This window comes from Lysobacter sp. CA196 (assembly GCF_052078695.1).
Classification (GTDB): Bacteria; Pseudomonadota; Gammaproteobacteria; order Xanthomonadales; family Xanthomonadaceae; genus Lysobacter.
The window spans coordinates 1-56,395 of record NZ_JBQJIN010000015.1; the positions used below are offsets into that span (position 1 = coordinate 1).

The 56,395-nt window shown below is 67.6% G+C and carries 50 protein-coding genes and 1 riboswitch; of the genes, 30 read left to right on the top strand and 20 right to left on the bottom strand.

The genetic code is table 11. The features are described 5' to 3' along the window. Positions 1–144: 144 nt before the first annotated feature. The 5 genes from ACTOWK_RS14285 to ACTOWK_RS14305 all read right to left on the bottom strand — a co-directional run bounded on the left by ACTOWK_RS14285 (position 145) and on the right by ACTOWK_RS14305 (position 2,696). Positions 145–462 (bottom strand): hypothetical protein, encoded by a 318-nt coding sequence (locus ACTOWK_RS14285; protein WP_441330798.1) that lies wholly within the window; start codon positions 460–462, stop codon positions 145–147. A 26-nt stretch (positions 463–488) separates the two neighbouring features. Continuing rightward, complete coding sequence (locus tag ACTOWK_RS14290) at positions 489–1,121, bottom strand: hypothetical protein (RefSeq protein ID WP_441330799.1); 633 nt, start codon at positions 1,119–1,121, stop codon at positions 489–491. Next, entirely contained in the window at positions 1,118–1,750 is a 633-nt protein-coding gene (locus ACTOWK_RS14295) for a hypothetical protein (protein WP_441330800.1), read from the bottom strand. The genes ACTOWK_RS14290 and ACTOWK_RS14295 overlap by 4 nt, the downstream gene beginning before the upstream one ends. Further along, positions 1,747–2,361, bottom strand: coding sequence for a hypothetical protein (locus ACTOWK_RS14300; protein WP_441330801.1), 615 nt, complete (start codon positions 2,359–2,361; stop codon positions 1,747–1,749). Before ACTOWK_RS14300 ends, ACTOWK_RS14295 begins: the two co-directional genes overlap by 4 nt. A gap of 125 nt (positions 2,362–2,486) precedes the next feature. Continuing rightward, complete coding sequence (locus tag ACTOWK_RS14305) at positions 2,487–2,696, bottom strand: YdcH family protein (protein ID WP_031370590.1); 210 nt, start codon at positions 2,694–2,696, stop codon at positions 2,487–2,489. 99 nt (positions 2,697–2,795) lie between these two features. Between ACTOWK_RS14305 and ttcA the strand changes: the two genes are divergently transcribed. The 3 genes from ttcA to ACTOWK_RS14320 all read left to right on the top strand — a co-directional run bounded on the left by ttcA (position 2,796) and on the right by ACTOWK_RS14320 (position 5,789). Beyond that, on the top strand, positions 2,796–3,704 hold the full coding sequence (gene ttcA / locus ACTOWK_RS14310; RefSeq protein WP_441330802.1) for a tRNA 2-thiocytidine(32) synthetase TtcA: 909 nt from the start codon (positions 2,796–2,798) through the stop codon (positions 3,702–3,704). A 158-nt stretch (positions 3,705–3,862) separates the two neighbouring features. Further along, positions 3,863–4,774, top strand: a complete 912-nt coding sequence (locus ACTOWK_RS14315) for a recombination-associated protein RdgC (RefSeq protein ID WP_441330803.1) — start codon at positions 3,863–3,865, stop codon at positions 4,772–4,774. A 220-nt stretch (positions 4,775–4,994) separates the two neighbouring features. Continuing rightward, positions 4,995–5,789: a M48 family metallopeptidase gene (locus tag ACTOWK_RS14320; protein WP_441330804.1), complete on the top strand. Its 795-nt coding sequence runs from the start codon at positions 4,995–4,997 to the stop codon at positions 5,787–5,789. Between the two features lie 37 nt (positions 5,790–5,826). On the opposite strand, the gene ACTOWK_RS14325 is transcribed toward ACTOWK_RS14320, so the two are convergent. Together ACTOWK_RS14325 and hemH are read right to left on the bottom strand one after the other, a co-directional pair. Continuing rightward, the gene (locus tag ACTOWK_RS14325) at positions 5,827–6,693 is read right to left on the bottom strand and encodes an alpha/beta fold hydrolase (protein WP_441330805.1); all 867 of its coding nucleotides are present in this window, start codon (positions 6,691–6,693) and stop codon (positions 5,827–5,829) included. Next, entirely contained in the window at positions 6,690–7,685 is a 996-nt protein-coding gene (gene hemH / locus ACTOWK_RS14330) for a ferrochelatase (RefSeq protein ID WP_441330893.1), read from the bottom strand. The genes ACTOWK_RS14325 and hemH overlap by 4 nt, the downstream gene beginning before the upstream one ends. A 209-nt stretch (positions 7,686–7,894) precedes the next feature. On the opposite strand from hemH, the gene ACTOWK_RS14335 reads away from it, so the two are divergent. From ACTOWK_RS14335 to ACTOWK_RS14360, 6 genes are all read left to right on the top strand, one after another. After that, a complete protein-coding gene (locus tag ACTOWK_RS14335; RefSeq protein WP_441330806.1) occupies positions 7,895–8,878 on the top strand; it encodes a hypothetical protein in 984 nt (327 codons plus the stop codon). A 276-nt stretch (positions 8,879–9,154) separates the two neighbouring features. Then, a complete protein-coding gene (locus ACTOWK_RS14340) occupies positions 9,155–10,063 on the top strand; it encodes a lipid-binding SYLF domain-containing protein (protein WP_441330894.1) in 909 nt (302 codons plus the stop codon). A 294-nt stretch (positions 10,064–10,357) separates the two neighbouring features. Further along, positions 10,358–10,588 (top strand): Sec-independent protein translocase subunit TatA, encoded by a 231-nt coding sequence (gene tatA, locus ACTOWK_RS14345; RefSeq protein ID WP_441330807.1) that lies wholly within the window; start codon positions 10,358–10,360, stop codon positions 10,586–10,588. Between the two features lie 49 nt (positions 10,589–10,637). Continuing rightward, the gene (tatB, locus tag ACTOWK_RS14350; RefSeq protein WP_441330808.1) at positions 10,638–11,153 is read left to right on the top strand and encodes a Sec-independent protein translocase protein TatB; all 516 of its coding nucleotides are present in this window, start codon (positions 10,638–10,640) and stop codon (positions 11,151–11,153) included. After that, entirely contained in the window at positions 11,140–11,958 is an 819-nt protein-coding gene (gene tatC / locus ACTOWK_RS14355; RefSeq protein ID WP_051884384.1) for a twin-arginine translocase subunit TatC, read from the top strand. The genes tatB and tatC overlap by 14 nt, the downstream gene beginning before the upstream one ends. Beyond that, positions 11,955–12,674: an RDD family protein gene (locus ACTOWK_RS14360; protein ID WP_441330809.1), complete on the top strand. Its 720-nt coding sequence runs from the start codon at positions 11,955–11,957 to the stop codon at positions 12,672–12,674. The genes tatC and ACTOWK_RS14360 overlap by 4 nt, the downstream gene beginning before the upstream one ends. Positions 12,675–12,711: 37 nt before the next feature. On the opposite strand, the gene ACTOWK_RS14365 is transcribed toward ACTOWK_RS14360, so the two are convergent. After that, a complete protein-coding gene (locus ACTOWK_RS14365; RefSeq protein WP_441330810.1) occupies positions 12,712–13,644 on the bottom strand; it encodes a BPSS1780 family membrane protein in 933 nt (310 codons plus the stop codon). Positions 13,645–13,734: 90 nt separating this feature from the next. Further along, positions 13,735–14,460, bottom strand: coding sequence for a glutamine amidotransferase (locus ACTOWK_RS14370; protein WP_441330811.1), 726 nt, complete (start codon positions 14,458–14,460; stop codon positions 13,735–13,737). A gap of 101 nt (positions 14,461–14,561) precedes the next feature. Between ACTOWK_RS14370 and glyQ the strand changes: the two genes are divergently transcribed. Together glyQ and glyS are read left to right on the top strand one after the other, a co-directional pair. Further along, the gene (glyQ, locus tag ACTOWK_RS14375) at positions 14,562–15,494 is read left to right on the top strand and encodes a glycine--tRNA ligase subunit alpha (RefSeq protein WP_441330812.1); all 933 of its coding nucleotides are present in this window, start codon (positions 14,562–14,564) and stop codon (positions 15,492–15,494) included. A gap of 165 nt (positions 15,495–15,659) precedes the next feature. Further along, on the top strand, positions 15,660–17,828 hold the full coding sequence (gene glyS, locus ACTOWK_RS14380; protein WP_441330813.1) for a glycine--tRNA ligase subunit beta: 2,169 nt from the start codon (positions 15,660–15,662) through the stop codon (positions 17,826–17,828). Between the two features lie 200 nt (positions 17,829–18,028). Here glyS and ACTOWK_RS14385 read toward each other — a convergent pair whose 3' ends face one another. After that, the gene (locus tag ACTOWK_RS14385; RefSeq protein ID WP_441330814.1) at positions 18,029–20,941 is read right to left on the bottom strand and encodes a TonB-dependent receptor domain-containing protein; all 2,913 of its coding nucleotides are present in this window, start codon (positions 20,939–20,941) and stop codon (positions 18,029–18,031) included. Between the two features lie 245 nt (positions 20,942–21,186). Between ACTOWK_RS14385 and ACTOWK_RS14390 the strand changes: the two genes are divergently transcribed. The 3 genes from ACTOWK_RS14390 (at position 21,187) to ACTOWK_RS14400 (ending at position 27,987) form a co-directional block, all read left to right on the top strand. After that, complete coding sequence (locus ACTOWK_RS14390; protein WP_441330815.1) at positions 21,187–23,211, top strand: BamA/TamA family outer membrane protein; 2,025 nt, start codon at positions 21,187–21,189, stop codon at positions 23,209–23,211. A gap of 30 nt (positions 23,212–23,241) precedes the next feature. Further along, complete coding sequence (locus ACTOWK_RS14395; RefSeq protein ID WP_441330816.1) at positions 23,242–27,126, top strand: translocation/assembly module TamB domain-containing protein; 3,885 nt, start codon at positions 23,242–23,244, stop codon at positions 27,124–27,126. Between the two features lie 633 nt (positions 27,127–27,759). Further along, positions 27,760–27,987, top strand: a complete 228-nt coding sequence (locus ACTOWK_RS14400; RefSeq protein WP_441330817.1) for a hypothetical protein — start codon at positions 27,760–27,762, stop codon at positions 27,985–27,987. A 379-nt stretch (positions 27,988–28,366) separates the two neighbouring features. Here ACTOWK_RS14400 and ACTOWK_RS14405 read toward each other — a convergent pair whose 3' ends face one another. Further along, positions 28,367–28,642: a hypothetical protein gene (locus tag ACTOWK_RS14405; RefSeq protein WP_441330818.1), complete on the bottom strand. Its 276-nt coding sequence runs from the start codon at positions 28,640–28,642 to the stop codon at positions 28,367–28,369. A gap of 466 nt (positions 28,643–29,108) precedes the next feature. On the opposite strand from ACTOWK_RS14405, the gene ACTOWK_RS14410 reads away from it, so the two are divergent. Together ACTOWK_RS14410 and ACTOWK_RS14415 are read left to right on the top strand one after the other, a co-directional pair. Next, entirely contained in the window at positions 29,109–29,684 is a 576-nt protein-coding gene (locus ACTOWK_RS14410) for a DinB family protein (RefSeq protein ID WP_441330819.1), read from the top strand. Positions 29,685–30,201: 517 nt separating this feature from the next. After that, the gene (locus ACTOWK_RS14415) at positions 30,202–32,358 is read left to right on the top strand and encodes a M66 family metalloprotease (RefSeq protein WP_441330820.1); all 2,157 of its coding nucleotides are present in this window, start codon (positions 30,202–30,204) and stop codon (positions 32,356–32,358) included. Between the two features lie 135 nt (positions 32,359–32,493). On the opposite strand, the gene ACTOWK_RS14420 is transcribed toward ACTOWK_RS14415, so the two are convergent. From ACTOWK_RS14420 to mutM, 3 genes are all read right to left on the bottom strand, one after another. Next, a complete protein-coding gene (locus ACTOWK_RS14420) occupies positions 32,494–35,319 on the bottom strand; it encodes a protein kinase domain-containing protein (RefSeq protein WP_441330821.1) in 2,826 nt (941 codons plus the stop codon). A gap of 127 nt (positions 35,320–35,446) precedes the next feature. Further along, entirely contained in the window at positions 35,447–36,019 is a 573-nt protein-coding gene (locus tag ACTOWK_RS14425) for an ECF-type sigma factor (RefSeq protein WP_435396576.1), read from the bottom strand. A 161-nt stretch (positions 36,020–36,180) separates the two neighbouring features. Then, a complete protein-coding gene (mutM, locus tag ACTOWK_RS14430; protein ID WP_441330822.1) occupies positions 36,181–36,993 on the bottom strand; it encodes a bifunctional DNA-formamidopyrimidine glycosylase/DNA-(apurinic or apyrimidinic site) lyase in 813 nt (270 codons plus the stop codon). Positions 36,994–37,057: 64 nt separating this feature from the next. Here mutM and ACTOWK_RS14435 point away from each other — a divergent pair, with 64 nt between their 5' ends. The 9 genes from ACTOWK_RS14435 (at position 37,058) to ACTOWK_RS14475 (ending at position 45,060) form a co-directional block, all read left to right on the top strand. Then, on the top strand, positions 37,058–37,978 hold the full coding sequence (locus tag ACTOWK_RS14435; RefSeq protein WP_441330823.1) for a CHAD domain-containing protein: 921 nt from the start codon (positions 37,058–37,060) through the stop codon (positions 37,976–37,978). A gap of 298 nt (positions 37,979–38,276) precedes the next feature. Continuing rightward, positions 38,277–39,482: a DesA family fatty acid desaturase gene (locus ACTOWK_RS14440; RefSeq protein ID WP_441330824.1), complete on the top strand. Its 1,206-nt coding sequence runs from the start codon at positions 38,277–38,279 to the stop codon at positions 39,480–39,482. A gap of 430 nt (positions 39,483–39,912) precedes the next feature. Then, positions 39,913–40,083 (top strand): hypothetical protein, encoded by a 171-nt coding sequence (locus ACTOWK_RS14445; protein ID WP_161786072.1) that lies wholly within the window; start codon positions 39,913–39,915, stop codon positions 40,081–40,083. A 12-nt stretch (positions 40,084–40,095) separates the two neighbouring features. After that, positions 40,096–40,269, top strand: coding sequence for a hypothetical protein (locus ACTOWK_RS14450; RefSeq protein ID WP_441330825.1), 174 nt, complete (start codon positions 40,096–40,098; stop codon positions 40,267–40,269). A 207-nt stretch (positions 40,270–40,476) separates the two neighbouring features. Then, positions 40,477–40,815 (top strand): hypothetical protein, encoded by a 339-nt coding sequence (locus ACTOWK_RS14455; RefSeq protein WP_441330826.1) that lies wholly within the window; start codon positions 40,477–40,479, stop codon positions 40,813–40,815. Between the two features lie 146 nt (positions 40,816–40,961). Continuing rightward, positions 40,962–41,780 carry a kanamycin nucleotidyltransferase C-terminal domain-containing protein gene (locus ACTOWK_RS14460; RefSeq protein ID WP_441330827.1) on the top strand — a complete coding sequence of 273 codons (819 nt, stop codon included), beginning with the start codon at positions 40,962–40,964 and terminating at the stop codon, positions 41,778–41,780. 161 nt (positions 41,781–41,941) lie between these two features. Next, positions 41,942–42,940, top strand: coding sequence for a hypothetical protein (locus ACTOWK_RS14465; protein ID WP_441330828.1), 999 nt, complete (start codon positions 41,942–41,944; stop codon positions 42,938–42,940). Beyond that, positions 42,937–43,686, top strand: coding sequence for an ABC transporter ATP-binding protein (locus ACTOWK_RS14470; protein WP_441330829.1), 750 nt, complete (start codon positions 42,937–42,939; stop codon positions 43,684–43,686). Before ACTOWK_RS14465 ends, ACTOWK_RS14470 begins: the two co-directional genes overlap by 4 nt. 500 nt (positions 43,687–44,186) lie before the next feature. Then, a riboswitch (glycine riboswitch) is annotated at positions 44,187–44,293 on the top strand. Positions 44,294–44,454: 161 nt separating this feature from the next. Next, positions 44,455–45,060 (top strand): trimeric intracellular cation channel family protein, encoded by a 606-nt coding sequence (locus tag ACTOWK_RS14475; RefSeq protein ID WP_441330830.1) that lies wholly within the window; start codon positions 44,455–44,457, stop codon positions 45,058–45,060. A gap of 22 nt (positions 45,061–45,082) precedes the next feature. Here ACTOWK_RS14475 and ACTOWK_RS14480 read toward each other — a convergent pair whose 3' ends face one another. From ACTOWK_RS14480 to ACTOWK_RS14490, 3 genes are all read right to left on the bottom strand, one after another. Beyond that, positions 45,083–45,655 (bottom strand): uracil-DNA glycosylase family protein, encoded by a 573-nt coding sequence (locus ACTOWK_RS14480; protein WP_441330831.1) that lies wholly within the window; start codon positions 45,653–45,655, stop codon positions 45,083–45,085. Positions 45,656–45,973: 318 nt separating this feature from the next. Further along, entirely contained in the window at positions 45,974–47,638 is a 1,665-nt protein-coding gene (locus tag ACTOWK_RS14485) for an MFS transporter (RefSeq protein WP_441330832.1), read from the bottom strand. A 162-nt stretch (positions 47,639–47,800) separates the two neighbouring features. Next, entirely contained in the window at positions 47,801–49,207 is a 1,407-nt protein-coding gene (locus tag ACTOWK_RS14490; RefSeq protein WP_441330833.1) for a DcaP family trimeric outer membrane transporter, read from the bottom strand. A gap of 330 nt (positions 49,208–49,537) precedes the next feature. Here ACTOWK_RS14490 and acs point away from each other — a divergent pair, with 330 nt between their 5' ends. Beyond that, complete coding sequence (acs, locus tag ACTOWK_RS14495; RefSeq protein WP_441330834.1) at positions 49,538–51,490, top strand: acetate--CoA ligase; 1,953 nt, start codon at positions 49,538–49,540, stop codon at positions 51,488–51,490. A gap of 384 nt (positions 51,491–51,874) precedes the next feature. Here acs and ACTOWK_RS14500 read toward each other — a convergent pair whose 3' ends face one another. Continuing rightward, positions 51,875–52,255: an endonuclease domain-containing protein gene (locus tag ACTOWK_RS14500; protein ID WP_441330835.1), complete on the bottom strand. Its 381-nt coding sequence runs from the start codon at positions 52,253–52,255 to the stop codon at positions 51,875–51,877. 116 nt (positions 52,256–52,371) lie between these two features. Here ACTOWK_RS14500 and ACTOWK_RS14505 point away from each other — a divergent pair, with 116 nt between their 5' ends. The 4 genes from ACTOWK_RS14505 (at position 52,372) to ACTOWK_RS14520 (ending at position 55,141) form a co-directional block, all read left to right on the top strand. Continuing rightward, positions 52,372–53,040, top strand: coding sequence for a response regulator (locus ACTOWK_RS14505; protein ID WP_441330836.1), 669 nt, complete (start codon positions 52,372–52,374; stop codon positions 53,038–53,040). Positions 53,041–53,049: 9 nt separating this feature from the next. Next, positions 53,050–53,538 (top strand): SRPBCC family protein, encoded by a 489-nt coding sequence (locus ACTOWK_RS14510; RefSeq protein WP_441330837.1) that lies wholly within the window; start codon positions 53,050–53,052, stop codon positions 53,536–53,538. 134 nt (positions 53,539–53,672) lie between these two features. Next, on the top strand, positions 53,673–54,206 hold the full coding sequence (locus ACTOWK_RS14515; RefSeq protein ID WP_441330838.1) for a hypothetical protein: 534 nt from the start codon (positions 53,673–53,675) through the stop codon (positions 54,204–54,206). Positions 54,207–54,340: 134 nt separating this feature from the next. Beyond that, a complete protein-coding gene (locus ACTOWK_RS14520; protein WP_441330839.1) occupies positions 54,341–55,141 on the top strand; it encodes an SDR family NAD(P)-dependent oxidoreductase in 801 nt (266 codons plus the stop codon). A 12-nt stretch (positions 55,142–55,153) separates the two neighbouring features. On the opposite strand, the gene ACTOWK_RS14525 is transcribed toward ACTOWK_RS14520, so the two are convergent. Together ACTOWK_RS14525 and ACTOWK_RS14530 are read right to left on the bottom strand one after the other, a co-directional pair. Continuing rightward, positions 55,154–55,441, bottom strand: a complete 288-nt coding sequence (locus ACTOWK_RS14525; protein WP_441330840.1) for a hypothetical protein — start codon at positions 55,439–55,441, stop codon at positions 55,154–55,156. A gap of 316 nt (positions 55,442–55,757) precedes the next feature. Beyond that, complete coding sequence (locus ACTOWK_RS14530; protein ID WP_441330841.1) at positions 55,758–56,069, bottom strand: hypothetical protein; 312 nt, start codon at positions 56,067–56,069, stop codon at positions 55,758–55,760. Positions 56,070–56,395: the final 326 nt, after the last annotated feature.

Genomic DNA, 56,395 nt, shown 5'->3' on the forward strand with positions numbered 1-56,395 from the left:
AAAGAAAAGGCCTTCCTTGCAAGGGCACAAGCCCGCACGATCGATGCATACGCAGGGATGCTCCAGACAGGCCATCCATGGCCTGCTTGCGCACGGCCCGCATCCATGCGGGCCGCCCTACGGGTCTTCATTTGACCGGCAAAGCTACAAAGCAAAGCGGATCAAAATCTCGGCAACGGCAACGGCAACGGCAACGGCAACGGCAACGGCAACGGCAACGGCAACGGCAACGGCAACGGCGTCGCGGTTGAGGCATAGCTGACCATCGCGACCGACGACGGCCGCGGAACGTACGTTGTCGCGGCTCGCGCCGCTCCACCCAGGAGGCCGGGATTGCAGGAAGCAACGACGCGAGATCGAGGCGGCGCGGTCGCGGCTTACGCCGCTCGTACAGGGGCGGGAGCGATACAGAAGCGCCGATGCGAATCGGCCGATGCGAATCAGCCAACGCGCATCAGTCAACGCGGATCAACCTCGAACCGCGGCGATCAAAGCGCAAACTGCAGATACCGCCCCTTGGAAGTCTGCGAATTGCGCAAGTCGATCCGCGCCTGCAACCCCTCGAGCCGCTGCGTGCGCGGCAACAGATATGCGTGCTGGAAGCGGAACGGTCGGCCGGGCAGGGCGATGATCGATTTGTATTGGGCGTCGTAACCGCTGCCGCAAGTATTCGGCAGTTTGGCGCCGCTCAGCCGCGGCAAGCCGATCGGGTTGGCGTCCCATAGCCGGCCCTGTGCGTCGGACACTTGGCCCTTGCACAGGTCGAGGCTTTTGGCCTGGGTGCCGGAATCGGCGATCACTTCGAACTGCAGCAGCAATACGCCGGCGTCCTTGCGCAAGGGGCCGCCGATGCGCAGGTCGCGCGGGGCCAGGGCTTCGGCCGAGACCAGGCGCCAGCGCGCGCCTTCGTACTGCCCCCATTCGCCCTTGGGCACGTCGATGGCATGCGAGGGGTGACGGTTCTGGTAGGCCTGCAAGGCCTCGCGGTAGGGCGCATAGAGCGCCCAGGCGCCGAACACCAGGGTGCCGAGCAGCCACAGGGCATTGCGCCGCCACCAACTTGTCGGGGCCGGGGGGCGGGTCGCATCGAGGTGTTCGGGCGTCGTCGGCGTGACATTCATGGGCGCAGGTCCAGTACCGGCTTGGCTTCGGCCATCAGCTTGCGCGCGCGCGCCGCGTCGATGCCGAGGTCGACGTCGACCAGGCTGTCGCCGCCGCGCGGCAGGCCATTGCCCCAGTAGAACTGCAGATGCGCGCCCTGCAGACGGTCGGCCGGCACTTCGAAGAACCAGACGCCGCTTTCCGGCAGGCCCGGCGCGATTGCGCGTTCGCGCAGGTTGAGGCCCTTGAGCTTCGGCCGGTCCTGGCTTGAAGCGACATAGGTCAGGCCGTCGCGGGTGAGCAGTTGCGCGCCGACGTAGCCGCCTTGGTCGCGCGCTTCGACTTTGGCGACCACCGACAGCCACACCCCGGGGGTGCGCAGCAGATAGTCCTCGGGATGGCTGTAGTCGCCCTTGAGCAGGTAGGCGTGCGCGGCCTTGAAACCGGTGACGTCGACGGCGAAGTTGCGGCCTTCGACCCGGCCCAGGCCTTGCGTGTGCTGGACCAAGGGCGTGTCGCGCTGTTCGTAGCTGGATTCGCCCTTGCGCAGGGCGACCACCGCGATCAAGGCCAGGACGATCCACAGGGCGTCGCGCCAGCGCCAGCGCGGCAAACGCCAGGCGGCGCGGACCGAGGCCGGCGCGCTCACGGCGCCACCGCCCGGTCGCGCAGGTCCTGCACGGCCATCGCGTACTTGGCGGCGGGCTTGCCCTGGACCCAGGCGCCTTCGTCGTTGAGATAAGCCTTGGCCTTGTAGGCGCGGGCGAACACGCCGAAGGTCGCCTGCGGCGTATGGACGTAGTTTTTCGGCAAGGTCCAGACCAGGTCGATGCGTTGCTTGAGGCGCGGATGCAGGTCGCCGGCGACGGAGTGGTCGTCGGACCGCATCAGCAGGTCGGACTGGATCGGTTCGCGCTTGCTCGACACCAGGATCAGGTCCTGCTGCGGATAGCCGAACGCGCTGAAGCTGCGCAGCGTTCGGTTTTCGACTTCCACCTGCAGCACCAGGTAGGTCTTCGGGTTGTAGGCGTCGATGCGGCCGCCGGGCTTGTAGCGCGCGACCCAGGCCCGCAACGGCGTCACCGCAAGCGCGCCGCCCTGGTAGCGGTGGCCGGCCTTGTACTCCGGCAGCGGTTTGCTCTTGGCCTGGCCGAAGCCGCCGAGCACGGCGGTGGCGACGACGGCGACCAGCGCCAACGCCGCAGCGCCCTGCCACCAGGGGTTGCGTGCCGTCTGGACCAGTTCGTCCTTGTTCGCCATGCCGCTGTCTGCCGATCGAGTGGCCGCACCCTATCACAGCGTGAAGGCCGCGCCTCGCGCGGATTCGCAATCGGCGATGCGGTCGATGCGCGACGGCGCGCCGCGGCGATTCGAGCCGGCTCGTCTCAGGCGGGCTCGTCGGGAATCAGCGCGCTTTCGAGGCGGGCGATGCAGTCCTTGAGCCAGAGCTTGCGCTTCTTCAGGCGCTTGACCGTGAGCTCGTCGGCCTGCGGGTCCAGGCCCAGGCGGTCGATGGCCGCGTTCAGATCGCGATGTTCCAGGCGCAGCTCGGCGAGCTGGCGGGCGGTCTCGGCGGGATCGGCGCTTCCGGTCATGCGCAGCAGCTTAACGCGCCGCCGTGACCGACGTCATCGGTCCCCGCGATCGGCGCGCGGGCGGTGTTCACCGACCCGTAGCGTAGAATTGGCGCCCTCATGAGCATCGTCCTGCCCCTCGCCGAACCGACCCGTCCCGCCCGCGCCGAGGCCCGCCGCGGCAGCGACGGCGAACGCCTCGCCACCCGCCTGCGCCATCAGGTCGGCCGGGCGATCGCCGATTTCGGCATGATCGAAGAGGGCGACAAGGTCATGGTCTGCCTGTCCGGCGGCAAGGACAGCTACACCCTGCTCGATATTTTCTTGCAGCTGCAGAAGAAGGCGCCGGTCAAATTCGAGCTGGTCGCGGTGAACCTGGACCAGAAGCAGCCGGACTTTCCCGAGCACGTGCTGCCGGCCTACCTCGAGTCGATCGGGGTGCCCTACAAGATCCTCGAGCAGGACACTTATTCGGTGGTGACCCGGGTCGTGCCCGAGGGCAAGACCATGTGTTCGCTGTGCTCGCGCCTGCGCCGCGGCGCGCTGTACACCTATGCCGAGGAGCAGGGCTTCACCAAGATCGCCCTGGGCCACCACCGCGACGACCTGGTGGCGACCTTCTTCCTCAACCTGTTCTTCCACGCCAAGCTCAGCGGCATGCCGCCCAAGCTGCTGTCCGACGACGGCAAGCACGTGGTGATCCGGCCGCTGGCCTACGTGCGCGAGGACGACATCGTCGATTACGCCGCGATCAAGGGCTTCCCGATCATTCCGTGCAACCTGTGCGGCTCGCAGGAGAACCTGCAGCGCAAGCAGGTCAAGCGGATGATGGACGCCTGGGAGCGCGAGACGCCCGGCCGCATCGAGACCATCTCGCGCGCGCTCGGCGACATCCGCCCGTCGCAGTTGAGCGATCCGAAGCTCTTCGATTTTCTCGGCTTGGGCCACGCCAGCGGCATGCCGGCGACGGATGCGCCGGTGTGGCTGGACGAAGCGTCGGCCGACGCGAACCAAGCGCAGGCTGGATGAGGCGCCGTTCCGCCGCCCGTCATTCCCGCGCAGGCAGGAATCCAGAGACTTCAAACGTTCTCGCACGAAAGGCACTGGATTCCTGCCTGCGCGGGAATGACGAGCAAGAGCGGCGCCAAGCCACCGATTCCCCTTTCCTCTCCTTTCCGGCTGCCTAGATGTTCTTTCGCAATCTGACCTTCTTCCGTTTTCCCACCACCCACAAGCTCGACGAACTCGACAAAGGCCTGGAAGAGTGCCGGCTCAAGCCGGTCGGCCCGCTCGAACTGTCCTCGCGCGGTTTCATCTCGCCGTTCGGCCGCGACGCCGAGGACGCGATGATGAGCAACCGCATCGGCGACGCGATCTGGCTGACCTCCGGCGGCGAAGACCGGCTGCTGCCGGGGTCGGTGATCAACGACATGCTGGCCAAGAAGCTGGCCGAGATCGAGCAGAAGGAAGGCCGCAAACCCGGCGGCCGCACCCGCAAGCGCCTCAAGGACGAGCTGATCGTCGATCTGATGCCGCGCGCCTTCATCAAGCCCAGTCGCACCGACGCGATGATCGATCTCGAGCATGGCCTGGTCATCGTCGACACCTCCAGCCGCAAGAGCGGCGAGAATGTGATCAGCGAAATCCGCCGTGCGATCGGCAGCTTCCCGGCGTTGCCGTTGAACGCCGAGATCGCGCCGCGTTCGATCCTGACCGGCTGGGTCGCCGGCGAGGAACTGCCCGACGGCATCAGCCTGGGCGACGAATGCGAACTGCGCGACCCGGTCGACCAGGGCGCGGTGGTCAAGTGCCAGCGCCAGGAACTGGAGAGCGACGAGATCGCCAAGCACCTGGAAACCGGCAAGCAGGTCACCCGTCTGGCGCTGACCCTGGACGATCACGTCTCGTTCGTGATCGGCGAAGACCTGGTGGTGCGCAAGTTCAAACTGCTCGACGGCGCCGTGGACCAGCTCGAACACAGCGAAGGCGACGGTCTGCGCGCCGAACTCGACGCGCGTTTCGCCCTGATGAGCGCGGAAGTGAAGCGCTTGTTCCGGGTGCTGGAATCGGCGCTGAAGCTGTCCAAGGTCGAAGCCTGAGCCACGCTCCCTCGCATAAGCCCCTCTCCCGCTGGCGGGAGAGGGGTTGGGGTGAGGGCCTAGCATCGAGGTAAGCGCATCGCGCGCGCTGAGATCGTCGCTTCGCCGATGACAATCCGCCTCGCCAAATCGCCTCGTCCGCCGCGGTCGAATTCCCCGACCCATCGCATACGGCAACGCCCCGCGGCGGTTATGCTTCGCCCATGGCGGTCCCCCACCCATGACGAGCCTCCTGCGCCTGCTGACCGGCAAGCCGCAAGCCGCCTCGCGCACGGTCTCGCGCGAAATCCTGGCGATCACTCTCGGTAACGGCCGAGTCGTCGAGGTTCTGCGGGTGCGCGATCCGCGTGCGCGCCGGATCAAGCTCAGCGTCGATGAACGCGGTCCGCGCCTGACCTTGCCGATGCGCGCCAGCGAGATCGCCGGCCAGCGTTTCGTGATCGAACACGGCGACTGGCTGCTCGCGCAGATCGCCCAGGCCGACAGCGACGCGACCCGTCTGCAGCCGCACGTCAGCGCGACCATCCCTCTGCGCGGCGCGGACCTGCCGGTGCGCTGGCAGGGTGCGCGCTACCTGCGTCTGCAACTCGACGAAGACGCGCTCGAGATCGCCGCGCCCGAGGCCGTCAACGCGGTCGCGTTGCAGCGGGCCTTGCGCGATTTCTACGAAGGCCAGGCGCGCGCCGACGTCGGCCGCTGGCTGCCGAAATACCTGCCCGGCCTGCCGCGCGCGCCGTCGCGGCTGCGCTATCGGGTGATGTCCTCGCAATGGGGCTCGCTCGCGCCCGACGGCGCGCTGACCTTGGACCTGTCGCTGGTGCTGGCGCCGCCGCCGGCGTTCGAGTACGTGCTGGTGCACGAGCTCTGCCATCTGATCCATGCCGACCACTCGCGCGCGTTCTGGCGCGAGGTCGAGGCGCGCTGCCCCGAGTGGCGCGATCAACGCGAGTATTTCCGCGCCTCCGGCCGCAGCCTCAAGGCCGGTTTGCGCCGCCTGGTCGCGGGCGACAAGTAAGGTCGCGCAGTCGGTCCGGCGCGCTCAGCCGGCGCGCTCAACCAGCGAGGAAGGCGCGGAACAGTTCGCCGACTTCGCGCGGCTGCTCCATATGCAGATGATGGGTTCCGGCCAACACGTGCATCTCGCCGCGCGGCAGCAGGGTCGCGCGTTCGCGACGCAGCTCGTCGGGCATATAGGCCTGCGCCGGATCGGCCCAGACCATGCAGGTCGGGCTTTCGATCGCGGCGATCAGCGAGCGCATCTGCGCCTCGCTCATGCGCATCGCCGTGGTCAGGGTCAGGCGCGGGTCGCTGCGCCAGACGAAGCCGCCCTGGCTGTCGTCGCTGCGTACCGGCGCCACGCCGCGTTCGACCAGCAGGCGCGCGACCGGTTCGCTGAGGCCGTTGGCGGTCATGCGCGCGCGCACCGCGGTGGCGATGTCGCCGAACACGCGCAGTTGCTTGCCGGCCAAGGCGGCCTGGCCGGCGAAGGCCTCGCGCAGGCGCGCGGCAACCCGGTCCTCGGGTTCGGCCAGCGAGCCCAGCGCTTCGATCAGCAACAGTCGGTCGACCCGTTGCGGCGTGGCCGCGGCGACGACGCTGGCGGTGGCGCCGCCGAGCGAATGGCCGAGGACGTGGAAGCGATCCCAGCCGAGCGCATCGGCGACCGCGAGCGCGGCGCGCGCGGCGGCGATCAAGGTGTAGTCGGCGGCCGGCGGCAGATGCGCGCTGGCGCCGTGGCCCGGCAGGTCCGGGGCGACCAGGTCGAAACCTTCGAACCAGGGCGCGATCGGCACGAAGCTGGCGGCGTTGTCCAGCCAGCCGTGCAGGGCGAGCAGGCGCGGTGCGCCGATGCGGCCGTTGCGCAGGCCGGCCAGGCGGCCGAACACGCTGTCGACCGCGAATTCCTGCAGCGCCGTCATCGGCCCCAGGCGCCGAGTTCGCGCCGGGCGATGCCGGCCAGCAGCGCGGCATGCGCCGGCGATTCGTTGAGACAGGGGATATAGCGCAGTTCGCCGCCGTGTTCGGCGAAATCTTCGGCCAGCATCATCGCGACCTCTTCCAGGGTTTCCAGGCAATCGACCGCGAAGCCGGGCGCGACCACGTCGACGCGCTTGATCCCGCGTGCGGTCAGCGCGCCGAGGGTGTCGACGGTCGAGGGTTCCAGCCAGCGTTCGCGGCCGAAGCGCGATTGGTAGGTGAGCGTCCAGGCCTCGTCGGGCAGGTGCAGGGCCCGGGCGATGGCGCGCGCGCTGGCCTCGCATTGGCGCGCATACGGGTCGCCGCCGTCGACGAAGCGCTGCGGCAGGCCGTGGAACGAGAACAGCAAGTGCTCGCCGGAGCCGTGGCTGGCGCGATGGCGGTGGATGGAGTCGGCGATGGCCGCGACCCACTCCGGATCGTCGTGGTAGTCGTCGACCAGGCGCGTCGCCAGCCCTTCGGCGCGGCCGAGCACGTCGCCGACCGAGGCGGTGGTCGACGTCGAGTACTGCGGATACAGCGGCAGGGCCAGCACCCGCCGCACGCCCTCGGCCTGCAGCCGTTGCAGCAGTTGCTTCCACGACGGCTGGCCGTAGCGCATCGCGTGCAGCACCCGCACCTCGGGCAGCTCGTGCTGGACGGCTTGCGCGAGACGGCGGGTATGCACCGCCAGCGGCGAGCCTTCCGGCAGCCAGACGCTGGCGTATTTGTTGGCGACCTTGCCGCTGCGCAGGGGCAGGATCGCGAAATGCAGCAGCGGGCACCACAGCCAGCGGCTCATGTCGACGACGCGGCGGTCGTGGAGGAATTCGGACAGATAACGGCGCACCGCGCGCGTGTTCGGCGCATCGGGCGTGCCGAGATTGACCAGGACCACGGCCGTGTCGGCGGTGGAGGGGAGATCGCGGTCGGCAATGCTGGCGGTTGCGGGCATGGGCATAGGATGACACCGGGCGCCCCGCCTGCGAAATCTCCGCGGGATCGAAGTTTTCGATCGCTGCGATAGGAAGGCCGATCCGCGGCGGCCGGTCAACCCGGCCCGCGCCCGAACGTTGCCGAGTCTGGCGGTGGCCGCTGCGTGCAGGATCGCGCTAGTGTCTTTCCGGTCATCGAATCGCGACGGTCCCTGCGGAGAACGAAGGCATGTTCGAGAAGGTGTGGGTATGGAGTGTCGCCGCCGTGGCCTGCTGCACGCCGGCGCGCGCGCAGCAACTGTCCGAACGCGGCTATCGGCCGCCGATCGCGGCGCCGGCCTATGCCGAGGGACGCGGGCCGACCGTGTGCGTCGACGAGGCCCACCATAATTTCCATACCCTCGACGGGCGCTATTGGTCGTTCGGCGAGTTGCTGCGCCGCGACGGTTATCAGGTACGCCCGCTGCGCGGCAAGTTCGCACGCGCGGCCTTGGCGCCGTGCGCGATCCTGGTGATCGCCAACGCCCAGCCCAGTGCGGCCGAATGGGAGGACTACCCTTATCCGACCCCGTCGGCGTTCAGCGCGGCCGAAATCCGCGCGACCCAACGCTGGGTGCGCGCCGGAGGCAGCCTGTGGCTGATCGCCGACCACATGCCGCTGGCGGGCGCGGCGTCAGGGCTGGCGGCCGCGTTCGGAGTGACCTTCAACGATGGCTTCGCCATGCCCGGATTCGATGCCGACCCGGCGCGGCGTGCGGAACTCTTCCATCGGCCGACCTTGTTTCGTGTCGACGAGGGCGGTCTGCGGCCGCATGCGATCGTGCGCGGCCGCAACGCATCCGAAGCGGTCGCCCAGGTGCGCAGCTTCACCGGCCAGGCGTTCCAGGCGCCGGCGAACGCCGAGCCGCTGCTGGTGTTGCCGCAGGGCTATGTGTCCTTGATGCCGCACAAGGCCTGGCGCTTCGATGCCGACACCGCGCGCGTGCCGGTCGGCGGTTGGTTGCAGGGCGCAGTGATGCAACTGGGAAAGGGGCGTGCGGCGTTCCTCGGCGAAGCGGCGATGTTCAGCACCCAGGTGCAGGGCGCGGAACGGCGGCCCATGGGCATGAATGCGCCCGGTGCCGAGCGCAATTACCAGTTCACCTTGAACCTCGCGCACTGGCTGTCGGGCCTGCTCGATCCCGCGGCGGCCTCGTCGAAGCCGGCACGCTGAGCGCGAGCGCCGGATAGCGCCGCGCTGCACGCGGCGCATGCAGGCGAGCTGCGATTCCGCGACGATTCATCGCCGTGTGGCTAGCCTCGCCCTAGGCTCGGTCCTGTCATCGGGCCGGTTACGATAGAACGTGCTCGCTGCGCGTTCGCGACCTGCCGAACCGGTGCTTCGCGCCGGCGCAGGGTCGAGGCGACGTACCGTCGAGCGCGCCGAGCATGTTCTACTTTCGAGCATCTCTGTTTCCGCCGTCCGCCGGAGTCCCCCATGTCCCGTTCCTTGCCTCGCGTCCTGAGTCTGAGTCTCGCCCTGAGCCTGGGTATCGCCGCCACCGCCGCCGTGGCCGGCCCGACCGAGGATCAACGCGCACGCGACGCGGTGCGCGTGCTCGGCGACATCCAGCAGATTCCCGAATCCTCGATTCCCGACAAGCTGTTCGACGAGGCGCGCGCGATAGTCGTGGTGCCCGACACACTGAAGATCGGTCTGGTCGTCGGCGGCCGCCGCGGCCACGGCCTGGTCTCGGTGAAGAACCCCGACGGCACCTGGTCGAACCCGAGTTTCGTCAAGCTCACCGGCGGCAGCTTCGGCTTCCAGGCCGGCGTGCAGTCGTCCGACATCGTGCTGGTGTTCCGCGGCGACCGCGGCCTGGATTCGATCGTCAACGGCAAGGTCACCCTCGGTGCCGACGCCAGCGTCGCCGCCGGCCCGGTCGGCCGCACCGCGGCGGCCGCCACCGACGGACAGCTCAAGGCCGAGATCTGGTCGTGGTCGCGCGCACGCGGCTTGTTCGCCGGCATCGCCCTCGACGGCGCCGCGCTGTCGATCGACGACGACGCCAACCAGGCCGTGTACGGCGAAGGCAGCACCCCGCGCATGATTTTCGAGGGCCGCGCCAACGGCCAGCCGTCCACCGCCGTGGTCGATTTCCGCGACCGTCTCGAAGAGGCCAGCGCGACAGCGCGTGCCAACCGCACCGCCGAGGACCAGCGCCCCGCGCTCGGCGCCACGGTCTATCCGGAATCCGGGATAACCCCTGCCCAGGCCGCTGCCGCCCAAACTCAAGGCGCACCGGCGCGGACCCGCCTGGCGCCGGCCGAGCCGGCCCAGCCGCAGCCCGTTCAGGGTCAGCCGCAGCCGTTCGAGACCGTGCCGGCCAACCCGGCCAAGGTCGAACCGCTGCCCTGAGGGTCGCGGTTCCGTGCGCCGGTGCATCCGGCGCATCCGGAGCGTCGCTGCGGCCGATGGCCGCGGCGATACGACGATTCGATGCCGGTACGTGACCGCAGACTCATTGCCGCATGCGGCAGATGTCGATCCGGATCGACCGGCGGCCGGTGTCGCAACCTTCTGTTACAAAGGTTGCGGTATCCTCACGGCCCCGGTTGTGCGCATCGACATCGCGCCGGCCGCGGACGCGCTGATCGGACCAGCCGGCTTGAGGTTCTCATCCACTATCAACGGGTTTAACGGGACACCGCCATGGGCAGCATGAGTTGGATTCACTGGGTCGTCGTACTGCTGATCGTCGTTCTGGTTTTCGGCACCAAGCGCCTGGGCAACATCGGCAAAGACGTCGGCGAAGCCGTGAAGGGCTTCAAGAAGGGCATGCACGACGACGAAAAGCCGCAGCAGCTCAACGACGAAACCCGTCAAGACAACGCTTCCGACAAGACGCCGTCCTCGCGCAACGACGAGCACACCCCGCGCTGACGCTCGCGGCCCCGACGCGCTCCGCCCTTCCGCAGGCCAGCCCCAGACCATGTTCGACATAGGCTTCTCGGAAGTCTTCGTGATCGCGATCGTGGCTTTGATCGTGCTCGGTCCCGAACGCTTGCCCAAGGCCGCGCGTTTCGCCGGTTTGTGGGTGCGGCGCGCGCGGGCGCAGTGGTATTCGGTCAAGTCCGAGCTCGAGAACGAGCTCGCCGACGAAGACCTCAAGCGCAGCCTGCGCCAGGCCCAGGACGATCTGCGCGACGTGCAGGGACAGTTGCGCGACAGCGGCCGGGCCATGCGCGATGAAGTCGATGCGATGAACCGCAGCATCGCCGCGCCGGTCGGTGCCGCCGCCAGCCAAGCCGGGGAGGTCAGCGCAGACGGCGCGACCGTTTCCGACGATGCGCACGACGCCGCGCCGTCGGCCGAGGCCGCTCCTGCCGACGCCGCCCCGACCGAGCCGGCCGCGGACGCACCGCCGACCCACGATTACGCCAGCGCTGCCCTGCCGGACTACCGCCCTTCCTCCAAGACACCGACGCCGACCGATGAGCGACGCTGAATCCCGCGCGCCGCAAGCCGGCGGCCCCGGCGACGATGCCTCGCCCGAACCGCGTCTGCTCGATCATCTGATCGAACTGCGTGCGCGCCTGTTGCGCGGCGTGACCGGACTGATCGTCGTGTTCCTCGGCTTTCTGCCGTTCGCCAACAAGCTCTATCACTACCTGGCGACGCCGCTGCTGGCCAAGCTGCCGGCCGGCAGCCAGCTGATCGCGGTGGAAGTCGCCTCGCCGTTCTCGGCGCCGCTCAAGCTGGCCTTCTTCGCCGCGCTGATGGTCACCATGCCGTGGCTGCTGTACCAGGCCTGGGCCTTCGTCGCACCCGGCCTGTACCGGCGCGAGAAGCGGTTGGCCCTGCCGCTGCTGGTCTCGGCGTTGGTGCTGTTCTATGCCGGCTGCGCGTTCGCTTTTTTCCTGGTGTTGCCGTCGGTGTTCGGTTTCCTGGTCAAGGTCACCCCGGTCGGGGTGGCGATGATGACCGACATCAACGCCTATCTGGATTTCGTGCTGATCCTGTTCCTGGCTTTCGGCATCAGCTTCGAAGTGCCGGTGGCGCTGGTGATCCTGGCCCTGCTCGGCTGGGTCACCCCGGCCCAGCTCAAGGAAGCGCGCGGTTACGCGGTGGTCGGCATCTTCGTCATCGCCGCGGTGATCACCCCACCCGACGTGGTGTCGCAGCTGATGCTGGCGATCCCGATGTGCATTCTTTATGAGATCGGCATCATCGCCGCCAAGTGGGTGGCCTCCGACCGCCGCGACCGCGACGGCGAGGACGACGCTTCGACCGGGGACGCGCGCGACCGATGACCGTGCCGGCGGCGAGCACGCCGGTTGCGGACGCGCCGGCGGGGTTCTGGCCGCGCTATGCGGCCTGGTCGCTGGATGCCGCCGCAGTCGCCGCGGCGACGAGTTTCATCGGTGCCGGTCATTGGCTGGCCCTGGCCGAGAAGGCCCGGCAGGCCCATGCGGCGATGGCCGCGCGCACTGCCGAGGTGATGTCGGATGCGGTGCTCGACGATCTGTCCTTCGGCGGTTTCGCCCAGCGGCTGATCGCCGATCCGGCCCTGCATGCGGCCGCGACGACCACGGTGACCGCGCTGACTGCGTTGGTGCTCGGCTGGATGCTCGCTTTCGCGGTGCTCGGTGCGATTTACGAGTTCGGTTTCGTGCTGTCGCCGTGGCAGGCCACGCCCGGCAAGCGCGCGCTGCGCTTGCGCGTGACCGGCATGGATGGGCGGGCGCTCGGCGCCGGCCGCATCGCCCTGCGTTATTTCGGCGGCGGCTTGTCGTGGCTGTGTTTGAACATCGGCCATTTGCTGGCGATGGCGAAACCCGAACACCGCGCCTTGCACGACCGCCTGGCCGGTGCGCGCGTGGTGCGCGACGGCGACGCGCGCATGCCGCTGTGGGGCTGGGCCTGGGTGGCGCTGCAGCTGTCGGCGACCTTGTTCGCGATGGTCTGGCTGTTCGGGGCGATGCAGGCCACGATGGACGCGGCCCTGTACCAGGCCGGCGGCCTGTAGTTCGTAGAGTCCGTAGTCCGCGAGCGCTAGTGCGGGCTCAGGCTTCCAACTGGCCCGGACGCGGCGTCGACGAGGCTTGCGGGGCGACCGGCTGTTCGCCCTGGCCGAACACGTCGCGCCAGGCGTAGTAACAAGTGCCGACCATGACCACCACCACCACCGCGCCATAGGCCAGGTACAGCGAGGCGGCGAGCAGGGCGCCGACCACCGGGTGGATCAGGCTGCCGACCTGCACCAGCACGATCGCGATCACGCTCGCCAGTACCGCCGACACCACCACGCCGAGCACGAACAGCATCGCCGCGAGCAGGTAGGCGCCGAGATTCCACAGCGAAGCGCTGACGCTGTGCTTGACCGCGTCCGACAGGCTGAGCCCGGAGAACATGATCAGCGGCACCGAGATCAGCAGGATCGCGTTGCTGAAATAGTTGAACAGGAATTGCACCAGCATCATCAGGCCCGGGTGATCGGGTTCCGGCGCGGTCGCGACATGACCGCTGAGCGCACTGCGCATCATTTCCAGGTACTGCGGCCAGTACTCCTGGCCGGCCAGCCACACCACCAGCGCGGTGCTGACCAGGGTCAGGGCGATCTGGATCAGGCCCAGCAGCGCGAGCGGGCCGGCCTTGCCCAGGCGCAGCGGCGCGAACAGGTCGCGCGCGCGCGTCGGCCGTCCGGCCTCGGCTTCGCGGATCACGTGCATCAGGCCGGCGAGCAGGATCGGCAGCACCAGCACCAGGGCGACGAACATCGGGATCACGGCGGTCGCGATGCTGGCCATGTCGGGATTGGCGCCGCCGGCGAGGCTGCGCGCGGGGGTCGCGAGCACCAGCGCCAGCAGGTACAGCACCGCCATGAACAGCACCGCCGCACCGAAGATCGCGCGCGGGTTGCGCGTGCCGAGGTTGATCGCGCGGATCAGCCATTGCACGCCGTGGGTCAGCGGTACCTTGCGCATCGGTTGGGTCATCGGATCGATCCCGGGCCTGCGGCCCATTGCTCGGTGAATGCGAATACGGTGGAGCGGACGCGCTTGCCGGCGTCTGCGCGGTGGCGGCGCTCAGCGCCGATGCAAGGCGCGCGCGTGGCCGACGAAACGCCGCAGCACGCGCCGTGCGAACGGCGTGGCGCTGACGTCGCCGGCGATGGTCCGCGGGCATTGGCCTTCGTTGCGCAGCGCGTCCTGGCGCGCCCGCACATAGCCGCGCATATGCGTGGCGCTGAATTCGGGGTGGAACTGCACGCCCCAGGCGGTATCGCCCCAACGGAAAGCGTGGCAGGCATCGTGGGCCGAACGCGCCAGCACGGTGGCGCCTTCGGGCGCGCGCAACACGGTCTGCAGGTGGGTGGCCTGGGCCGGGAACTGGCTCGGCAGGCCGGCGAACAAGGGGTCGTCGCCGGCGCTGGCGTGCAGCTCCAGGCCGATCGTGCCCATCTCGCGGCCGGCCGGGTGGTTGCCGACTTCGCCGCCGAGCGCATGAGCGAGCAACTGGTGGCCGTAGCAGATGCCGAACAACGGCAGACGGGCGTGCGCGGCCTCGCGCAACCAGTCGGCGCTGCGTTCGCTCCAGTCGGCGCGGTCGGTGACCATCGCGCCCGAGCCGGTGACGATGGCGCCGGCGAAGCCTTCGCGGCTCGGCAGGGCCTCGCCGTGCTCGACGTTGACCACCACCGCCTCGTCGCGACCCAGCCCGGCCGCGACCCGGATCCAATGCGGAAAGCCGCGGTGGCGGCGCATGGAGGCGACCGGCTGGCCGGTCTCGAGGATCAGGAAGGGCGGATTCACGGCGTGGCGGCAGGCGGGAAGCGGTGCGAAACCAGGGGGAAAGCCCTGGCGCGCAAGGCTCGTCGCTATACTAACCCGCTTTGCTGCACTGCGATGAGACCATGGCCGCGAGCGACCACCCGACCCCGCTGATCACCTTCCAGAGCATGATCCAGCGCCTGAACGCCTTCTGGGCTGAACAGGGCTGCGTGCTGATCCAGCCGCTCGACCTCGAAGTCGGCGCCGGTACCTTCCACCCGGCGACCTTCCTGCGTGCGCTGGGTCCGGAGCCGTGGAACGCTGCCTACGTGCAGCCCTGCCGCCGTCCCACCGACGGCCGCTACGGCGACAACCCCAACCGCCTGCAGCGCTACTACCAGTACCAGGTGGCGATGAAGCCCAGCCCCGACAACATCGTCGAGCTGTACTTCGATTCGCTCAAGGCGCTCGGCGTCGACCCGATGGTGCACGACCTGCGCCTGGTCGAAGACAACTGGGAATCGCCGACCCTCGGCGCCTGGGGCCTGGGCTGGGAGGTCTGGCTCAACGGCATGGAAGTCACCCAGTTCACCTATTTCCAGCAGGCCGGCGGCCTGGAGTGCAAGCCGGTGCTCGGCGAGATCACCTACGGTCTCGAGCGCCTGTGCATGTACCTGCAGAACGTCGACAACGTGTTCGACCTGGTCTGGACCTATGGTCCCGATGGAACGCCGGTGACCTATCGCGACGTCTACCACCAGAACGAAGTCGAGCAGAGCGCCTACAACTTCGAGCACGCCGACGTCGCCGAGCTGTTCCATCGCTTCGACGCCTGCGAAGCCGAGGCCGCGAAGCTGATCGAACTCGGCCTGCCGCTGCCGGCCTACGACCAGGTCTGCAAGGCCAGCCATTCGTTCAACCTGCTCGATGCGCGCCGCGCGATCAGCGTCACCGAACGCCAGCGCTACATCCTGCGGGTACGCAAGATCGCCCAGGGCGTGGCCGAGGCCTATCACGCGCAGCGCGAGAAGCTCGGTTTCCCCGGCCTCAAGCAGCCGAAAACCGAAGCCGCATAAGGTTCTGAAGCCTTTCTCCCGCGTGTGGGAGAGAGGTGGGGGCGAGAGCCGGCGTGACGTCCGCCGATCCTCCCTCCGAACACGTACCGCTCACTCGAATTCACCCACCTCGCCGCAGCAAGCGCGAGGCGTCTTCCCCGAAGACGAAAACGCAAAGGCATCCGCATGAGCACGACCCAACCTCTACTGATCGAACTGGGCACCGAGGAACTGCCGGTCAAGGCCCTGCCCGGTCTGGCCCAGGCCTTCTTCGACGGCGTGCTCGACGGTCTGCACAAGCGCGGCATCGGTTTCGATCGCGAAGGCGCCAAGCCGCTGTACACGCCGCGTCGCCTCGCGGTGCGCCTCAACGGCGTGGCCACCCAACAGCCCGAGCAGAACAGCGAAGTGCTCGGTCCGTATCTCAACATTGCGCTCGACGCCGACGGCCAGCCGACCAAGGCGCTGCAGGGTTTCGCCCAGAAGGCCGGCATCGACTGGAGCCAGCTCGAACGCACCAGCGACGCCAAGGGCGAGCGCTTCGTCCACCGCGCGACCAAGCCCGGCGCCGACACCGCCAGCCTGCTGCCGGAGATCGTGCGCGAGGCGTTGGCGGCGATGCCGATCCCCAAGCCGATGCGCTGGGGCGACCACGACTACGGTTTCGCCCGGCCGGTGCATTGGCTGGTGCTGTTGCTCGGCACCGAGGTGGTGCCGGCCGACGTGCTCGGCGTGCGCAGCGACCGCATGAGCCGCGGCCATCGCTTCATGCACGACAAGCCGGTCTGGTTCAGCGCGCCCGAGGACTATGTCGAATCGCTGCGCAGCGCGAACGTGCTGGTCGACGCCGACGAACGCCGCGAGCGCATCGTGCGCGAAGTCACCGCCGCTGCGCAGCAGGCCGGCGGCCAGGCGCGCATCGACGAGGGCATCCTCGAAGAGGTCAACGGCCTGACCGAGTGGCCGGTCGCCATCGCCTGCGGCTTCGAGCGCGAATTCCTCGCCGTGCCGCAGGAAGCCTTGATCGCGACCATGGAGGCCAACCAGAAATTCTTCCCGGTGCTCGATGCGCAAGGCCAGCTGACCGAGCGTTTCATCGGCATCGCCAACATCCAGTCCAAGAACGAAGCCGAAGTCCGCAAGGGCTACGAGCGGGTGATCCGCCCGCGTTTCGCCGACGCCAAGTTCTTCTTCGACGAAGACCTGAAGCAAGGGCTGGAGTCGATGGGCGAAGGCCTGAAGACGGTGACCTACCAGGCCAAGCTCGGCAGCGTCGCTGGCAAGGTCGCGCGCGTGGCCGCGCTGGCCGAGGCGATCGCACCGGCGGCCGGCGTCGACCCGGCGCAGGCCAAGCGCGCGGCGGAGCTGTCGAAGAACGACCTGCAATCGCGCATGGTCAACGAGTTTCCGGAACTGCAAGGCATCGCTGGCCGCTACTACGCCCAGGCCGCCAACGAATCGGCCGAGGTGGCCGCGGCGATCGACGAGGCCTATATGCCGCGTTTCGCCGGCGATGCGATCGCGCCGTCGAAGTTGGGCCAGGTGGTCGCGATCGCAGAACGCCTGGATACCTTGGCGGGCGGTTTCGCTGCGGGTCTGAAGCCGACCGGCAACAAGGATCCTTTCAGCCTGCGGCGTAATGCGCTGGGTCTCGCGCGTACGCTGATCGAAGGCGACATCGGTTTGTCGCTGGATGCAGCGCTGGAAGCTGCGATTGCAGCGGCGAGCATCGCTATCGCGACGGAAGAAGCGCGCAAGAAGCTGCAGATCGTCGAAGACGCCAAGAAGCAGGGCGTCGATGTCGGCGGCAAGGCGCAAGGCGGTGCGAACGTGCGGCCCAAGGGCGAGGAACTCTACGAGTTCATCATCGAGCGCTTGCGCAGCTATTACACCGATCAGAGCGTGCCCGGGCAGCAGTTCGACGCCGTCGCGGCGATGCAACTGGCGAAATTGCCCGACTTCGACCGCCGCCTCAAAGCCATCGCCGAATTCGCCAAGCTGCCCGAGGCCGAAGCGCTGGCCGCGGCCAATAAGCGCATTCGCAACATCCTCAAGAAGGTCGAAGGCGACGTGCCGACCGCGATCGATCCGGCGCGTTTCGTCGAGGACGCCGAGCGCGAGCTCGCCGGAGTCGTCGACACGGCGATTGCCGATACCGATCCGCTGCTGGCGCAGCGCGACTATGTCGCCGTGCTCGGCCGCCTCGCCCGCCTGCGTCCGCAGGTCGATGCCTTCTTCACCCATGTGATGGTCAACGTCGACGACCCGGCGGTGCGCAACAACCGTCTGGCCCTGCTCAAGCGTTTGTCCGATCGTCTCGGCAGCGTCGCTGCGATCGAGCATCTGTCGATCTGAGTCCGGCCACATCGTAGACGACGAAAAGCCGGCGCAAGCCGGCTTTTTGTTGCGTGGGATTACCGGTGACGCCGCGACTCGTCGGACGGGAGGTCATGCGACGCACGAATCCCCGGCCCGAGCTGTGTTTCGGTCGCGCATGAAAAAGGAGCCGGCTTGCGCCGGCTCCTCGTTTTACCCTGCAAGCTTCCGGATCGAACTCAGAAGAACTTGTAGTTAAAGCCGACGTAGTAGGCGCGGCCGATGACGTCATACAACGCCGAGCCGAAACCCGTGCCGTACAGATTGACCGGCGGATCGGAATCGAACACGTTGGTGATGCCGGCATAGAGCTGCAGGCCGGTATCCTTGATCGTGTAACTGCCGCGCATGTCGTGGAACACGCCCGAACCAGCGGAGTAGACGTTGATCTGACGCGGGTTCGATTTGAAGCCGGCATTGGTCACGCCTGGAGTGCGCAGACCACCGGATGCGAAACGGGTGCTCCAGTTCACGTCCCAATTGTCGCGGCTGTAGCCCGCGCGCAAGGTCGCTTTCCATTCCGGGAAGCCCAGGGTCTTGTTTTCGTCCGTGGCGTCCTCCGGATCTTCCTGGAACGGGAAGTTGTTGTAGCTCAGCACCTTGGTGGCATTGAGGTCCCAGCGCATGCGGCCACCCCACAAGTCGTGGCTGTAGTACACGGCAATGTCGACACCATCGGTCTCGATCGCCGAGATGTTCTGGTTGGTCGACGTCAGGAAGCTGATCTGGCCGTCCGCGCTGCGCTGGGTGTTGCGGCAGTAGATATTGTCGATGCCGGAGGGCGAGTCGACGCAATGGTCTGCGGTTTCCTGGAAGGTCGGAGCGGAGATCGCGTTTTCGATCTTGATCTCCCAGTAGTCCGCATTGAAGCCGAAGCCTTCGAGGAAGGTCGGAGTGAACACGAAGCCCGCGGTCCAGCTGCGGCCGGTTTCAGCATCCAGATCCGGGTTGCTACCCGAAAGGCCCTCGTTGGTAGCGGAGAACTCATCGGTGAAGGTCGCCGGCAAACCCAGTGCGGCACAATTGCGAGCGCGCACGCCAGGATCCTTCGCGTTCGGAATTTCGGCCGAATCGCAGGGGTCATCGACGAAACCGAAATTCTGCGACTGGCCGCCGAAGAGCTCGTCGATGCCGGGAGCGCGCACCGCTGCCGACATATTGCCGCGCAAACGCAGGCTGTCGTTGATCGCCCAGTCCAGGTTGTAACGCCAGGCGCGGGTGCTGCCAACCGTATCGTACTTGGAGTAGCGGCCGGCGCCACCGATGGTCAGGCTCTTGATCGCCGGCAGGTCGGCCAGCAGCGGCACCGCGACTTCGGCCCAGATTTCCTGGACGTCGTAGCTGCCGCCCGAGCTCGGGATGGCGTTGAGGAAGGTCTCCCCCGCGATGTCCAGAGGATCGTTGATCGCCTGGCTGGTTTCGCGGCGGTATTCCACGCCGGTACCGAAGCTGACCGGACCGGCCTTGAGTTCGAACAGGCTGTTGTTGGTCAGCGAGCCGCCGGCTACGAACTGCGTCAGCCGCGTCTTGGAAATCGTGGAGACATTGAACCAGTTCGCCGCGGCCGGGCTGATCGCGCCATCGCCGAAGATCGAGAACGGAATGCAGTTGGCGGCCACTTCCGGCGAAACTTCGCCGTAACCCTGGTTGCGCAGCAGTGCGCGATTGGTCGCGTTGGGGTCGATTTGCGAGCGGCAGACGATCTTTCCGCTCGCATCCTTGACGGCGTCCAGGCCAGCGTAGAAACGCTCCATATGACGGTTATTGAGATTACGGCGGCGTTCGTGCGTGCGACCGTAATTGACGGACACGTCGTACAGCCAATTGCTCTCGCTACCGAATGCCGAACCTTCGGCGCCGAACACAACGCGGGCGGTCTGGCGGTCGGTGTCTTCGCCACGTAGGCCGGCATCGACGTCGTTGCGCGTCACGTCGATGAACGGACGGGCGCCGATGATCGCAGCCAGCTCAGGCGTGATGTAGGCGTTGTCCCTGGCGATACGGTGCGGGTTGCCGGTGCTGCCGAACGCGGGGGAGAAGAACGACTTGGAATGGACCTTGCTGTACATCCCTTCAAAGTAGAGGCGGTGATCCTGGCTCAGATCGAAGCTGGCCACCGAGCTGAAGGTCGTGCGCTTGTAGTCGGGCTGTAGCAGGAGCTGCTGGTTGCCGTCCGAACGGTCGCAGTCCACGCAATTGCCGTTGGCATCGGACAGGCCGGTGAAGCGTTGCTTGCGCACGCTGCCGTTCGGGTCGAAGACGTAACGGTTAGGACGGTCGAATGCATTGGCACCGACCGAGAAGGAGCCGCCGCTGGGCACGATGTAGCTGCCGCCATTAGGAAGCAACAGGGAGTCGAACTCTCCGCCGGGTGTGCGCACGGTGCGGTAGGCTTCTTTACCGAAGCGATCCTTGAACCACAAGGGATCTTGCTGACTGTGTTCGATCGACACTGCGACATTGCCGCGGTCGTCGGCGAAGTTGGTGCCGGCCGTCAGCGAGAACAGGCGTTCCTTGAAGCCGCCATGCTGGCTGTCGCCGAGCTGGACGTGCGCCTGCGCGCCTTCGTACTTCTTCTTGAGGATGAAGTTGACCACGCCGGAGACGGCGTCGGCACCGTACACGGCCGAGGCGCCGCCGGTGATGACTTCGACGCGCTCGACCCAGTCGGCCGGAATCAGGTTGGTGTCGACCGCAGTCGTGCCGGCGGACGAACCGATCATGCGGCGACCGTTGACCAGCACCAGGGTGCGGGAGGTGCCGAGGTTGCGCAGATCCTGCATCGCCACGCCGGCGGTGCCGATGAAGCGGCCGGAGTTGCCCATCGTGAACGTGGTGGCCAGCTGCGGCATCGTCGTCAGCAGGTCGCCGATATTGATCGCGCCGGTCGCCTTGATGTCTTCGGCGGTCAGGACGCTGACCGGGGACGGGGAGACGACGTTCGGGTTGGAGATGCGCGAACCGGTAACGGTAACGGTTTCGATCTTGGTGACGTCTTCATTCGAAGCCGTTTCCGCCTGCTGTGCATAGGCCGGCGCGACGACGCCGACCAGTGCCGTGCAAACAGCAGTGGTGAGTAGTTTTCTGTTCACGAAGTGGACTCCTGAAATATGCAGTGACATTGCTTCCCTACCGTGTGACTTCCCTGATGGCTGGGAGTGGTGGATTGGCTGTTATTTAGGAGACCCCGATGAGCCCGCAGCACAGCCCCCAGCGCTTGCGGTCAGTTCCCCCGAGGCCGAAATTACGACTTCTTAACGCGAGATGCAACGAATCTGCAAAGTGGCTGAACAAAATACGTAAGCAATACAAGCCTTTACCGGTTATCCTGGTAGCTATGCCATTGATCCCCCGCCTTTTTTTCGCCGTCGCCCTGGTACTTGGAGCCGCCGGCACGGCCCGGGCGGCCAAAGTCAGCAAAGTCGAGATCGTCGGCCTTGATGAGGCCATGACCCAAAACGTCCGCGTTTCCCTGTCCCTGGTCGATACGATCGGCAAGGACGTGTCCGGGCGCCGCCTGGGCTATCTGCTGCGCGAGGCCGAAAACGAGGCCCGCGAGGCCCTGGAGCCGTTCGGCTACTACTCGCCGACGATCAAGGTCGAGGATTCGCGGGGCACCCGCCGCCGCGATCCGGCGGTGCCGGCCGACTCCAGCCCTACTGAAGCCAGCCCTACTGAAGCCAGCCCTGCTGAAGCCAGCCCGGCCGAACCGGCCGAGGCCGGCAGCGGCCAGGACTCGTCGAGCCAGGCCTTGTCGAGCCAGCCCCTGTCGAGCCAGACCCCATCGAGCCAGACCCCATCGAGCGAGGACGCCTCCGCCCAGGACCCCGCCGCCTCGGCGGCGACCCCCTCGGTGCCGATCACCGTCACCCTGACCATCGACAAGGGCGAACCGGTCAAAGTGCGGCGTTCCGATATCGCCATCCTCGGCGCCGGCAGCGACGACCGTTACCTCAACCAGGACCTCGAAGCGTTCCGCCCCGGCCCGGACCAGGTCTTCAATCACGAGCTGTACGAGGCCAGCAAGACCAAGATCACCCGGCGTCTGGCCGAGCGCGGTTACTTCGATGCGGATTTTTCTTCGCGACGGGTGGAAGTGACTCGTGCCGAGCACGCCGCCGACATCGACCTGGTCTGGACCAGCGGCCAGCGCTACGACATGGGCCCGATCACCTTCGAGCAGACGCCCAAGCGGATCATCCGCGACAGCCTGCTCGAGCGCTTGGTGTACTGGGAACAGGGCAGCTACTACCACCAGGGCAAGCTCGACCGCTTCCGCGAATCGCTGTCGCGGCTGGATTATTTCGCCAGCATCGACATCGAACCGCAGCCGGACCAGGCGGTCGACGGCCAGGTGCCGGTCAAGGTCGTCCTGACCCCGGCCAAGCGCAGCATCTATACCGCCGGCCTGAGCTACGGCACCGACAGCGGTGCCGGCGTGCGCCTGGGCCTGGAGCGGCGTTACCTCAACGACCGCGGCCACAAGGCCCTGGCCCAGATCGACTTCGCCGAACGCCGCAAGACCGCGACCCTGCAATACCGCATCCCGGCCTTCGCCTGGCTCGACGGCTGGTACACCTTCAGCCTGCAGGGCACCGACGAGCAGACCGACTACATCGATTCGCGCCGCATCGAACTGGTCGCCAGCCGCAGCGGCAAGATCAACCAGCGCTGGACCGCGACCGCCTCGGTGCACGGCCTGCGCGAGCGCTGGGCCTATGCCGACGAGGACGACGACGATCCGACCACGCCGGTCGATTACCGCTCGGCGACCTTCTTGTACCCCTCGTTCCGGGTCGAGTATGTCGATGCCGACGACCGCTTGTATCCGCGCAACGGCATCGCCGCCACCGCGATGCTGCGCGGCGGCCTGGAAAGCGTCGGTTCGGATGCGAACTTCCTGCAGCTGCACACGACCGCGCGCTGGTACAAGGGCCTGGGCCCGCGCAGCCGCCTGATCACCCGCGTCGAACTCGGTCACACCTTCACCGACGCCCTGGTCGACATGCCGCCGACCCTGCGCTTCTACGCCGGCGGCGACCGCAGCATCCGCGGCTACGAATGGCGCGAAGTCGGTCCGCGCATCCCGGCCGTCGACGGCCGCAAGGCCTTCGCGCTCGGCGCCAAGAACGTGGTCACCGGCAGCGTCGAGTACGAGCAGTACTTCAACGACAGCTGGGGCGCGGCGGTGTTCGTCGACAGCGGCAGCGCGTTCGACAACACCCCGAAGTTGCGTACCGGCGTGGGCGTGGGCTTGCGCTGGCGCTCGCCGGTCGGCCCGTTGCGGGTCGACATCGCACGCGGCCTGGACGACCCGGATTCGGGTTTCCAGCTGTATCTCAACATCGGCGCCGATCTCTAAGGCACGCGGCCAGGACGACCCTGCAACGACATGAGCGATACGCCGAAAACTCCCGAACAACTGTTGCTCGAACGCCGCCAGCGCCGCCGCGCGGCGGCCAAGCGCTGGGCCTGGCGCAGCAGCTTCGTCGCCGGGGCCTTGACCCTGTTGATCGCATTCGGCGTGTACTGGTTGATCAGCACGATCGCCGGCCGCGACCTGCTGCTGGCGCAGATCGTCGCGCGCCTGCCGGCCGATTCGACCTTCACCTGGACCGCGGCCGAGGGGCCGGTGTCGGGGCCGCTGACCTTGCGCGGCGTGCGCTTCGCTTACAAGGGCACGGTATTCACCGCCGAGCGCATCTTCGTCGATCCGGCCTTGAGCCCCCTGCTCGGCCGCAAGCTGCGCCTGGACGCTCTGCAGGTCGAGAACGCCACCCTCGACCTGCCCAAGAGCGACGAGCCCTTCGAGTTGCCGAGCTGGCCGGAGGTGCTGCCGCAGATCGAACCGCCGTTGGCTCTGCAGGCCGATGACGTGCGCATCGACGGCTTCAAGCTCAGCCAGCTCGGTGAGCCGCTCATCGACGTGCGCCGCTTGCGCGCCGGGCTCGATGCGCAGTCGGGTAAGTTGCATGTCGAGAAACTCGAAGCGCTGACCGACCGCGGTCGTTTCACCGTGCACGGCGAGTACGAGCCGCGCAACGACTTCAAGACCGACCTGGTCGCCACTGTGGTGCTGCCGAGCGTGCCGGGGCGCACGCCGCCACGGCTGGGCCTGGTCGCGCGCGGCGATCTGTCGCGCATGGACGTCGCCATCGCCGGCGCCGCCCCCGGCCCGGTGCGTGCCAGCCTGACGCTGCGCGGCAAGGACGATCCGCGCTGGCAACTGCGCGCGCGCGCCGATGCGCTCGACATCGGCCTGTTGCTTTCGCCCGACGCCAAGCCCAGCGACACGCCGATGGCGCTGCGTTTCGACGCCGGCGGCGTCGGCGGCAACGCCGATCTCAGCGGCGAATTCCGTCAGGGCGATATGGCGGTGACGGTGCTGCCGTCGAAGATCGCGCTCAAGGATCAGGTGCTCGACGTGCAGCCCCTGGCGCTGAAGCTGTTCGACGGCACCGCGACCCTGCGCGGCCACGCCGATTTCACCGATGCCGACAACGGCCAATTCAAGTTCGCGGTCAACGCAGACAACCTGCGTTGGGGCGGCCAGCCCGCGGCGACCACCGCGTCCGTGGCCGCGATCGCGAAACCTTCGCGCGCGCCGCAGGCGCCGGCCACGCCGGCAGTCGTGCTGGAGACCGCGCAGCTCGGTTTCGCCGGCACCGTCAAGGCCTGGGCCGCGATCGGCAACGCCCGTTTGCTGCGCGACAAGCAGGCCGCGACGGTCGAGTTCGACGGCCGCGGCAACGACCAGCGCATGAGTCTGAAGACGCTCAAGGCGAAGATGCCGACCGGCCAGCTCGACGGCAGCGGCGACGTCGCCTGGGCGCCGGCGCTCGGCTGGAACGTCAAGGCGACGCTGTCGGGTTTCGACCCCGGCTATTTCGCTCCGGAATGGAAGGGCGCGGTCGACGGCCAGCTCGCCAGCACCGGCGCCACGCGCGACGACGGCGGCCTGGAAATTCGCGTCGATGCCGAACGCCTGGGCGGCCGCCTGCGCGACCGGCCGCTCGGCGGCCGCGGCCATTTCGCGATGCACGGCGCCGCGACCGGCAAGAGCGACGACGCCTATGAAGGCGAAGTCGCGCTCAGCCTCGGCGGCAGCCGCGTCGACGCCAAGGGCAAGCTCGCCCAGGCGATCGAACTCGACGCCAAGCTCGCGCCGCTGCAGCTCAACGACCTGTTGCCGAACACCGCCGGCAGCCTCAAGGGCACGCTCAAGCTCAGCGGCGCGCACGATGCGCCCAACATCGATGCCGACCTGACCGGCAGCGGCCTCAAGTACGGCGACTACACCGCCGCGAGTTTCAGCGCCAAGGGTCGGCTGCCCTGGCGCGGCCGTGGCGGCGAACTGGCGCTGCGCGCGAGCGATCTCAACGCCGGCATCGCTTTGTCGTCGCTGAGCGTCGACGCGCGCGGCGCGGTCGAATCGCTGCAACTGCAGGCGCAGGCCGACAGCGAAGTCGCCCAGCTCGCGCTGGCCGGCAACGCCGACAAGCGCGGCGCGACCTGGCAGGGCGCGCTGGCCTCGCTGCAGTTGACGCCGAGCAAGGGCGCATCGTGGCGTCTGCAGCAGGCCGCGCAGTTCCATTGGGACGGGCGCAATGGCGCGTTGACGAATGCCTGCCTGGCCTCGAGCAGCGGCGGTTCGTTGTGCGCCAGCGCGGACTGGCCGCGGCGCGGTGTCGAACTCAAGGGACAGGGGCTGCCGTTGTTGTTGGCGCAGGCCTATCTGCCCGAGCGCGCCGACAAGCGGCCGTGGCTGTTGCGCGGCGAGATCGCGCTCGACGGCGAACTGCGTCCGGTCGGCAATGGTTGGCGCGGTCAGGTCGAAGTCAGTTCGAGCGGCGGCGGCCTCAAGTTCAGCGAACGCGCGCGCCGTGAGCTGCTGCGCTACAACGCCCTGTCGCTGAAGGCGACCTTCGACCCGAACAAGCTCAACGCCGAACTCAAGGCCGGTTTCAACGACGACGGCCACATCGACGCCAAGGTCGCCACCGGCTGGGACGCGTATGCGCCTCTGTCCGGCGACGTCGCGGTCGACACCGACGAGCTGACCTGGCTGGAGATGTTCTCGCCCGACATCGTTGAACCCAAGGGCCGCCTGGAAGGCCGCATCAGCCTGGCCGGCACGCGCTCGCAGCCCTTGCTCGGCGGTCAGGCGCAACTGAGCCAGTTCACCACCGAGCTGCCCGCGCTCGGCATCGTCCTGCAGAACGGCAACGTCCGCCTCGATGCGCAGAGCGACGGCAGCGCGCGCATCGCCGGCAGCGTGCGTTCGGGCGAAGGCACCTTGAACATCGACGGTACCCTCGGCTGGCAGGGCGACGACACGCCGCTGGTGCTCAATCTGCGCGGCACCAACGTGCTCGCCTCCGACACCCGCGACCTGCATGCGATCGCCAACCCCGACCTGACCGTGCGCTACGCCGCCAAGCAGCCGCTGCAGGTCACCGGCACGGTCACCATTCCGACCGCGCGCATCGACCTGGAGCGCCTCGACCAGGGCGTGTCGGTGTCCGAGGACGTGGTCGTGCTCGACCCGGTCGACCCGGAAGACACCGGCGCTTCGCCGCTCGACCTCGACCTGACCCTGGTCGTCGGCGAGCAGGTCAAGCTCAACGGCTTCGGCCTCGACGGCAAGCTCGGCGGCCAGATGCGGGTGCGTTCGCGCCCGGGCCGCGAAATGACCGCGAACGGTGCGCTCAACGTCGAAGGCCGCTACACCGCTTACGGCCAGAAACTGCAGATCACCCGCGGCCGCCTGGCCTGGAACAACGGCCCGGTGTCGGACCCGATCCTCGATGTGCGTGCCGAACGCGAAGTCGGCGCGGTCACCGCCGGCGTCGACATCAGCGGCCGGGTCAGCTCGCCTCAGGTCAACGTCTGGTCGAACCCGGCCAGCTCGCAGTCCGAGGCCTTGGCTTACCTCGCACTCGGCCGGCCGCTGTCGTCGGTCAGCGGCGACGAAGGCCGCCAACTCAACGCCGCCAGCGCCGCGTTGTCGGCCGGCGGCGGCATGCTCGCCTCGCAGCTCGGCGCCAAGATCGGCCTCGACGATGCCGGCGTGATGGAAAGCCGCGCGCTCGGCGGCTCGGTGCTCGGCGTCGGCAAATACCTGTCGCCGCGTCTGTATGTCGGCTACGGCGTGTCCCTGCTCGGCACCGGCCAGGTACTGACCTTGAAATATCTGCTGCGCAAGGGCTTCGACATCGAGATCGAGTCGAGCACGATCGAGAACCGCGCTTCGATCAATTGGCGCAAGGAAAAGTAAGCGGGTGCTTGGGATTCACGCAGCACACATTGCCTGACAAGGAGCGTGTAACAACCCTGTCTTGGCCGTCGCTCAAACAAGCGATGCAGTGCATGGGGGGGGCGGTGATGCAATCGGCAGTCGGTATTGGAAGCCAGAGCCGAGACAGCGACATGGCGTCTTCGGCAACTCTGCCGATAGGGTCGCCTATCTATTGCGCCGACCTTGCCTGGTGCATTTGCCTCGTTACGAGACAGTTCCGCGCCTGCCCGCGAGTCGTATCGCGAAAATTTCGGGGATAGCCAGCTTGATGACTAGCAAAGGATTAGTAGTCGTTAGATGCGTAGCGTTAGGGCTTGGATTGTCCTACATGGCTCGCGAGCTATCCGAACACCTGATGGCTGCCTTTCCGCATCATGCACCCGAAATTGATTGCGGTATCGGTCTGATACTCGTTTCTTGCGTTGGCATCTTCTGCCTCGGGCCGATCTTTCGTTGCTATACCGACCGGCCTGGTAAGAGCGAAGGCGACGATACGTTGAGAGATCGGGCGGCGGCGGACGAAGGCGATGGCCAATAGCTAGGATGAGCTTTCTGCCGGGAGCCCTGTTGCGGGTCGTGCCGCGAAGGCCGTCTGAATCCAAGGAGGTGGCGATGTACAAAAAGATTTCGAGATGGTTCTACGCTCTGTTTACGCTCTCGATCTTTGCGAGGTGCGTTTTCTACGTTGGGATAAAGTTGTACCTCGGAGAGCCGATCAGCGGAACGGATGCTGCGGTAGCAGGCGGGATCGGCGCGGTATCGCTTTATTTGAGCTATATGTTCTTCAGCAAGATATTCGAGCGAGCCGATGCCGGATGCTCTCTGCCGAATGAAGACTAGACCATGTTCATTCGCCGTCGTGAGTACGGCCCCGTGCCCCGCAGGCTGCGGGTTTGCGAGCCCATGAGATACCGATCTGGCGATCGGCCCGGTAACGACGGGTAGCGACGTCCCGACTCCGGGTATTGTGATGCTTGCTCCAGATGATCCTGCTGCGACTGGCCGAGGAGACTTGTGAAGAAATTTGCCGTTGCCGTGGTGCTTCTCGGGCTGTACTTTCTCGGCGTAGTAGCGGTGTGGCACGTCCCTGCTCTCAAGAGCAGTGGGTTGACCGTCGTTTTCGCTCTTGTGTGGTTCTTTGTTGTCACCAAGACAGTATCTTGCATCGCCGCAAAGCTTGGTTGGACTGAACCCGAGCCGAGGTAAGGCGTAAGGTGGGTTAAACCCGCTTTACAAGTGGTGGCGATGTATAAGCCGTCCCTCGACCCGCCGCGAAGGGCGAGGCATTCGACTTGAAGATGTGTTCATCAACTTCGTTCTCAGCTATGTTCTGGGCGTCGGAACGGTATCGCCAGGCGCTCGGCCATTGAGCCGATATCCTGAAATGGCCGCGTTCGTTGCAGCGGCGCAGTTTTCGGTCGGCGCGGCTCATCCAGTCTGGCAGCTGACCTGTCTGGCCGGCTTCTGCAATGGTCTGCAGTAAAATCGTGAACATTACGTTGATCGCGTCTTGCGCGAATATCACGCGGAAATAAAAGTACCCATGACACCTTCGCCATTAGTCCGCCATATAGGGGTCGCTAGTGTCTCGCTAGCGATCTCGTTGGGCACAGTGTGGCTGTATGCGCGCTTGGGGCAGCCGCGCCTGGGTGCGATCTACGAACTCCTGTTTCTTGTCGGCATATACGCAGGGTTTATATGGGCTAGCTGGCCCCTATTTGCTGAACAAAGCACGCTGGAAAAAGCCGTGGGGCGGATCATTTTTTCAGGGCTTGCAACGGCGACTTGGTTGCTTCTCAGTTTTTGTGCGGCTGTTGCGCTTCAACTTACGATGGGTGGGAGCCTATAAGCAGCGGCACGAGAATTGTCGGGTGTCGGTTTCTACTCGTTTCTTCAGCTGACTTCTTTATCAGGGGCCGATATTTCCCTGCTTCCAAGACAGGGGCTGGAAGAATAAAGGCATGATGCCCAAGCTAAAGGAGTTCTCCACGATGAATCTGCGCGAACATGCTGTGTTGATGGCCGGCTACAACCGTTGGATGAACGACAAGGTGTATGCGGCGGCCGCGCGGTTGCCGCACGAGGCGGTGGCCGAGGATCGCGGTGCGTTCTTCGGTTCGATCCTGCGCACGCTCAATCACCTGCTGGCCGCCGATCTGATCTGGCTGCACCGTTTCGCCCGCTTTCATCCGACACGTTTCGAGGCCTTGGAGCAGAATCGCACCACGGCGCCGCCGACCGCCATCGATCAGCTGCTGCACGATCGTCTCGCGCCCTTGCAAGCGCAGCGAAGCGAACTCGATGCGCGGATCGAGGCGTGGGCCGGGTGCTTGACCGATGCGGATCTCGACCACGTGCTGGTCTATGCAAATACCAAGGGCGTCGTTTCGCATCGCGATTTCGGCGGCCTGTTGATGCATTTCTTCAACCACCAGACCCATCACCGCGGCCAGGTCACGACCTTGTTGAGCCAGGTCGGCGAGGATGTCGGCGCAACCGATTTGATGTTGCTGCTGCCGCAACACGCGCCGGACTAAGGGCCGAGGTTTCGCTGGGTTGCTGCGTCAGCGGCTTCGCCCGCGATGCGGCCTGAATGCGCGGCGCCTTTCGCGCAAATCCGCGCGCAGTGCACGAATCCGGGCCATGCGAGCGGCGGCTCCGTGCAGATGGCCGATGCTGTCGCCGCGACAGCGAAATGTTTTGACGCGCCACGCTCGTGTCGTCGTTACGCAGCATTCCTGCTTCCGGATTGTGCGCGCAGTCACGACTCGCGCGTGCGACTACGCGCAGGCCGCGCGCGTGGTTGCGACGAGCTGTGCTAACGAAGCGTGGGCAAGGCTTGCACGCACTGCGCTTGCACATGCGTTGGCGTCGCGCTTGGCCGTGCGCAAGCTGCGAATGGCGAGGACGCGTCACGATTGCATGGGTATCATCCGGCCCGCCGGATCGTGGGGAGACGATCGTGCCGATCGGCGACGGCTCATACGCAGGACGCTCATCCATACGCCATTCACTGGCGCGGGCGCAGAGGTTCGCGCCACAGGGGGAACCATCATGCAGACACCTCGCTTCACCACGACCGTGTTGTGGCTTTCGATCGCACTGAGCTTGAGCGCCTGCGGAGGCGGCGGTGGCGACAAGAAGGGCGGCGAAACTTCGCCGGCCCCGGGCACGCCGCCCGGTACGCCGCCGGCCACGCCGCCCGCGCCGCCGCCGGGAGCGGCTGCGCTGGAGATCGCTCAACTCGAACTCGCCCAGACCCATGTGCTGCCGGAAGCCGGGCTGAGCTGGAGCCTGCGCCAGGCCAACGAGCGTTTGCACTTGGTCGGTGGACGCGAAGCGCTCGCGCTGCTGCGTCTGTCGGCGGATAACCTCGGTAATCCGCAGTTGGAAGGCTGGGCCAACGGCGTCCAACTCGGCACCGTTGCGCTGTCGGCTTCGATTCCCGCCACCGAGGCCGGCGGCGCGGCCTATCCGGGCGCGCGCTACAGCGCGAGCTTGCCGGCCGCATGGCTGGTGCCCGGTTTGCAGTTGCGCGTGCGCGCCGACAATTACCGCGCCAGCGCTTTCCGCACGCCCACGATCGGTGCCGACAGTCCGGTGACTCTGCGCGTGCTGCCGATGTATCTGTTCGGCGCGAACGAGAGCAACTCGGTACCGTTGGCGACCTCCGGCGCGCCCGATGCCGCCACGGTGACCGAGATCTTCGCGAAATGGCCGGTGGCCAGCGTGGTCGCGCAGAACCATCCGGGGCAGCGCGCGGTGTGGCCGACCTTGTCGATCAAGCCGAACGGCGGCAAGCCGGCGTACTTGGCGCGCAGCACCAACGACGAGCAGGGCAGTTACCAGATCATGGGCGCCGCCTTGGACTTGCTCGGCGGGCTACTCGGCGCCAACGGCGAATCTTCGGGGCCGGTGCAGTATTACGCGCCGCTGATTCTGTTCGATGCCACCGGTAAGCTGAAGCATCCCGGTGGCGGCCTGGGTTCGATCGGCGGCGACACCGGCGTCGGCGATCACGGCTATTCGGGCATCTTCATCCACGAGCAGGGCCATGCGATGGGCCTGCCGCATCAGGGCGGCGCCTACACCGACGGCAAGTATCCCTATCTGGCCGGCAGCTTGAATGGATCGGTCTGGGGCTACGACAGCACGCGCAAGGAGTTCCTGGCGACGTTCGTGCCGGCCACCGCCTCGCGTTACAGCAAGTGCGCCGGCGATACCTTCGACAGCACGCCCCGCCAGCTCGATGCGCAAGGCCGCTGCATCAAGCAGGACCCGATGCAGAGCGGCGCCGGCGACGAAGCGCGCGGTTATCGTTTTGCGACCTTCTCCGATTACAGCGTCGCGATGATGCAGCGCCATCTGGAGGGCACCACCTCGACCGACAAGAACGGCGCGCGCGTGTACTCCGGCGGCAGCATCGTCGCCGATGCCGGCTTCCCCGGCGGTTACAAGCGCTGGGACGGCATCGACCGGCGCTGGATCGAGGTTGCGCCGAAGACCACGGACAACGGCCTGTACGGCTTCAACCAGGGTTTGCCGGAGCAACGCGACGTAGCGGTGCAGGCGATCGCGATCGCCTACAGCCGGGCCGGTACGGCCAACGTTTCGCAGATCTATCCGCCGATGGGGTTCCGCGGCAACCTGCTGCGCTACATCGATCCCATCGACGCGGCGCAGCGCGCCAGCATCGTGCCGAACACCGGGACGTATCCGTGGTACTGCCATAACGGCGGCTGCGACTACACCTTGCGCGTGACCTACGCCGGCGGCGGCGTGCGCCATGTGCTGCTGCAGGGCGGGTTTCGTCCCTGGTTCGGCCCGACCACCGCGCCATCGGCCAGTACCGGCGATCCCAACAACGGCGACAGCTTCCGCACTTGGGTGGTCAACGTGCCGGCCGACAAGGCGATCACGCGGATCGAACTGCTGGATTCGCCGAAGGGCTGGGAAGGCCTGCCGGCTGCGCCGACGGTGTTGTTGTCGCGGCAAGTGCCGGCGGTGAGCGCCCGCGCCACCGAAGCCGGCGCGAACGATGCCGCCTGCATCGAGTTGGCCACCGTCGCGGTGCCGCTCAAGGCCGCGCCGGAGCCGCGCTGCGCGTCGACGCCGCGTCCGGCGGCGTTGCCGGCGAGCGAGGCGTCCGCATCGCAACCGGCGGCGGACCTGCGTCTGCGCGATTGGCTCAGCAGCCTGCTCCGGCGCTGAGGCCCGCGCGTCGCTATAGCGCCATGCCCCGTCCGCAGCCGCGGCGGGGCATGCGCCATGCATCGGCGCGAACCGCGCCGACCCACCGAAGCTGCAGGACCGTTCGGCCGCGTGCCGCGCCGAACGTAGCGTCGTCTATCCGCCGCAGGCGTCGCGTATGAGCTGCACGTTGCGTTCGACCTCGCTGCCGTCCGGCCGTGCTTCGCCGATGGTGCGCAGCAGGCCGTCGAGCGTCGCCCGCGCCTGGCCGCGCTGCGGCCCGCCGCAACGCACCTGCGCCGCATAGGCCTGGGCGCGCCAGCCGATCTCGCGCAGCTTTTCGTCGGTGGTCGGCAGCTCGGACAGCGAATCCAGATGGGCGAGTGCGGCGGCGTCGCCGGACAGCGCCTGCACCTGGGCCAGGTCGAGTTCGGCGTGACGGGTGTTCGGATGGCGCTCGCCGTAACCCTTGCGGGTCAGGCCGACCGCGCGCTGCAAATGATCGATGCCCCGGTCGCGTTCGTCCAAGGCGATCTCGACGTCGCCGAGCAAGCGCTCGGTATCGCCGAGCAGGCCGTGTTCGGCGCCGAACTCGGCCGCGCGCAAGGTACGGATCTCGTCGAGCAGCATCCGCGCCAGGGTGTTGCGGCCGGTCGCATGCAGCACTGTCGCCTGCGCGAACAAGGCCTCGGCCAGGCGGCCGCGGTCGAGGTGCTTGCGCGCGATGGTCACCGCGTATTCGAGTTCGCTCAAGGCGCGGTCGACGTCGCCGCGTTCCCAGGCGACCAGGCCGAGGCTGCTGTGCAGGCCGGCGAGGTCGGAATGATCCACGCCCAGGCGGGGGGTCAGCACGTTGCGCAGTTGCTCCAGCTCGATCTGCGCCTGCACATACTGGCCTTGTTCGACGTGGAAGGCGGCGAGCTGGCGGCGCACGGCCAGGGTCGCCGGATGCTGGCCGCCGTTGACTTCCAGGGCGATCGTGAGCGCTTCCTTGGCGTCGCGTTCGGCGTCGTTGAGCTGGCCGAGGTCGCGGCGCAGGGCCGCCAGGTTGCGACTGATCTCGACCTGCAGCGGATGGCGGTCGCCGACGCTCTGCTGCAGGCGCCGGCGCGCCTGCTCGAAGCCGTGCAGGGCCTGGCGGCTCTGCCCGGCATCGGCCTGCAGGCTGGCGAGGTCCATCAGGTTCTCGACTTCGATGACGTCGCTGTTCTCGAGCATTTCGCGGCGTAATGCCAGCGAGCGCTCGAACAGCTGGCGCGCGCCCTGGCGTTCGCCGTTGGCCTGGCGGCAGCGGCCGAGTTCGGAATAGAACTCACTGGCCTGGTTCGGCAACTGCGCCTGTTCGCGTCGGGCCAGATCGAGCCCGGGCTGCATCAACGCCGCGCATTCGCGCGGCTGAGCGAGCAGACGCAGCACCTTGCCGCGCTGGGTGATCGATTCCAGGCGCAGGCTTTCGGGAATGTCGTCGTCGATGCCGGCGATGATGCTGGCCTGGCGGTCGAGCAACGCGCGCGCTTCGTTGTAGTCGCCCAGGCTGGTGCGCATGCGCGCGATCACCCCGAACAGCTCGGCACGTGCGCGCGGTTGCCGCGCGAGTTCGCGGGTGCCGCGGATCACCGAGGCGTCGAGCAGGCCGCGCAGGTCCAGCGCCTCGCCTTCCGGGGTGCCGCGGGCGCTTTCGAACAGGCCGACCATGAAGTCCTGCATCGCCTGGGCGCGGCTGGCTTCGCCGACCGCTTCGCGCGCCTGCCAGGCGACGATGCCGAGCGCGGCGCTGAGCACCACCGTGACCAGGACCGCGGTCGCCAAGGCCCAGCGGTGGCGGGCGACGTATTTGTTGAAGCGGTAGCGCAGGCTCTGCGCCCGCGCCAATACCGGCCGTCCGGACTCGAAACGCTGCAGGTCCAGCGACAGCGCTTCGACCGAGGGATAGCGCTGTTCGGGGCGCTTGGACAGGGTCTTGAGAACGATGTTGTCGAGGTCGCCGCTGAGCTGGCGGGCGAGACGGCGCACCGAATTCGGGTCGACCTCGGCATCGTCGGTGTCGACGTAGCGCAGCACCGCCTGCGAGGGACGCAGCGGGTCGGCGGCGAGGATCGCTTCTTCCCACTCGGCGTCGGTCTGGCGCTTGAGCCGATAAGGTTTGGAATCGGTGAGCAGCTCGTACAGCACCACGCCGAGCGAATACACGTCGGTCATGGTGGTGACCGGCTCGCCGCGCACCTGTTCGGGCGCGGCGTAGTGCAGGGTGAAGGCGCGCGCGCCGGTGCGGGTCTGCTCGGGCAGCGGCACGTCGTTGCTGTCGAGCAGCTTGGCGATGCCGAAGTCGAGCAGGCGCACGTCGCCGGCCGGCGTAACCATGATGTTCGACGGCTTGAGGTCGCGGTGGACGATCAGATTGGCGTGGGCGTGGCTGACCGCGTCGCAGATCTGCTGGAACATGCGCAGGCGTTTGTCGAGCGGGGTGCGCTGATTGCGGCAGTAGTCGGTGATCGGCTCGCCCTCGACGTATTCGAGGGCGAGGTAAGGCAGGCCGTCGCGGCTGATGCCGGCGTCGAGCAAACGGGCGATGTGCGGATGCGCCAGGCGCGCGAGGATCTGCCGTTCGCGGGTGAAGCGCGTGCGCAGGTTGGTGTCGGCCAGGCCAGGACGCAGCAGCTTCAGTGCGACCCGGCGCTGGTACAGGCCGTCGGCGCGCGAGGCCAGCCAGACCTGGCCCATGCCGCCTTCGCCGAGCAGGCTTTCCAGGCGATAAGTGCCGACCTCGACGCCCGGGCGCATGCCGGTGTTCTGCGGCGCGACCAGCGGCTCGGAAAGAAAATCCTCGTGGCCGTCTTCGAGCGCGATCAGTTCGGCGAGTTGATCGGCGAGTTCGGCGTCGTCGGCGCGCAGCTCGCGCAGGCGTTCGGCGCGCGCGACCGGGTCCAGCTCGAGCAGCGCGTCGAGCAGAGGGGACAGGCGTTGCCAGCGTTCGGCATCCATGCGCGGTCAGTCGGTTGCGATACGACGGTCGTCGGCGATGGGGATCATCACGGTGCGCATGGTTTGCGGGCGCGCTGGGCGGCGGCAGCCGGGGCGGTGACGGAATGCGGCACGCGCGGACCGTGCGTCAGCGGTTGGGCTCGTCTTGCAGCGAGGCCAACAGGAACAGACGGGCCTTCTGCCAATCGCGGCGGATGCTGCGTTCGGAGCGTTGCAACAGCGCGGCGATTTCCAGTTCCGACAGGCCGGCGAAATAACGCAGCTCGACCACCTGGGCGAGGCGCTGATCGACGGCGGCCAATTTGGTCAGGGCGGTGTCCAGGCCGAGCGTGTCCTCGTCCAGGCGCAGGCCGCCTTCGACGTCGTCGGGCAACTCGGTGACGCGGTGCAGATCGCCGCCGCGCTTCTGGGCCAGACGCTGGCGCGCGTAATCGACCACCACGCTGCGCATCGCCGAGGCGGCGTAGGCGAAGAAATGCGCGCGATCGTCGAACTGGGCTTCGCGGCGGCCGACCAGCTTGAGGTAGGCCTCGTGCACCAGCGCGGTCGCATCCAGGGTCTGGCCGTGCTGGCCGGCGAGCTGGCGCCGCGCCATGGTGTGCAACTCCTGGTACAGAGTCGCGAGCACGCGATCGAGTGCACCGCGATCGCCTTCGCGGGCGGCATCCAACAGGATCGTGATGTCAGCGCTTTCGGCCATATCGCCCCTCGACTCGGTGGAGACTATAGCGCGTTCATCTTCACATGATAGCGATAGCGGTGGCATCGCCCGCGCCGTGCCCGCGCCGTCCGTCCGGAACCGCGGCCTAGCGTCCTCGGATGGCGCCATCCCGGACGGGCGGGCGCGGCCGGGTCGCCGCTTCAGCGTTGGCAGTGCCCGCACCAGACCGTGGTGCGCTGGCCGATGCTGGCCTGCTTGAGCGGCCGACCGCAGCGCGAGCAGGGTTCGCCGCCGCGGCCGTAGGCCGACAGCTCCTGCTCGAAATAGCCCGGCGCGCCGTCCGGGCTGATGAAATCGCGCAGGGTCGTGCCGCCGCGCTGGATGGCGTAGGCCAGGATGTCCTTGATCGAGGCCGCGAGCTCGGCGTAACGCTCGCGCGAGACCTTGCCGGCCGCGCGCAGCGGCGACACCCCGGCCGCGAACAAGGCCTCGGCGGCGTAGATGTTGCCGACCCCGACCACCACCCGCTGGTCCATCAGGAAGGTCTTCACCGGGGCCTTGCGGCCGCGGCTGAGTTCGAACAGGTAATCGCCGCCGAACCCGTCCGAGAGCGGTTCCGGGCCGAGCTCGCGCAGCAGTTCGTGGGTTTCGCCGGGCGGCTGCCACAGCAGGCAGCCGAAGCGGCGCGGGTCGTTGAAGCGCAGCACCTGGTCGGAGTCGAGCAGCAGGTCGACGTGGTCGTGCGCGCGCACCGGCGTGTCCGCGGGCAGCACGCGCAGGCTGCCGGACATGCCCAGGTGCAGCAGGGCGCTGCCGGCGGCGGTGTCGAGCAGCAGGTACTTGGCGCGGCGGCGCACCGCGTCGATGCGCTCGCCCGGCAGGGTGTCCTCGATCTGCAGCGGGATCGGCCAGCGCAGGTCGGGGCGGCGCAGGATCGCGGTGACGACGCGGCGGCCTTCCAGGTGCGGCGCCAGGCCGCGTCGGGTGGTTTCGACTTCAGGCAATTCAGGCATGCGGCAAGGGTACTATCCCGGCCAGGCCGCGCATCGTTCGAAGGCCGAAACTGGGAGTCGCTTCATGCCGCACGCGCCCGCGTCCGAGGAAGCCGCCGCACACCGGTCCCGGCTCGCCGTAAAGGCGCCGGACGAACCGCTCGCCGCGAAGGCGCCGCACGACCCGGCCGCGCACCCGCCGGGCCGGCGTTTGCGCAGTTTCGCCACCGCCGAGATCGACATGGCGATCGACGCCCTGGGTTGGCGCGGCAACCGCATTCACGCCGGCGTGCACCTGGCGCGCAAGGGGCTGCGGCGGGTCCGCGCCACGCTCGCCCTCGGCGGCGGTGCGCTCGGTCCGGGCGCGGCGCTGGTCGACCGCGAGCTGCGGCGGCTCAATCGCGACTTGTCGGTATTGCGCGACGCGCATGCGCTGGTCGAAACCCTGGACCGTCTGCTGCGCCTGCCGCTCGAGGCCGAAGTCCGCACCTTGCTGCGCCGCGCCCGCCGCCGGGCCGCGCAAGCGCGGGCGTTGGTCGCGCGCCAGGCCCGCGCCGATGACCCCGAACTCGGCGCGCGCCGTTCCCTGTTGCGGGTGTTGCGCGCGGCATTACGGGCCCTGCCCTGGGACGACCTGGCGCCGGAGGATTGGCGCGGCGCGGTCACCGCCAGCCTGGCGCGGGTCGCGCGCTGCGCCGAGCGCGCGCGCCGCGGCGGCCTGGATGAGCACTGGCACGACTGGCGCCGGCGCGCGCGGCGCTTGTCGCAGCAGCAGCGCGCCTTGAAGGCGGCCCGGCTCGGCCGCGACGCGCCGAAGTTCGACAAGCACACGATCGAGCGCCTGGGGGCCGCCCAGGACCTGAACCTGCTGCTCGATCATTGCGGGCGCCGTTCGGTGTTCGGCAAGGCCGATCGCGGCGCCTTGCGGCGCTACGCCGAAGGCGAGCTGGCGCGGTCGCGCGGGGAGATCGTGAACGGGGGCGGGGAGCGGATCGGTCCGGAGTAGCGGGCCGGGTTTCGCTGGCCCGTTGGTTGGGCTCCGCGGCTGCTTGGCCCTCACCCCAACCCTCTCCCGCAAGCGGGAGAGGGGCCAAGCGGATGCCGGCCGGGCTGCCGCGACCGCCGGTCGGCGGCGCCAGCTGAACCCCTTCAGCCGCGCCCGTTGCGGGCGTCCTTGCCCGTTGGAATAAACGACCCCATCACATCGCAGAGCCGTACTGGCGCGAAGGGTCCGCGCCGGGTGGCATCATTTGTTCAGGACCGGCCGCTTCGGGCCGGCCCCCGTGGTCTGTCGGAGTTTCGAAATGCCCGCTTCCCTGATCGATTTCCTCGCCGGCGGCCTGGTCCAGGCCGGCTTCTGGGAACTCGCCGTGTACTTCCTCGCGGTCACCCAGCTCACCATCATGTCGGTGACGCTGTACCTGCACCGCTCGATGGCGCACCGCTCGGTCGATTTCCATCCCGCGCTGGCGCACGTGTTCCGTTTCTGGACCTGGCTGACCACCTCGATGATCACCAAGGAGTGGGCGGCGATCCATCGCAAGCACCACGCCAAGTGCGAGACCGAGGAAGACCCGCACAGCCCGCAGTTCAAGGGCATCGACACGGTCATGTGGCGCGGCGTCGAGCTCTACCGCGAAGCGCGCGGCGAGCGCGAGGACATCGAGAAGTACGGCAAGGGCTGCCCGGACGACTGGATCGAACGCAAGCTCTACACCCCGCACGCGACCAAGGGCCCGGTGCTGCTGCTGTTGCTCAGCTTCGTTCTGTTCGGCTTCGCCGGCGTGGCGATCTGGGCGCTGCAGATGGTGTGGATTCCGTTCTGGGCCGCCGGCGTGGTCAACGGCCTCGGCCATTGGTGGGGCTATCGCAACTTCGAGACCACCGACACCGCGACCAACCTGACCCCGTGGGGTTTCTGGATCGGCGGCGAAGAGCTGCACAACAACCACCACGCCTTCCCGAGCTCGGCCAAGTTCGCCCTGCGCAAGTGGGAGTTCGACATCGGCTGGACGGTGATCCGCGGCTTGCAGGCGGTGCGCCTGGCCAAGGTGCTGCGGGTCGCGCCGACCCTGGACGTGCGCCCGAACATCGCCATGCCGGACACCGAAACCCTGCGCGCGCTGCTTGCGATCCGCTTCCAGGCGATGACCGACTACTACCGCAGCGTGACCTTGCCGACCCTGCGCGAAGAAGCCGCGCACGCCGGCGACCGCATGCGCACTCTGCCGCGCCGTCTGCGCAAGGGCCTGGCCGACGGCGGCCGCTGGCTCGACGACGGTGCACGCGCGCGCCTGCAGAACTGGATCGACGAGCGCCCGCGCATGGCGACCCTGGCCGAATTCCGCCAGCGCCTGGCGCAGGTGCTCGACGACCGTTCGCACGATGCGCAGGCCACCTTGAACCGCTTGCACGCCTGGTGCGTCGACGCCGAAGCCAGCGGCATCCAGTCGCTGCAGGCATTCTCCGCGCGCATGAAGGGCTACGCCCTGGCGCCGGCGCGCCACTGACCGATCCAGGCCGGTGCGCCGGCTGGGTGGTTCCGATAAAAACCCGCGCAGCGATGCGCGGGTTTTTTGTTGCCGCGCGCGCCGCAGGCCGCCAAGGCCGCGATGATGCGGGCCGCCGGCCCTCGCAGCGGCCAGCTCAGGACCGCGACGCTCATCAGCATTTGCCGGCCGGCGAGGGTGTAGCGTGCCGGGCAATGGAATCGCCGCGCCGGACCGCGTCCCGCGCCGCATAAGGAGATGCCGCATGCGCAGGGACATTGTTGCCCGAGTCATCGCCGCCGCCCGCGTGCCGTATTCGCCCCTCTCATTCCCGCCTGCCTGCGCCGCCTTGCGCCGCACGCGAGCGCCGTCATTCCAAGGACGAATCCGCCACCCGTGAACGCGTCGCGCCAGGGACGGGGCCGCGCTTCAAGCACAGGAGACAGAACAGATGAAGGTATTCCGTAGCAAGCGCATCAAGCTGCTCATGCTGGCCTCGTTGTTCGCCGCTGGAATCGGTTTTGGCGTAGCCCAGGCCGACAGCCCCTACCGCGAAGGTTGCCCGCCGAAGGCCGGCTGCAAGTACGGCGGCCAGCGCGTCGGCTGCTGCATGCTGCCCTGAGGACTCCAGACCATGCAGACCTTTCGCAGCACCCGCATGAAGTACCTGGCGCTCGCGGCGCTGTTCGCCGCTTCGGTCGGTTTCGGCGCGGCCCAGGCCGACAACAAGTACGCCGAGGGCTGTGCGCCCAAGGCCGGCTGCCAGTTCGGCGGCAATCGCTTCGCCTGCTGCATGGACGATTCCTGATCCCTGCCCAGCGATGATCCGTGCGTGACCGGCCTTGCGCCGTGCGCACCCGTGTTGCCGGCGTCGCCTCCGCGCGCCGCCGGCAACCCGATCGGCCGAGCGGCGGCGCAGGATCCCGCGATCCGCGGCCCGGGCTTGCCTGGCGCCGCCGCCCGCGTCAGGCTGCGCGGCGAAGCCGCCGCTCCCGGCGTCACCCGGTTCCCGCGCATGCGTCGACTGATTGCGATCGCGTTCTGTTTTCCGCTGTTGAGCGCGGCCCAGCAAGTCGTCTCCACCGGCGACTACCTGTCGCGCATGGACGGCGACCAGGACGGCAAGATCTCGCTGCTCGAATACCAGGACTGGCTCAGCTACGCCTTCGACGCGATGGACGCCAATCGCGACGGCCTGCTCGACGCGCAGGAACAGCCCGCGAGCGGTCGCGGTGCGCGCGCCGCGCTGTCGCGCGAGCAGCACCGCCAGACCCTGGCCGAGCGTTTCGGCAAACAGGACCGCAACCGCGACGGCTGGCTCGATGCGCGCGAACTGGCCTCGCCGCCGCAGTGAGCGCCGGCCTGCGCGCGCGGCCGGATCGTTAAGCGCGGGGCGAGCGCAGGCCGATGCGATGCGCATCCGGCCCATTCTTCGCAGCCCGTCGCAATGCCCGGATCGCGCAATTGCCGCAGCCGCACGGCGCGTGATACCTAGTCGCGATGAATTACGCATTGCCCCGCGGCGAACTCGATACGCTGTTCGCCGGCCCCCAATCGGTCACCTCCGAACAACGCCGCGAACTGGCCGAACTGATCGTCGAACGGCTGCGCCACGTCCACGGCGAGCGTCTGCTCGCGGTCGCCCTGTACGGTTCGACCGCGCGCGAAGGCGACGGCCCGTACTCCGACGTCGAACTGTGGGCGGTGCTCGACGACGACGCCCTTGGCGCCGACTACGACGAAACCCTGGAATGGGTGCACGGCCGCGGCAAGGCCGAGCTGAACCTGATGTCGCGCACCGCCATCGAGGCCTATGCGCGCGAGGTCGACGAAGGTTGGGCGCTCAGCCACGGCCAGTTCGTGCATGCGCGCGCGCTGTGGATCGCGCCCGATCACGGCGCTCTGGTCGAGACCCTGCGCTCGCTCGCTTCGCATCCGAACGACGAGGCGGTCGACGCGGCCCTGGCCGAAATCGTCGTCGGCGAGCTGTACGAACTGGTCGGCAAGCTGCGCAATCGCTATGCGCGCAAACCGCTGTCCCTGCTCGCCTGCGAGTTCGCTCAGCACCTGGCCTGCCTGATCGGTCTGGCCGAGCGGCACGTGTTCGCATCGAGCGGAACCATGTTCGACGAGGCCGCCGACCTGCCCGGGCCGGACGGCGCGGCGCAGTTGTTCGGTCTGGTCGGCCAGGGCGATCTGCGCGACGAAGTGGTGCTGAGCATGGCCGTGGAGCGGGTCTGGACCGGCCTCGAAGAATGGGCGCATGGCGCCGCCTTGCACGAGGCCCTGGAGCGTCGCTGCGCGGCTTCGCAGCGCTGAACGGCGGCGATCCGGTACAGTCCGCATCGTCGACGGGACCGCTGTGGGCGGATTGGGCGTGCTTGCGTGGGCGCGACGCGCGCATCGCCGCCTAGATCCTGCGCAGTGCCGTCGACCATGCCGATTCCAGTTTCGCGATCGATCGACGAGGGCCTCACACCATGGGCCGACTGCTGCACCCTTGGTTCGCCGAAGCGCGCCTCGTCGCCGCGCGCGGCGGCGCATGGCGGCGCGGCCGCGTCACCTTGGCCGCGGCGATCGCGGCCATCGCCTTGCCGCTGGCGTTGCGCGGCTGGGGCGGCGATGCCGCCGTCCTGGTCGCGGCCCTGCCGCGCCTGATCGAACGCTTGCCGCTGCCGTTCGGCCTGCTGGCCATTGCGGCAGCGTATGCGGTCGCGCGGGGCCGCTTGATCGCGCTCGACGAGTACCTGCGCCTGGGCTGGTGGTCGGCGGCGCCGATCGAGCCGGCGCGGGCGACGCGCAGCTTGGTCGTATTGGCCGGCCTGGCGACGTTGACGGCGATGGCGTTCGTCGCCGCGGTATTGGCGGCCTGCGGCGGCGAACCTGCCAGCTTGCGCAGTGCCTATTGGATCGTCGACGGCGGGCTCGCGCTCGGTGCCGTGCTCGGTGTGTTCGCGGCGCTGCGTCATCGCCGCCATCCCACTCCGCGCTTGCGCGAAGGCGCGCGTCTGCCGGTGTTCGGTCTGGCCTGGCTCGACGATGCGCGCTTGCCGCACATCAGCGACTGGCAGCGCCGCGAGGGCGTGCTGCGTTGGCGCCGCGGCGGCCATGCCTGGATGATCGGCGCGGTCTTGTTCGGCCTGCCGAGTTCGACCGGTGCCAGCAGCGGCATCGGCGTGCTGCTGATCGCGATCGCGCTGGCCTGGTTCAGCCTGATCCTGCAGGCCTGCGTCGCCGCGACCCTGGACGCCGATGCCTTGCTCGCGAGCACGCCGCGCGCGCCGCGTCGGCTGGCGCAGGCGGCGTGGCGTTATCCCAGCTTCGCATGGGTATGCGCGGTGGCCTGCATCAGCGCCGGCGCCGGGCTGTTGGGCCTGAGCGGACGTGCCGCGCCGGCGTTGCTCTCAATCCTGCTGGTGCTGTCGGCGCCGGCCTTGCTGGCGCTGCGCCCTGTCTTTCACCGGTCCCTGCCGCGATGACCGTCCTGCTCGAACTCGAAGGCCTGCAACACCGCTACGACGAGCACGCCGTGCTGCACGGCATCGACCTGCGCCTGCATGCCGGCGAATTCGCGGCCTTGATCGGCCCGAACGGCTCGGGCAAGACCACCTTGCTGCATTGCCTGGCCGGCCTGCAGCGGGCCAGCGCCGGACGGGTCTTGATCGGCGGCCACGACCTCGCGCGCGAACCTTTGCAGGCCCGGCGAAAGCTGGGTTTCGCAGTCGACCCGGCGCGCCTGCCGCCGCTGCTGACCGGGCGCGAATGCCTGCGCCTGTTCGCCGGCACCCGCGAACTCGGCGAGGTTCCCGCAGCGACCCTGGCCCTCGCCGAGACCTTGGCGCTGACGCCGATGCTGGATCGGCGCATCGGCCAGTACTCGCTCGGCACCCGCCAGAAACTGGCGATCGCGCTGGGCCTGCTCGGCGAGCCGCCGTTGCTGGTGCTCGACGAACCGCTCAACGGCCTCGACCCGCTCAGTGCCTACGCGCTCAAGCGGCATCTGCAACGGCTCGCGCGCGAACACGGCACCGCGGTGTTGCTGGCGACCCATTCGCTCGACGTCGCCGAGCGTTTCATCACTCGCGCCGTGTTGCTGATGGACGGTCGTCTTCGCCGCGATTGGCGGGCCGACGAACTCGACGCGATCCGCGCCGATCCGCAGCGCTCGCTGGAGCAGTCGATGGTGGAGGCTTTGGCGGCGGAGGGGTCTGCGGGGGCGCGATAGTTTGCGGCAGCGGTGCACCGTCATCGTCTTACCGCCGGTCGCGTCGTCGATGCCGTTGCGCGGTCGCGGCTTGCGCCGCTCCTACCCAAGAGCCGCTGCGTTGTGGCCGGGGTCGGGGTAGGAGCGGCGCAAGCCGCGACCGCGACACCTCGACCATCGGCGCAAGCTATCCGGACCACGATGATTCAGCAGACGAGTCCCCCCTTTGAGAAGGGGCGCAGGGGCATTTGCTTTGTCCCGCAATTCATCGTCACCGGCCGGTCTCAACATCATCCCTTCCGGCCAGTAGAGTCGTAAACGTCATGGCGCGGTCGCGGCTCGCGCCGCTCCTACCCAAGAGCCTGCACGGGCATAACCAAGCGGTTCATCGAATCGGCGATGGGCTGCTACCATGCCCACCGTTGCAGAAGAGTGGCGCCGGCCGATGGCCGCTGCCCGCCGAAGGCGCAGGCTCCCATAATCGCTCAGGCTCGGCCCTCGCGGCCGGAACACTGCAACGAACACGCCGATCTGGAGAGAGGCCGCGATGCGGCCCACCGAAGGGGCAAGCGGCCGCTGTCGCGACAGCGCGCCGCCCAAACTCTCAGGTAAAAGGACAGCGGGAGCGGCACCGCGGCCTTCGGGCCACGGAGACAGGCCAGTACGTACGGCTCAGGTCCGTGCGTGCGCATGCCGTGCCGCCCGATCGCTGCGTCCCTGTCGCAGCGGCGCGTTCGCGTCTCCGTGCCCGGCCGCGGTTCATTCGTGCCTGTCCGACGGAGAACCGCCGTGTTGCTGCAACTGATCTATCTCATCGCCATCAGCGCCGAAGCCATGACCGGCGCGCTCGCCGCCGGCAAGCGGCGCATGGACCTGTTCGGCGTGGTCATCATCGCCAGCGTGACCGCCCTCGGTGGCGGCTCGTTGCGCGACATCGTGCTCGGTCACTACCCGCTCGGTTGGGTGCGGCATCCCGAGTATCTGGGCTACACCATCGGCGCGGCGATCGCGGCGACCTTCCTGGCCAAGAAACTGCATCGCTTGCGCCGCGCCTTCCTCTGGCTGGATGCGCTCGGCCTGATCGCCTTCACCCTGATCGGTTGCTCGGTCGCGCGCGAAGGCGGGCATGCGCCGGCCATCGTCGTCATCGCCGGCATGTTGACCGGCGCCTTCGGCGGCGTGCTGCGCGACGTGCTGTGCAACGAGATTCCGCTGGTGTTCCAGCGCGAGTTGTATGCGGTGATCTCCTTACTGACCGGTGTCGGCTATCTGGCGATGCTGCGCTTCGGCGTCGCCGAGAACCTGAGCGTGTTGCTCTGCCTTGGCGGCGGGTTCGCGTTCCGTCTGCTGGCGATCCGCTACGAGTGGGAGATGCCGAAGTTCGTCTATCAGTGAGCGCCGCCGCTGGCAGACTCGATCAGCAAGCCTCGCTGAGCAACTCGGCGATGCGTTCGCGCAGCGCCGGCAGCAATTCGGCTGCGAACCAGGGGTGGCGTTTGAGCCAGGCCTGGTTGCGCGGGCTGGGATGCGGCAAGGCGACGATCCGCGGCCAGTGCGCGCGCCAGGCCTCGACCGCTTCAGTCAGCGTCGTGCCGGCCTCGGGCAAATGCCAGAGCTGAGCGTAGCGGCCGATCGCCAGGGTCAGGCGCACCTCGCGCAACTGCGGCAGCAGGCGGCGATGCCAGGTCGTCGCGCATTCCGGCCGCGGCGGCAGGTCGCCGGAGCGGCCTTTGCCCGGATAACAAAACCCCATCGGCACGATCGCCACGCGCGCTTCGTCGTAGAACGTCGCGCGGTCCAGTCCGAGCCAGTCGCGCAAACGCTCACCGCTGGCATCGTCGAACGGAACTCCCGAAGCATGCACCTTGCGTCCCGGCGCCTGCCCGGCGATCAGCAACCTCGCCCGCGGGTCCGCCTGCACCACCGGCCGCGGCCCGTGGGGCAAATGCGGAGCGCACAGGGTGCAGGCGCGGATAGCGTCAAGGAGCATGGGACTCGGGACTCGGGACTCGGGACTCGGGAAGCGGGATTCGGGAAGCGAGGACCGAAAGGCTAAATCAAAAGTGCGGCATGCGGCATCTGCTTTAACGGTTCAGATCTTCGGATGGAGCTGCAGTGACCTGAGCACGCCAGCAGCGAAGCGATGCAGCACCTGGAAATAAAGCCGATGCACCTCACACGACCCCGGTGCATGCTTTCCGAGTCCCGAGTCCCGAGTCCCGAGTCCCGAGTCCCGAGTCCCGAGTCCCAAAAAAGCAGAACGCCGGCCCACAGGCCGGCGTTCGCTCGAGACATCAACGCAACCAACTTACGCAGTAATGTCGCGGTCCTTGGTTTCCGGCAGGAACAAGGCGCCGATCACCACGGTCATCGCGGCGACGATGATCGGGTACCACAGGCCGCTGTAGATGTTGCCGGTGGCGGCGACGATGGCGAAGGCGGTGAACGGCAGGAAGCCGCCGAACCAGCCGTTGCCGATGTGGTACGGCAGCGACATCGAGGTGTAGCGGATGCGGGTCGGGAACAGCTCGACCAGCCAGGCGGCGATCGGGCCGTAGACCATCGTCACCAGCAGCACCAGGAAGGTCAGCAGCGCGATCACCATCGGCTTGTTGATCTGCGCCGGGTCGGCCTTGGCCGGATAGCCCGCGGTCTGCAGCGCTTCGGTCAATTGCTTGCCGAAGGCTTCCGACTGCGACTTGAACGTGGCGCTGTCGAGCGATTCGCCTTCGAAGCTGCTCAGGCTGGTGCCGCCGATGCTGACCGTGGCCACGCTGCCGGCCGGGCCGGGTGCGTTGACGTAGGGAATGCCCTTCTTGGCCAGCGCCGACTTGATGATGTCGCAGGACTGCTTGAAGGTCGCCTTGCCGACCGGGTCGAACTGGAACGCGCAACGTTCCGGGTCGGCGGTGACGGTGACCGGCGAAGCGGCGACCGCGGCTTCCAGCGCCGGGTTGACGTTATGGGTCAGCGCCTTGAACACCGGGAAGTAGGTGAACACCGCGATCAGGCAGCCGGCGAGCACGATCTTCTTGCGGCCGATCTTGTCCGAGAGCCAGCCGAACAGGACGAAACCGCCGGTGGCCAGGGCCAGCGCGATCGCGATGAGGATGTCGGCCTGGTTCGGGTCCATGCCGAGGGTCTTGGTCAGGAAGAACAGCGAGTAGAACTGGCCGCCGTACCAGACCACGGCCTGGCCGGCGGTGGCGCCGAGCAGGGCGAGCAGGGCGATCTTGCCGTTCTTGGAGAAGAAGCTCTCGGTGATCGGCGCCTTGGAGGTCTTGCCTTCGGCTTTCATCTGCTGGAACAGCGGCGACTCGGCCAACTGCAGGCGGATCCACACCGACACGCCGAGCAGCAGCACCGAGACCCAGAACGGAATACGCCAGCCCCACGACTCGAAGTCTTCCTTGCCGAGGTAGTTGCGGCAGGCCCAGATCACCAGTAGCGACAGGAACAGGCCGAGCGTCGCGGTGGTCTGGATGAAGCTGGTGTACAGGCCGCGCTTGCCGTTGGGGGCGTGTTCGGCGACGTAGGTCGCCGCACCGCCGTACTCGCCGCCGAGCGCCAGGCCCTGCAACAGGCGCAGGGTGATCAGGATGACCGGCGCGGCGATGCCCAAGGTGGCGTAGCTGGGCAGGATGCCGACCAGGAAGGTCGCCAGGCCCATGATCACGATGGTCACCAGGAAGGTGTACTTGCGTCCGATCATGTCGCCGAGGCGGCCGAATACCAGCGCGCCGAACGGCCGCACCGCGAAACCGGCGGCGAAGGCGAGCAGGGCGAAGATGAACTGGCTGGTCTCGTTCAAGCCGCCGAAGAACTGCTTGCCGATGATCACGGCGAGCGAACCGTAGAGGTAGAAGTCGTACCACTCGAACACGGTGCCGAGGCTGGAGGCGAAGATGACCTTCTTGTGGTCCTTGGTCAGCGGCGCGCTGTGCGGCGCTGCGTTTGCGGTGATGCTGGACATGTCTGTTCCCCCGAACAGTGGAGAGGAGCGGGCCGGAGCCCGCCGGGGCACTCTAGTGATGTTGCAGACGCGACGGGACCGCTGTCGCGACGAATCCTGGGTTCGTCGTTCGCGCTTTCGCGGGAACGGCGAGTGGAACGGCGCCGTCGCCGCTCCATGCCATCAGAAGCTGTACTTGACGTGGGTCTGCAGGCGGTTGATCTCGCCGCGGTCGCCGTTCTCGATCTCGCGCTGGCCCCAAATGTACTCGGCACCCAGGTCGAGTTTCGGGATCGGGGTATAGATCAGGTTGATGTGGGCCGATTGCGCCGACTTGGTGATGCCCAGGCCGGTCAATGCGGTCTTGTTGTCGTACTCGGCGCGCGAATAGAACAGGTTGCCGCGCAGCTTCGGGCTGAACGCGTGGCGCCAGCCGACGAAGCCCGAGACCAGGTCGATGTTCTCCAGGTCGCCGCTGGCGTCGAGCACGGCGTCGTTGTTGAGCGCCAGGCCGACGTAGCGGCCGATGCCGCTGCCGGTGGTGAGCATGTAGCGCAGGTCGTCCTTGGCGCCGAGGTTCCACTTGCCCGACAGGCTCAGGCCGTAGCCGGTGTTGCTGTCGTTGACCCGCCCGGACTGGTACTTGAGCTGGCGCGCGAGCGCGCCGACGCTGAAGTGGCCCCAATCGCCCTTGGCGGTGTAGCGCGCGGTCACGTCCGGCACCGCGCCGTCGTCCCCGGCGACCTGGGCCATGTTGCCGCGGAACGGCGTGTACACGGTTTCCGGGTTCTCGATCGAGAACGACCACGGCCCGCTGGTGTAGCGCAACTGCGCCTGGCGCACGAACACCGTGCCTTCGGTGGGGCCGAGGAAGTCGACCGTGTCCGGCAGCGCCGCGGTGTCCTGGAAGTTCGACCAGGCCTGGCCGGCCATCCACTTGTTCCAGGTCACATAGGCCTGGCGCAGGGTCAGCGCATAGGTGTTGGTGGCGACCTCGTTGCCGGTGAAGGCGGTGCTGCCGCCGCCGTAAAGGTCGAATTCCAGATAACCCTTGAGCTTGTCGCCGCTCTCCAGGTCGGTGTCGGCGGCGAACCAGAAGCGCGAGAAGTTCGCGCCCATGTCGGTGTCGCTGCCGCCTTCGCGGGTGGCCGCGCCGCCGACCGGAATGGTCTTGGGCACGTAGAACAGGCGGCCGACCGAACCGTCGGCGATGTCGCCGTCGTTGGTCTGGGTGACCGAGGCGTCGAGCTTGATGAAACCGCCGTAGCTGAAGCGGGTGCCGGGGTTGCCGGCGGTCGAGATCGGCGTGCTCTGGATGCCGGGCTTGGCCGGCGCCGCCGCGACCGGCGCGCTGGCTTGCGCCGCCTTGACCTCGGTGACCTGGGTCTGCACCTGCTGTTGTTGCGAGACCAGTTGCTGGACCATGCGTTCGAGTTCGACGACGCGCGCTTCGAGTTCTTTTTCCTTCGCGGTCTGCGCGAACGCCAGGCCGGGCAGCGCCAGGGCGACCAGCAAGGCCGCAGTCAAGGGCCGCCGTCGCATCGCCGCGCACCGGGGTGCGGTGCGTGTGAGCACATTAGTGAACGTCATGATTCCCTCCCGAGGAACGCCGCGCGGTACGTGCGGCTGCGGCCAGCCTGCGCGCGGCCCCGACGGCTTCACCATTCGCCATTGGTCGTAACGGCGCGATTCAGTTCTCCCTTTACGACCAAGGTCTAAACCGTTGCCGCGGCGAGGGTCGCGATGAATGCGGCAAACTGTCCGCCTCACGCGCCCGCGCGCGACGCCAGGCGCGCCGGTCGACGCCCACGGCCGAGCATCGCGGCCCGTCCCCGGCGATCGCGGCATAGGCCTCGCGCGCCGGGTCGGCTATAACGAAGCCCGCGCATCGACACCGCCAGCCTTACGGAGCCCCCACTCATGAACCACCCTGTCACCGTTTATCCGACCGACGCGGACTTCGCGGCGAAGTCGCGCTATCGGCGCGAAGACTACGAGCGTCTCTACGCCGAGTCGGTCGCCGACCCCGATGCGTTCTGGGGCGGGGTGGCCCAGCGCCTGGACTGGTTCAAGGCGCCGACCAAGATCAAGAACGTCAGCTTCGATCTGGCCGACTTCCGCATTCACTGGTACGAGGACGGCGAGCTCAACGCCAGCGTCAACTGCCTCGACCGCCACCTCGCCCAGCGCGGCGACAAGACCGCGCTGCTGTTCGAGCACGACGACCCCAACCTGCCCGCCGAGCACATTACGTACCGCGAACTGCATGCGCGCGTGTGCCGGTTGGCCAATGCGCTGCGCAACCTCGGGGTCAAGAAGGGCGACCGCATCACGATTTATCTGCCGATGATTCCCGAAGCGGTGGTGGCGATGCTCGCCTGCGCGCGGGTCGGCGCGATCCATTCGGTGGTGTTCGGTGGTTTCGCCCCGAATTCGATCGCCGACCGCGTCGCCGACTGCGCCAGCAAGCTGGTGATCACCGCCGACGAAGGCCTGCGCGGCAGCAAGAAGATCCCGCTCAAGGCCAACGTCGATGCGGCCCTGAAGCTGCCCGGCACCAACTCGGTCGAAACCGTGCTGGTGGTGCGCCACACCGGCGCCGCGGTCGACATGCAGATGCCGCGCGACCGCTGGTACGACGCGGTGGTCGAAGGCCAGCCGGAGACCTGCGAACCCGAGCGCATGAACGCGGAAGACCCGTTGTTCATCCTCTACACCTCCGGCAGTACCGGCAAGCCCAAGGGCGTGCTGCACACCACCGGCGGTTACCTGGTCTATGCCAGCTACACCCACGAGGCGGTGTTCGACCTGCGCGAAGACGACATCTACTGGTGCACCGCCGACGTCGGCTGGGTCACCGGTCACAGCTACATCGTCTACGGCCCGCTCGCCAACGGCGCTACCGCGCTGGTGTTCGAGGGCGTGCCGAACTATCCGGACGTGTCGCGTTTCTGGAACGTGATCGACAAGCACAAGGTGAGCGTGTTCTACACCGCGCCGACCGCGATCCGCGCGCTGATGCGCGACGGCGACGAGCCGGTCAAGAAGACCTCGCGCGCCTCGCTGCGTCTGCTCGGCACCGTCGGCGAGCCGATCAACCCCGAAGCCTGGCGTTGGTATTACGAAGTGGTCGGCGATTCGCGTTGCCCGATCGTCGACACCTGGTGGCAGACCGAGACCGGCGGCATCCTGATCACCCCGTTGGCCGGTGCGATCGACCTCAAGCCCGGTTCGGCGAGCAAGCCCTTCTTCGGCGTGCAGCCGGCCCTGGTGGACGCCAACGGCGGCGAGCTCGAAGGCGAGGCCGAAGGCAATCTGGTGCTGAAGGATTCCTGGCCGGGCCAGATGCGCACCGTCTACGGCGACCATCCGCGTTTCATCGAGACCTATTTCAAGACCTACCCCGGCAGCTATTTCACCGGCGACGGCTGCCGCCGCGATGCCGACGGCTATTACTGGATCACCGGTCGCGTCGACGACGTCATCAACGTCAGCGGCCATCGCATCGGCACGGCCGAAGTCGAGAGCGCGCTGGTCTCGCACCCCAAGGTCGCCGAAGCGGCCGTGGTCGGTTTTCCGCACGACCTCAAGGGCCAGGGCATCTACGCCTATGTGACTTTGATCGCCGGCGAAGCGCAGAACGACGAGCTGCGCAAGGAACTGGTGGCCTGGGTGCGCAAGGAAATCGGCCCGATCGCCACCCCCGACCACTTGCAGTGGGCGCCCGGCCTGCCGAAGACCCGTTCGGGCAAGATCATGCGCCGCATCCTGCGCAAGATCGCCGAGAACGCCCCGGACCAGCTGGGCGACACGAGTACCCTCGCCGACCCCTCGGTGGTCGAGAGCCTGGTCAACGAGCGCTTGGGCAAGTAAGCGGAGCCGTCATCGCAGCACGGCCGTTCTGCGGTTGTTTGTGGGGTAGCGACAGCAGCAACAACAGAAACAGCAACAGAAACAGCAACAGCAACAGCAACAGAAACAGCAAATCCCCCCTGCCCCCCTTTTTCAAAGGGGGGGCGGTAGGTGGGTTTCATCCGAGTTGGGGCGAAGCGTCGCCTCACGAGGCTTGGCGGCATGTTCGCCGTCATGGCCGCTATTCATGGCCATTGCCACAGCCACGATTACGGTCAATCCGATAGCCTGCATTGCTGCCCGTTTCTCGTTACTCGTTGTGACCACGACGCCCTGCACCTGCTTTGGCTGTTCCCCCCTTTGAAAAAGGGGGGGCAGGGGGGATTTGCTTCGCCTTTTGGCATTTCAGCCCTTATCCCTTACCAGTAGCAGACGCTCGGACACCACTCGATAAATCTCCTCCATCACAGCCGTCGTCTCATTGAGCACCTGCAGGTTGTCGAAGCGGATCACCCGCAACCCCAGCGTCTCCAACGCAGCCGTCCGTCGCGCATCCGCCATCAGGCCCGAATCGCTCATGTGCTGTGAGCCGTCTACCTCGATGACCAGCCCCACCGCCGGTGCATAGAAGTCGACCACATAACCTACCAGCGGCTTCTGCCGGTAGAACTGCACACCGAGCATCTGTTTGCGCCGCAACAGCCACCACAACCGCTGTTCGGCGGCGCTGGCGCCGCTTCGCAGACGCCGCGCGGGCGTTTTGAGACGGGGTTCATACGAATGCATACCCGCACGTCACCCGACTTCACCCATCGTCCAATAGCGGAACAGCCCCCTATAGGACGTAAGATTCCTCCCATGCACGTCGTCCGCAGCGCCCTTCCCCCGACCAGGCCCGCCCCATGCCGACCTTGCTGATCGCCGACGACCACCCGTTGTTCCGCGAAGCTTTGCGCGGCGCGGTCGCGCGGGTGTTACCCGATGCGGTCCTGCGCGAGGCCGACAGCGTCGACGCGCTGTATGTGCTGGTCGAGGCCGAATCCGATGCCGATCTGCTGTTGCTCGATCTCAATATGCCCGGCGCGCAGGGCTTCAGCGCGCTGGTGCATCTGCGCGCGCTGCATCCGCAGTTGCCGATCGTGGTGGTGTCGGCGCGCGAAGAGCCTGCGACGATGCGCCGCGCGCTCGATCACGGCGCGGTCGGTTTCATCCCCAAGTCCGCCGATGCTGCGACGCTCGGCGTGGCCCTGACCACGGTGCTCGACGGCGACCGCTGGGCGCCGCCGGCTGCGTTCGCCGCGCCGGCCGCGAATGCCGACGAGCACGAGGCCGCGCAACGCCTGCGCGACCTTACTCCGCAGCAGTTCCGGGTTCTGCAGATGCTCGGCGCGGGCCTGCTCAACAAACAGATCGGTTACGAACTCGGCGTCTCCGAAGCGACGGTCAAGGCCCACGTCACCGCGATCCTGCGCAAGCTCGGCGCCAACAACCGCACCCAGGCGGTGCTGATCGCCGGCCGCCTCGCCCTCGATCCCAGCGCGATCGTGCCGCCGCCGGAAGAGGTCGAGTGAGCCACTGGGATGGCAGGACAGAATGAGCACACGAGGGACACCGAGCAAAGCTTCCCCGATCCGGTAACCAAAACCGTGCAGATCCAGGCCGAACCGGCGACGGTCTGGCAGGCGTTGACCGAGCCTGCGCGGATGGCGGCGTGGATGTCCGAGGAGCCGCTCGACGTCGTCACCGACTGGGTCGTCGGCGGCCCGATCCTGATTCGCGGCGTGTTGCACGGGCGCCTGCGTTTCGAGAACAGCGGCATCGTCCGCGCCTTCGAGACCGAACGTGCGCTCGAATACACTCATTGGAGCTCGCTGTCGCGGCGTGCGCTCGCCGATGCGCCCGAGAACCACGTCAGCATCGGGCTGCGCCTGCATCCCAGCGGCGACGGCACCCGGCTGGACCTGAGCCTGAGCAACCTGGGCCACTATGCGGTCTACGGTCATATGAATTTCTATTGGGAAGTCACCCTGGCGGTGCTCAAGCGTTACTGCGAGGCCGAGGCACGGTAACGCGCGTTGCACTGCGTGGCCGCACCCGCCGTCCGTCGGCGCTCTGCGAATCGCAGCGGACGGCCATTGATCCGGCGGGGCGGCTGCCGGCATAGTCGCGCCGTCATGGGACCGCCATCGCGAAAGGAAGCCGCATGAGTCGCTCGACCCGCTGGATGCTGTCGTTGGCGATGCCCGTATTCGCGGTGCCCGTGTTAGCGATGCTCGTACTCGCGCCGCCCGCAGGCGCGCACGACGTCGAATGCGATTTCGACCAGGACTATCTGGCCAAGCGCATGCAGCAAGCCGCCGCGCGCCACGGCGGCCGGCTCGATGCCGCCACCGGCACTGCCATCTGGAAACTGCGCAACGGCGAGACCGTCACCGTCGCCAGCGGCGGTTGCGTGCATTACGGCAGCACGGTGAGTCTGGTCTACGCGCCGGGCGCAACCGCACCTTCCCGTGAGGTCGCGATCGAGCGCCTGTTGGCCGCGGTGTCGAAGTACTGGCAGCCCGCCGCTGCACGCCGCCTGCAGGCCGCGCTGCGCACCGGCGCATATGAAACGCAGACCCTGGACGACGGCAGCGTCGAACTGATCGGTTCGCTCGACCCGGGCCCGGGGTTCTCGTTCGAGTACCGCCTCCTGCTCAGCAAGCACGAAGCGCGGATCAGTTGGGAAGAAGCCTGATCGGCGAAACCGCAAGCCGCGTACAAACTTGAAAAGAGCGCTGCGCCGGTGTTAGCTGGCCGCCTCATGCGCCGCCGCGCAGTCGCGGTCGGCGCGCGTGCACGACGATGCGATGCGGTTCGAACGGAGGCGCGATGAAGCGGGAACTCGAAGGCAAGGTCGCGGTGATCCATGGCGGTGGCGGCGCCATCGGTGGCGCGGTGGCGCGCGCATTTGCACGCGAAGGTGCGCGGCTGTTTCTCGCGGGCCGCTCTCAGGCGCGCCTCGACGCGGTGGTCGCCGACATCGCGGGTACCGGCGGCAGCGCCGAAAGCGCGCAGGTCGATGCGCTCGATGCCGAACAAGTCGAGCGCCACGCCGAGGCGGTCGCGGCGAAGGCCGGCGCCATCGACATCGTCTTCAACGCGGTGGCCTTCGTGCATGTGCAAGGCGTGCCGTTCGGGGCGCTGCCGCTCGGCGATTTCGAGTATCCGGTCCACGCGTACATCCGCTCGAACTACCTCACCGCACAAGCCGCGGCGCGCCACATGGGCGAGCGCGGCGGCGTCATCCTGAGTCTGGTCACGCCGGTCGCGCGCATGACCGGGCCGGGGTACATGGGCCATTGCGTCGCTTGCGCCGGCGTCGAAGCGATGTCGCGCCATCTCGCCGGCGAACTCGGCGGTCGCGGCATCCGCACCGTCTGCCTGCGTTCGCATGCGATCCCGGAAGCGCTGGATGCCGGTTCGCACAGCCGCGAGGTGTTTCAGCCGCTCGCCGACCAGGCCGGTATTTCGGTCGAGGCGATGTTGCAGGGCGCGGCCGAGAGTACCTTGCTCAAGCGTCTGCCGACGCTCGCCGACATCGCCGGCAGTGCGGTCTATGCGGCATCGGATCGGGCTGCGGCGATGACCGGCGGCATCCTCAATCTCACCGGCGGTTTCCTGGTGGATTGAAGCGCGTGCGGCTCAGGGCTCGTCGCGCTGCGCGTCCGGCGCCCACACCACGCCGAGCGCGCGTATGCCGAAGCCGGATACCCGCTGCACTTCGCGCCACGGGTCCAGCGAGGTGTCGAACTCGATGATTTCGTAGCAACGACCGCAGCTGCGCCAATCCGAGCACGGCGCGATGTTCGGCGCCTGATCCCAGGGAACGCCCGACAGACGCCGCAGTTCCACCCACGCTTCGGCCAGCGAGCCGTGTTGGCTCAGCGGTTCGGCATGATCGGTGTCTTCGATGATGAAGCGCGTCGCCATGAGCTCGATGCGTGCTACCCAGAGAGTGGACTGCGGGGCGATGCCGGGCGGCCGGGCCGGCCTTCCCCAAGGCCGGCGATCCCGCGGCATCGTAGCCGGGCTCATGCCTTACGACAAATCGCCGCCGCGGCGATACGGTCGCGGACATCAAGTCGCTCGAAGGATCAACGGCGTCGGCCCGCCGGTGGGCGTCTAAACCAGGATCGTGGTCACAGCCGGGCAACGCACGTCGACCGGCGCAGACGATACCGTGCGAGGCAGGCGCGAGGACGCAAGCGTGCAATCACCACGCACGAAGTCGTTTCGCGGCGAGGCGCTAGGGCAGAGTGAATTTGCGCATCGCGCGCAGCGGCCACAGCGAAGTGAAGCGCGCGCCGCCGACCAGGCGATGCGCGGCCGACATGCCCTGCAACAAATCCAGGCGTTCCAACACGTCTTTGGCGCGACGGAAGCTATGGCGCGGGTCGGCGGTCAGCATGAAGAGGTTGATCTCTTTCGCGCTGACGTCGTAACCCTCCAGCTCGACCGTTTCGCCCAACGCCGCCTTCAACTCGGCCTCGATCGTCGCCAGGAAGGCTTCGTCGGCCAGGGACTTGCGCCAGAACTTGATGATGAGTTGATGATCCATCCGCCGATTGTAGGCGCAACCGCGATCGCCTTGCTCCGGCCGCGATCAACGGCGCTCCGCACGCAAGCGGCGCTCACGCCGGTGGAACGACAACGGTTGCCGATACGGTCGCTGCGATCGCAGCGACAGCGTAACGACGAACACCGCGAACGCCTCCCTCTCCCGCTGGCGGGAGAGGGGCGGGGTGAGGGCGGTCCCTGGAATGGCGGCAGATCGTTACGAGCATCGACCTCTCAGGCGATCGGGTTCCCGCATGAGCACGCTCGCAATGCCCCGGAAAAAAGCGGCCCGGTTTCCCGGGCCGCCGGTCAGGCTTCCCTGCCTGC

Coding starts and splice junctions, on each gene's coding strand:
- ACTOWK_RS14290 (WP_441330799.1), bottom strand. CDS start 1,121: ATGAATGTCACGCCGACGACGCCCGAACACCTCGATGCGACCCGCCCC.
- ACTOWK_RS14300 (WP_441330801.1), bottom strand. CDS start 2,361: ATGGCGAACAAGGACGAACTGGTCCAGACGGCACGCAACCCCTGGTGG.
- ACTOWK_RS14305 (WP_031370590.1), bottom strand. CDS start 2,696: ATGACCGGAAGCGCCGATCCCGCCGAGACCGCCCGCCAGCTCGCCGAG.
- ttcA (WP_441330802.1), top strand. CDS start 2,796: ATGAGCATCGTCCTGCCCCTCGCCGAACCGACCCGTCCCGCCCGCGCC.
- ACTOWK_RS14315 (WP_441330803.1), top strand. CDS start 3,863: ATGTTCTTTCGCAATCTGACCTTCTTCCGTTTTCCCACCACCCACAAG.
- ACTOWK_RS14320 (WP_441330804.1), top strand. CDS start 4,995: ATGACGAGCCTCCTGCGCCTGCTGACCGGCAAGCCGCAAGCCGCCTCG.
- ACTOWK_RS14325 (WP_441330805.1), bottom strand. CDS start 6,693: ATGACGGCGCTGCAGGAATTCGCGGTCGACAGCGTGTTCGGCCGCCTG.
- hemH (WP_441330893.1), bottom strand. CDS start 7,685: ATGCCCGCAACCGCCAGCATTGCCGACCGCGATCTCCCCTCCACCGCC.
- ACTOWK_RS14335 (WP_441330806.1), top strand. CDS start 7,895: ATGTTCGAGAAGGTGTGGGTATGGAGTGTCGCCGCCGTGGCCTGCTGC.
- tatA (WP_441330807.1), top strand. CDS start 10,358: ATGGGCAGCATGAGTTGGATTCACTGGGTCGTCGTACTGCTGATCGTC.
- tatB (WP_441330808.1), top strand. CDS start 10,638: ATGTTCGACATAGGCTTCTCGGAAGTCTTCGTGATCGCGATCGTGGCT.
- tatC (WP_051884384.1), top strand. CDS start 11,140: ATGAGCGACGCTGAATCCCGCGCGCCGCAAGCCGGCGGCCCCGGCGAC.
- ACTOWK_RS14360 (WP_441330809.1), top strand. CDS start 11,955: ATGACCGTGCCGGCGGCGAGCACGCCGGTTGCGGACGCGCCGGCGGGG.
- ACTOWK_RS14365 (WP_441330810.1), bottom strand. CDS start 13,644: ATGACCCAACCGATGCGCAAGGTACCGCTGACCCACGGCGTGCAATGG.
- glyQ (WP_441330812.1), top strand. CDS start 14,562: ATGGCCGCGAGCGACCACCCGACCCCGCTGATCACCTTCCAGAGCATG.
- glyS (WP_441330813.1), top strand. CDS start 15,660: ATGAGCACGACCCAACCTCTACTGATCGAACTGGGCACCGAGGAACTG.
- ACTOWK_RS14390 (WP_441330815.1), top strand. CDS start 21,187: ATGCCATTGATCCCCCGCCTTTTTTTCGCCGTCGCCCTGGTACTTGGA.
- ACTOWK_RS14395 (WP_441330816.1), top strand. CDS start 23,242: ATGAGCGATACGCCGAAAACTCCCGAACAACTGTTGCTCGAACGCCGC.
- ACTOWK_RS14400 (WP_441330817.1), top strand. CDS start 27,760: ATGTACAAAAAGATTTCGAGATGGTTCTACGCTCTGTTTACGCTCTCG.
- ACTOWK_RS14405 (WP_441330818.1), bottom strand. CDS start 28,642: ATGTTCACGATTTTACTGCAGACCATTGCAGAAGCCGGCCAGACAGGT.
- ACTOWK_RS14410 (WP_441330819.1), top strand. CDS start 29,109: ATGATGCCCAAGCTAAAGGAGTTCTCCACGATGAATCTGCGCGAACAT.
- ACTOWK_RS14415 (WP_441330820.1), top strand. CDS start 30,202: ATGCAGACACCTCGCTTCACCACGACCGTGTTGTGGCTTTCGATCGCA.
- ACTOWK_RS14420 (WP_441330821.1), bottom strand. CDS start 35,319: ATGGATGCCGAACGCTGGCAACGCCTGTCCCCTCTGCTCGACGCGCTG.
- ACTOWK_RS14425 (WP_435396576.1), bottom strand. CDS start 36,019: ATGGCCGAAAGCGCTGACATCACGATCCTGTTGGATGCCGCCCGCGAA.
- mutM (WP_441330822.1), bottom strand. CDS start 36,993: ATGCCTGAATTGCCTGAAGTCGAAACCACCCGACGCGGCCTGGCGCCG.
- ACTOWK_RS14435 (WP_441330823.1), top strand. CDS start 37,058: ATGCCGCACGCGCCCGCGTCCGAGGAAGCCGCCGCACACCGGTCCCGG.
- ACTOWK_RS14440 (WP_441330824.1), top strand. CDS start 38,277: ATGCCCGCTTCCCTGATCGATTTCCTCGCCGGCGGCCTGGTCCAGGCC.
- ACTOWK_RS14445 (WP_161786072.1), top strand. CDS start 39,913: ATGAAGGTATTCCGTAGCAAGCGCATCAAGCTGCTCATGCTGGCCTCG.
- ACTOWK_RS14450 (WP_441330825.1), top strand. CDS start 40,096: ATGCAGACCTTTCGCAGCACCCGCATGAAGTACCTGGCGCTCGCGGCG.
- ACTOWK_RS14455 (WP_441330826.1), top strand. CDS start 40,477: ATGCGTCGACTGATTGCGATCGCGTTCTGTTTTCCGCTGTTGAGCGCG.
- ACTOWK_RS14460 (WP_441330827.1), top strand. CDS start 40,962: ATGAATTACGCATTGCCCCGCGGCGAACTCGATACGCTGTTCGCCGGC.
- ACTOWK_RS14465 (WP_441330828.1), top strand. CDS start 41,942: ATGGGCCGACTGCTGCACCCTTGGTTCGCCGAAGCGCGCCTCGTCGCC.
- ACTOWK_RS14470 (WP_441330829.1), top strand. CDS start 42,937: ATGACCGTCCTGCTCGAACTCGAAGGCCTGCAACACCGCTACGACGAG.
- ACTOWK_RS14480 (WP_441330831.1), bottom strand. CDS start 45,655: ATGCTCCTTGACGCTATCCGCGCCTGCACCCTGTGCGCTCCGCATTTG.
- ACTOWK_RS14485 (WP_441330832.1), bottom strand. CDS start 47,638: ATGTCCAGCATCACCGCAAACGCAGCGCCGCACAGCGCGCCGCTGACC.
- ACTOWK_RS14490 (WP_441330833.1), bottom strand. CDS start 49,207: ATGACGTTCACTAATGTGCTCACACGCACCGCACCCCGGTGCGCGGCG.
- acs (WP_441330834.1), top strand. CDS start 49,538: ATGAACCACCCTGTCACCGTTTATCCGACCGACGCGGACTTCGCGGCG.
- ACTOWK_RS14500 (WP_441330835.1), bottom strand. CDS start 52,255: ATGCATTCGTATGAACCCCGTCTCAAAACGCCCGCGCGGCGTCTGCGA.
- ACTOWK_RS14505 (WP_441330836.1), top strand. CDS start 52,372: ATGCCGACCTTGCTGATCGCCGACGACCACCCGTTGTTCCGCGAAGCT.
- ACTOWK_RS14510 (WP_441330837.1), top strand. CDS start 53,050: ATGGCAGGACAGAATGAGCACACGAGGGACACCGAGCAAAGCTTCCCC.
- ACTOWK_RS14515 (WP_441330838.1), top strand. CDS start 53,673: ATGAGTCGCTCGACCCGCTGGATGCTGTCGTTGGCGATGCCCGTATTC.
- ACTOWK_RS14520 (WP_441330839.1), top strand. CDS start 54,341: ATGAAGCGGGAACTCGAAGGCAAGGTCGCGGTGATCCATGGCGGTGGC.
- ACTOWK_RS14525 (WP_441330840.1), bottom strand. CDS start 55,441: ATGGCGACGCGCTTCATCATCGAAGACACCGATCATGCCGAACCGCTG.
- ACTOWK_RS14530 (WP_441330841.1), bottom strand. CDS start 56,069: ATGGATCATCAACTCATCATCAAGTTCTGGCGCAAGTCCCTGGCCGAC.